Below are 57,025 nucleotides of genomic sequence, written 5' to 3' on the forward strand. Positions count from 1 at the left end.
CCCTCCTCGCCAACGGCAAACCCAAGCGCCTCGCCATCGCCGCCCTCATGCGTAAGATCATCACCATCGCCAACGCACGCATCCGCGATGCCCTCCCACCACACAACAACTGACTTGATGACGATGGGGGGCTGGGCGGAGGTCAGGTCTGTTCGACGGGACGAACGGTCGTCGTCTCATGATCTGTCTTGCCCGGAAGGAAGGGGAGCAAATAGTATAGCGTATCTTGCCAACCATCGCGCCGCGCGGCAGCGCTCGCGAGCGTATCAGCGCCAGAGCGGACCCGACCGGCATGAAGATTCTCCTCGTCGACGACGACCCCGTATTCGCCGCGGCGCTGGTGGAGGAACTGACCGGGTTCGGCCATGCGCTGGCGGTGGCGGAGGACGGGCGCGCGGGGCTCGCGGCGATCGACCAGGACGCTTATGACGCGGTGGTGCTCGACCGGATGATGCCGCGGGTCGACGGGATCGCGCTGCTCGAACGGCTGCGCGGCGACGCGCGCTCGATACCCGTCATCATGCTCAGCGCGCGCGGGCAGTCCGACGACAAGATCGCCGGGCTGGCGGCGGGCGCCGACGATTATGTCGTCAAGCCGGTCGAGGCGGCCGAACTGCACGCGCGGTTGCAGGCGGTGCTGCGCGGCCGGCAATGGACGCAAGGATCGAGCGATACGCTGCGCGCCGGCGATATCGTCGTCAGCCCGTCGCGCTTCCGCGCGTGGCGCGACGACCAGCCGCTGGACCTCGCCAAGCTGGAGCTGAAGCTGCTTGCCGAACTGGTGCGTGGTGCCGGCACCGTGCTGACCCGCGCGATGCTGATCGAACGCGTCTGGGGATATGACTTCGAACCCGATACCAATCTGGTCGACGTCTATATCCGCCGGCTGCGGCAGAAGCTGACCGCGGCGGGCGGCGACGATCCGATCCGGACGATGCGCGGCGTCGGCTATATGCTGCGCGGCTGACCCCGGTGCGGGCGCCCCGGTCGCTGCGCGCGCTGACCGCCATCGTCGTCGCCGCGCTGCTCGCGACGACGGTGGGGACGGGGGCGGCGATCTTCACCGCGACGCATCGCACGATCGTGCGGCTGGTCGACGAGCGGATCGCGGCGGCGGCGGGGGCGGTCGCGGGCGAGGCGGGCCCGCGGCCGACGCCGGTGCTGCCGACCCCCGTGCTGCTGCGACGGCTGGCGGCGCTGACCCGCGATCGCGACACCGGCGACATCGGCGCGCTGCTGACCGACGCGCGCGGCGTGGCGATCGGCGGCAACGTGACGCTGCGCCGGCGGTTGCCGCCGGGCTATGCCTCGCTGCGCGCGGGCGACGGGATCAAGGGGCTGAGCGCCGGGCGCGCCTATACCCGCAGCGTCGGCGACGGGCGGATGCTGACGATGATCGCCGAGACCGAGCCGTTCGACGATTACGGCGCCGCGCGGTTGCGCATCTATCTGATCGGTTTCGGATCGATCCTGCTGGTCGTCGCGATCGGCCTGACCGGCTTTTCACGGCTGATCGCGCGGCGGATCGGCGCGATGCGCGCGACCGCGGCGGCGATCGTCGAGGGCGACCTGCAGCGGCGCGTGCCGACCGAGGGCGATGGCGGTCCCTTCGACGCGCAGGCCGAGGCGTTCAACGCGATGCTCGATCGCATCGCCGAGCTGATGCGCGGGATCGCCGGCGTGTCGAGCGACATCGCGCACGACCTGCGCAGCCCGCTCGCCCGGCTGCGCGGCCAGCTGGTCCAGCTCGAACGCCGCGCCGAGACGCCGGCCTTGCGCGAGGGGCTGGCGGCGGCGATCGCGCAGAACGACGATATCCTGGCGATGTTCGCCGCGATCCTACGCATCGCCGAGGTCGAGGGCGGCGCGCGGCGGGCGGGATTCGCCGACATCGATCTCAGCGCGCTGGCGGGGGAGGTCTCAGGGATGATGGCGCCGGTGGTCGAGGACGGCGGCCGGACGCTGGCCGTCGCGGCGCTGCCGCCGCTGCCGGTGCGCGGCGACCCGCAGTTGCTGACGCAGACGCTCATCAACCTGATCGGCAATGCGACGCGGCATACGCCGGCGGGCACGCGGATCGTGCTGGCTGGCGGGCGCCGGGGGACGAGCGGGGTGCTGACGCTGTCCGACGACGGGCCGGGGATCGCGGATGAGGATCGCGCGCTGGCGCTGCGCCGGTTCGGGCGGCTCGACCGCAGCCGTTCGACCGCGGGGCATGGGCTGGGCCTGCCGCTCGCCGCGGCGATCGCGCGGCTGCACGGCGGTGCGCTGTGGCTGGAGGATGCGGCGCCGGGGTTGCGGGTGGTGATCGAGGTGCCGCTGGCTTGAGGGGCGGTGCGTTCCGTTACCCCGGCCCTGTGCGGAGCGTCCGCGAAAGTCCGCGCGACTATCCGATGGCGCATCCCCGACGAAGGCGAGACCTCCGCAAAACCCTATTCGTGCTCCCGCGCAGGCGGGAGCCCAGGAGTCCCGATCCCTATAAGCTGTCGTTTTGCTTGGCTCTGGGCTCCCGCCTGCGCGGGAGCACTGAAGGGCGCGGACTTTCGCAAAGGTCTCGCGAAGGCCGGGGTCCAGCTGGGTTAAGGTTTGTAATGACTTGCGACCGTTTTCCCGACTGGGCCCCGGCCTTCGCCGGGGAGGTGAAGAGGGTTTTGCACGCCTCGTATTGATTTGAGGTCCTGGTGGCTCGGGCGACAAGGGGCAGACCGGCCAACGCAATCGGCCCGGCTTCCCTGACGGGAACCGGGCCGACCGGCGCTTGGGGGCGAAGACTCCCCCGCGCTTACATCGCGATCGAGGCTTCCAGGCCGATCGTGCGCGGTGCGTTGAAGTTGCCGTAGTCGCCGAGCACGTTGTTGACGCTGCCCGTCGTCACGCTGGTCGAGGGCGAGCCGGGCAGGCTGTTCGACGGGTCGCGACGGAAGACATATTGTTCGTCGAGCAGGTTGCGTGCCCAGACCGACAGCGTCAGCTTGCGGTCGCCGGTGGTGATGTCGGCGAGCGCGACGCGGCCGTTGACGATGAACGAGGCATCGTTGTGCGTCGCGAACTGGTCGAACGCCTGCGTCGATTGCGCATAGTTCGCGTCGAGGTGGAAGCGCAGCCTGGTATCGCCGCTGCCGACCGGCAGGCTGTAGTCGATCGCGCCGCTCGCCGCGTTGCGGGGCGTGAAGACGATGTAGAAGTTCTGGTAGACATTCGTCGTCGTGCCGCCCGCCGTCGCGCTGATGAGCACCGGCGGGATCCTGGTGTAGGTATAGGCATAGGAGCCGGTCAGCGTCAGGCCGGCGACCGGCTGCACGGTCAGGTCCGCTTCCACGCCGCGGATCCTGGTGATGCCCGGCGCATTGATCGTGACGAGGTTGTTGAAGCTGCCGGTCGCGGTCGGCTGGATCGAGCTGATGTCGACCTGGCTGTTCTTGCGATCCATGATGTAGCCGGCAAGGTTGAACCGCGCGCGGCGATCCCAGAAATCGGTCTTGAGGCCGAGCTCGTACGCCTTCACGTCCTCCGGATCGAAGGCCTGATAGTTGGCGGTACGCGAGCTGGCGCCGCCGGCCCGATAGCCGGTCGAATATTTGGCATAGCCGTGGATGGTACTGCTGAAATCATAGGCCAGCGTCGCCATCGGGTTGAACCGGTCCCACGTCTTGTCGAGCGGCTTGTAGCCGTTGATCGCGGCGGTCTGCGGCGCGGTGTCATAGTTGATGTTGCGCGAGAAGTGCAGCACGCCGCGCTTCTTGTCGTGCGTGTAGCGGCCGCCGGCGGTGAAGTGCAGCGCGTCGGTCAGGTCATAGGTCAGCTGGCCGTAGGCGGCGTAGCTGCGCGACCAGACTTCCGAGGCGCGGTCGATCGAGCGACAGCCCTGCGTCGAGCCGAAGCCCGCCGAGCCGGTGCACGGATCGAGGATCACGTTCATATAGCCGCTGGTCTGGCCGGCGGTGGTGTAGCCGGCGATCGCGTTCGAGTTCGGCGTCGCCGCGTCGTCGCTGGCGTGTTCGTAGAAATAGTACAGGCCGGCGACATACTGCAGCCGGTCGAACCCGCCGACCGCCTGGAATTCCTGGCTGAACTGATGCTGGTACAGGTCGGCGAGGCTGTAGCGGCTGAAGTTGCAGGCGTTGCCCGTGCAGCCGGGCGCGACGACCGGCACGCGGTGCGCGCCGCCCGAATTGTCCCACTGGGTCGAGGAAACGCCGCGCCAGGCGGTGATCGAGCGCAGCTCGACCGCGGGGCTGGCGGCGTATTTCAGCGTGTTGGTGAAGCCGTGCGTCTTGTCGATGCTGGGCTGCTGCGGCACGCCGATGTCGGCGATCCGCTGCCGGCTGGTGCCGTTGACGACGACGCCGGGCAGCGGCGGCTTCACCGTGCCGGTCAGGTTGGTGTAGTTGGTGCCGGGCAGGTAGCAATTGGGCTGCGACGCCTGCGTGCCGGCGGCGCACCCGTTCGGGTTGTAGTTGAGCAGCTGGCTGTAGAACGGCGAGTTGGAATCGTAGCCGTTGTCATAGGCGAAATCGTCGGTCAGCCCGTCGATCGGCTGCCAGCGCACCGCGGCGCGGCCGCCGCGGCGGTGGAAATAGTTCCAGCCGGTCTGGCCGGCGAGCGGGTTCGTCGTCGTCGGATCCTGATGCTGGATGACGCCGTCCAGCTTGATCGCGAAGCCGGCGATCGCCGGCAGGTCGAGGTGCGCGTCGGCGTTGTAGCCGCCATAGGTGGCGGTGCCGGCGGTGGCGCGCAGGGCGAACTTGCCCGTCGGCGCCCTGGTGACGATCGACAGCGCGCCGCCTTCGGTGTTGCGGCCGAACAGCGTGCCCTGCGGGCCCTTCAGCACCTCGATCCGCTCGACGTCGAACAGCGCGGCGTTGAGGCCGTGCTGGCGGCCGAGATAGACGCCGTCGACGTAGATGCCGACGCCCTGTTCGCGCGCGGGCTGGTTGGCGTCCAGGGGCACGATGCCGCGGATGCCGATGGTGAGCGCGGTCTGGCGCGCCTCGAACGTCGCGATGCGCAAGGACGGGACCGCACCGTCGGCCAGGTCGTACAGGCTCTGGACGTGGCGGTCCTTGAGGTCCTGGCCGCCCAGCACGTTGATCGCGATCGGCGTCTTCTGCAGGTTGGTTTCGCGCTTGGTCGCGGTGACGACGATGTCGGTCAGCTGATCGGGGGCGGGATCGGCGGCGGGCGCGGCCGTCGTCGGATCGGTCGCGGCGGCCGGCGTGGCGGCCCTGGTGTCCGCGGCGAAGGCGGGCGCGGCGCCGAGGGCGGCCGCGGCGACGCCGATCATCAGCAGCGCGCGGCTGCCGAGCGTGTTCGTCATGATGAAACAATCCCCTTCGAGGCAATGTGCCTTCGAAGGCCGCGCCTAGCCGCGGGGTGTGGCGGCGGCGTTGCGGTTCGGTGACGGCCGCCGCCTCGCCGGCTTCATCCTGGTTTCATGTTGCCGAGCGCCTCGCCGATCGCGGCGGCGGCGGTGCGCAGCAGGGGGGCGAGCTCGTCCATCCGGGTCGCGGACAGATAGGGTGCGGCGGCGGCGACGTTGATCGCGGCGACGATGCGGCCGGCGGCGTCGCGCACCGGCGCGGCGACTGAATGGATATGGTCGGGCGCGGGGCCGCATTGCAGCACGACGCCGCGCTCCACCGCGGCGCGCATCTGCGCCGGCCAGTCGCCCTGGCGGTGCGGCTCCGCGGCCTGGCCGAACAGGCGGCGCCACGATCCCTCGGTCTCGTCGAGCAGCAGCGCCTTGCCGAGGCCGGTCTCGGCGAGCCGGCGGCGGGTGCCGGGCTGGGTGATGACCGCGACGCGCTCGGCGCCGGCGATGCGCAGCATGTGCACCGATTCGTCGCCCTCGCGCCGGCCCATGAACGCGCTCAACCCCGATTCCTGCGCCAGCCATTCGAGCTGCGGCCGGGCGAGCGCGACGAGGTCGGTCTGGTCCTGGACCAGATGCTTGAGGCGCAGCAGCTGGCGACCGCCGCGCACCTGCCCGCCGGGACCGGTGGCGAGGAACCCGCGTGCGGCGAGCGAGCCGACGAGGCGATAGGCGATCGCGCGCGACAGGCCGCTGCGCTGCGCCAGCTGCAGCACGGTGCCCGATTCGCGCACCGCCAGTTCGAGCAGGTCGAGGCCGCGGTCGAGCGTCTGCGTGCCCGCCTTGGCGGTGCGGCCGGTGTCTTCGGCGGCATCGTCGGCGGCGTCCGCCCGGGCGCTGGCAATGGTGGTCACGGTATGCTCTCTCCCCAGCTCGTGGGAGGATTAGCCGATCGGATCGCCCACGTACACATCGGCCGACCGAAACGAACCGATCATCCCAGCCGGATGACGTGCAGGAAGCGCGGCCCGTGTGCACCGCGAACGTAGGTGCCCTCGATATCGGTCGTGCCGGAGACGCCGGTGACCCAGTAATGCGCGCGCGGATGGGCGCCGGGGAGCGTCGCGTCCTCGAGATAGGCGACCACCTGCGGCACCACCACGATATGGTGGAGCGCTAGGAAGTTGGGCAGCATCGGTGCGGCGGCGCCCGTCTCGAAGACGAGGCTGCCGGTTTCGGCGACGCCGCACCGCGCGATGGCGAGCGCGGCGGGTTCGTCGGGCGCGGCGCGGTCGTGGAGGGTGAAGCCGGTCCAGTCGCATTGCCCCAGACGTGGGTCGGGGGGGACGCAGAGCGTGAGCGGCAGGCTTTGATCGGCGCAATAGCGCGCGATCGCGGCGGGCAGGTCGGCGAGCGTCGCGATGCGATCGACCGTCGCCGCGACGCTGGAGAGGGTCAGGCGGGCGAGGAACGTCTCCTCCACCTGCGCCGGGTCGACCCGCGGGCGTTCGGGGGCGATGAGCAGCGCGGCGGCCTCCGCCGCGATTCCGGCGGGGGTGGCGGTGCCGGTGAGGCGGGCGAGGATATCGGCGCGGGCGGTCACGACCGGCGGCCCTTCCGGTATTGCGCCATGAAACTTTCCTCCGTGGGCCGCGGCATGTCGCGATAGCGCGTCCAGCCGTCGGCGAGCGGCAGTCTGGTCAGCCAGCCGCTACGCCCCATCAGCCGCATCGCGCGCAGCGCCGTGGCGGTGGCGGCGCGGTAGAGGCGCGGGCGACGTGCGAACCACGCCCAGGTGCCGAGGCCGGAGCGCAGGCTGGCGGGTTCCAGCCCTTCGCGCCAGCTCTTCTCGCGCCAGCCGCGCAGCAGCGTGGGGAGGGGGATGCGCACCGGGCACACCTCCTGGCATTTGCCGTTGAGCGTGCAGGCGTTGGGCAGGTCGCGACTCTGCTTCAGCCCGTCGAACGCGGGGGTGAGCACCGCGCCCATCGGGCCGGGATAGGTGCCGCCATAGGCATGGCCGCCGATCTGCCGGAACACGACGCAATGGTTCATGCACGCGCCGCAGCGGATGCAGCGGAGCATCTCGGCCAGCCCCTCCTCGCGCATCGTCGTGCGGCCGTTGTCGACGAGGACGATGTGCATCTCTTCCGGTCCGTCGCGGTCGAGCGCGCGTTTCGGGCCGGTATAGAAGGTGGTATACTGGCTCAAGGGCGCGCCGGTCGCCGAGCGCGACAGCATGCGCAACAGGTGGACGGCATGGCCGGTCGAGGGCACGATCTTCTCGATCCCCGCGGTGACGATATGCATCCGCGGCGGCACCAGCGACAGCTCCGCATTGCCCTCGTTGGTGACGGTGCAGACCGCGCCGGTATCGGCGACGAGGAAATTGGCGCCCGAGATGCCGACGTCGGCGGCGAGCATGCCTTCGCGCAGGTGGCGGCGCGCGCTTTCCGCCATCGCCGCGATCGTCTCTTCCTCGTGGGGGGCGCGGTGGCTCGCCTTGAACAGCGCGGAAACCTGTTCGCGCGTCTTGTGCATCGCCGGCCAGATGATGTGCGACGGGCGCTCGCCGCTGAGCTGGATGATATGTTCGGCAAGGTCGGTCTCGATCCGGCCGATGCCGGCTTCCGCAAGTGCGTGCGGCAGGCCGATCTCCTCGCCGAGCATCGATTTCGAGCGCGCGACGCTCTTCGCGTTTGCCGCCTTGCAGAGTCGCACGACGATGTCGCACGCCTCCTGTGCGGTGCGCGCCCAATGGACCTGCGCGCCGGCGGCGGTGGCGTTCGCCTCGAACGCTTGCAGGTAATGGCCGAGATTGGCGACGACGTGATCCTTGATCGCGGCGGCGCGGTCGCGTGCGGCGTCGAAATCGGGGAAGGCGTCGACCGCGAGGGTGCGCTTGGCCTCGGCGGTGCCGGCGGTGCGCTCGACCGCGAGCTTGAGATTGCGGTCGGCGAGCGCCTCATCGACGCGGGTGGCGAAGCTCATGCCTCTTCCCCGATCGCCGGGCCGTCGCCCATGCCGGCGATCAGCTCGATCGCGTGGAAGGCGCGGACGGGGGAGCCGTCGCGGTGCAGCTTGCCCGCCATGTTCATCAGGCAGCCGAGGTCGCCCGCCAGCAACAGTTCCGCGCCGCTCGCGTCGATCGCCGCAGCCTTTTCGCCGACGATCGCGTTGGAGATGGCGGGATATTTGACGCAGAAGGTGCCGCCGAAGCCGCAGCACGTCTCCTCCCCCGCCAGCGGTTTCAGCGCGAGCCCATCGACCGCGGCGAGCAGCCGGCGCGGCTGGCGTTTGATGCCGAGTTCGCGCAGGCCCGAGCAGCTGTCGTGATAGGTGGCGGTGGCGGGGAGGGCGACGCCGTCGGGGCGCCAGCCGCGGACCTCGTCGAGATAGGCCATGATTTCGTACGTCTTCGCGGCAAGTGCGTGGGCGCGCGGACCCCAGACGGAATCGTGTTCGAGGATCTCGGGATAATGGACGCGGACCGTCGCGGCGCACGAGCCCGACGGGATGACGACATGGTCGTACGGCTCAAGCGCGGCGATCGCGCGGCGGGCAAGGTCCTCGGCGGTCTTGCGGTCGCCCGAGTTGAGCGCGGGCTGGCCGCAGCAGGTCTGCGCTTCGGGGACGATGACCTCGCAGCCGGCGGCTTCAAGCGCGGCGATCGCGGCGAAGCCGATGCGCGGGCGGATGAGGTCGACGAGGCAGGTGACGAACAGCGCGACGCGGGGGGCAGGGGCTGCGGTCACGCCAACGTCCCCGTCACCGCGGACTTGTTCCGGGGTCCACTCGTCCGCCTGGCATGCGCTCCCACTTCCAACCCTACGCCAAGAGGCGGGGTGGACCCCGGAACAAGTCCGCGGTGACGACGGGTGTGTGGCAGCGGTTGAGGCCGGCTCAAATTCGTTTTCCTCGCCCATTCGGAGTCTGCGTTTGACGCGGCTTTTCTCATGTCGTAACGAGCTATCCCATAAAGTGGTAAAAGTAAAACGCTCGAGGGGATGCCGTTCCGCCGTTGCGACAGACGGTGGCAGCCCCCGATTGCGATGATGGGAGCTGCTGGTGGGAATCGTGTCCTTGCCCAAGATCAAGCATGTCCGCGCCTTTACGGTGCGCGGCGGCGGTGCCGACTATCACGACCAGGGCGAAGGCCATTGGATCGACAACCACATCGCCACGCCGATGTCGCGCTATCCCGAATATCGCCAGTCGCGGCAGAGCTTCGGCATCAACGTGCTCGGTACGCTGGTCGTCGAGATCGAGGCCGAGGACGGGACGATCGGCTTCGCAGTGACCACCGGCGGCGAGCCCGCCTGCTTCATCGTCGAGAAGCACCTGGCGCGCTTCCTCGAGGGGCGCAGCCCGACCGATTATGAGAAGATCTGGGACCAGATGTACTTCTCGACCCAATATTACGGGCGCAAGGGGCTGGTCATCAACGCGATTTCCGGCGTCGATCTCGCGCTGTGGGATCTGCTCGGCAAGCTGCGGCAGGAGCCGGTGTACCATATGCTGGGCGGCGCGGTGCGCGACGAGCTGCAATTCTACGCGACCGGCGCGCGGCCCGACAAGGCGAAGGAGTTCGGCTTCATCGGCGGCAAGATGCCGTTGCACCACGGGCCGGCCGAGGGTGTCGAGGGGCTGCACAAGAACATTGCCGAACTCGCCGACATGCGCGCGAAGTGCGGCGACGACTTCTGGCTGATGTGGGATTGCTGGATGGCACTGGACGTGGATTACGCCACGCGCCTCGCCATCGCCGCGCAGGACTACGGCCTGAAATGGATCGAGGAGGCGATCAGCCCGGACGATTACTGGGGCTATCAACAGCTCAAGCGCAACGTGCCCAAGGGGATGCTGGTCACCACCGGCGAGCATGAGGCGACGCGCTGGGGCTTTCGCATGCTGCTCGAGATGGATTGCTGCGACATCATCCAGCCCGATGTCGGCTGGTGCGGCGGCGTCACCGAATTGCTGAAGATCAGCGCGCTGGCCGATGCGCACGGCAAGATGGTCGTGCCGCACGGATCGTCGGTCTACAGCTATCATTTCGTCATCACGCGGCACAATTCGCCGTTCGCCGAATATCTGATGATGCACCCCGGCCCGACCGAGGTGGTGCCGATGTTCCATCCCCAGCTGATCGGCGAGCCCGTGCCGCAGGACGGCCGGCTGAAGGTGAGCGCGCTCGATGCGCCGGGCTTCGGCGTCGAGCTCAATCGCGAGATCGCGATGCACCGTCCCTACACCCACTGATCGTCGTAGAAAGACCCCTCCCATGAAGCTCTGCCGTTTTGGCCAGCCGGGCGCCGAGAAGCCCGGCCTGATCGACGCACAGGGGCGCATCCGCGACCTGTCCGCGCATGTCGCCGACATCTCGCCCGCCGAGCTGTCGCCCGAGGGGCTGGCGCGCCTCGCGGCGCTGCCGGTCGACGACCTGCCGGTGGTCGAGGGTGATCCGCGCTACGGCGTGCCGTTCAGCGGCACCCGCCAGTTCGTCGCGATCGGCCTCAACTATGCCGACCACGCCGCCGAATCGAACCTGCCGATCCCCGATGAACCGGTGGTGTTCAACAAGTGGATATCGTGCCTGCAGGGGCCGAACGATCCGGTGACGATCCCGAAGGATTCGCTCAAGACCGATTGGGAGGTCGAACTCGGCATCGTCGTCGGCACCGCCGCCAACAACGTGTCGGAAGCCGATGCGCTGCGCCACGTCGCGGGCTTCGTCGTCGTCAACGACGTGTCCGAGCGTCACTGGCAGACCGAGCGCGGGCCGACGTGGGACAAGGGCAAGGGCTTCCCGACCTTCGGTCCGGTCGGGCCGTGGCTGGTTACCAGCGACGAGGTCGGCGATCCGCAGGCCCTGTCGATGTGGCTGTCGGTCAACGGCAAGCGCGTGCAGGACGGCAGCACGTCGACGATGATCTTCGGCGTGGCCGCGATCGTCGCCTATGTCTCGAAGCTGATGACGCTGCTCCCCGGCGACATCATCACTACCGGGACGCCGCCGGGCGTCGGCCTCGGCCAGAAGCCCGAACCCTGGTATCTGAAGGCGGGCGACGTCGTCGAACTCGGCATCGAGAAGCTGGGGCAGCAGCGCCAGGACTTCGTCGCCTGGACTGGAACCGCGGCATGAGCTTCGCGGGACGGTTCGAGGGGCGCCACGCGGTGATTACCGGCGGCGCGTCGGGGCTCGGCAAGGACGTCGCGAGGCGGATCGTCGCCGAGGGCGGCACGGTGGCGTTGTGGGATCTCAACGCCGATGCGCTGGCGTCCGCCAAGGACGAGATCGGTGCGGCGCATGTCGTCGCGCTCGACGTGTCCGACGCGGATGCGGTGGCGAAGGCGGCGGAGACGACGCTGGCGGCGCTCGGCAAGATCGACATTCTGGTCTGTTCGGCGGGGATCACCGGGGCGACGGTGCCGGTGCACGAATTTCCCATCGACAGCTGGTTGGCTGTCGTCGGGGTCAACCTCAACGGGCTGTTCTATTGCAACCGCGCGATCGTGCCGGCGATGCTGGCGAACGGCTATGGCCGGATCGTCAACGTCGCGTCGGTCGCGGGCAAGGAAGGCAATCCCAATGCGTCCGCCTATTCGGCGACCAAGGCGGGGGTGATCGGCTTCACCAAATCGCTCGGCAAGGAACTGGCGGGCAAGGGCGTCATCGCCAACGCGCTGACCCCGGCGACGTTCGAGAGTCCGATCCTCGAGCAGCTGCCGCAGAGCCAGGTCGATTACATGCGCTCGAAGATCCCGATGGGGCGTTTGGGCGAGGTGTACGAATCGACCGCGATGGTGTGTTTCATGGCGAGCGAGGAATGCAGCTTCACGACCGCGTCGGTGTTCGACACGTCCGGGGGGCGGACGACGTATTGAGCCATCGCGCTCACCCTCACCCTCACCCTATCGGCGCTGCGCGCCTCTTCCCTCTCCCGGCGGGAGAGGGAGGGAGCGACGAGGGTCCCATGAAAGTATTACTTTCATGGGTGCCCGAAGCCGCGGAAGGGTGAGGGTGGCGGGGGCCAGCAACCGGAGACAAGGCGGATGACCGTTCCGTTCGTCGATGCGCACGTCCATCTGTGGGACCTGTCGCATGTCCGCTATCCGTGGCTGACCCCACCCTTTTCGGGCGACGGGCCGAACGGCAGCGCCGAGGGAATCGCGCGCGACTATGACGTCGTCGCCTATCGTGCCGAGCTCGCGCGCTGGAACCTCGTCGGTGCGGTGCATATCGATGCGGGTGCGCATCCCGACGACGCGTTGCGCGAGACCGCGTGGCTGGAGCGACAGGCGGAGGCGACCGGATTGCCGAGCGGCATCGTCGCCTTCGCGGCGCTCGATGCGCCCGATGCGGACGCCGCGCTCGCCGCACAGGCGGCGCATCCGCGCGTTCGCGGTATCCGCCAGATCGTCAACTGGCATGCCGATGCGCAGCGCAGCTACACAGACCGCGACGTGACGCAGGACCCCCGGTGGCAGGCGGGGTTCGCGGCGCTTGGGCGGCATGGGCTGTCGTTCGATCTGCAATGCTATCCGGGGCAGATGCCGGCGCTGGCGGCGCTGTTCGCGCGGCATCCGGAGGTGCCGGTGATCGTCAACCACCTCGGCATGCCGGTGATGAGCGATGCGGACGGCCTGGCCGACTGGCGGCGGGGGATGGCGGCGCTGGCGGCATTGCCGCAGGTCGCGGTCAAGCTGTCGGGGCTGGGCTTCATCTGGCGCGACTGGACGGCGGAACGGGTGCGGCCGTTGCTGCTGGAGACGATCGACCTGTTCGGCACCCATCGCGCGATGGTGGCGAGCGATGCGCCGACCGATCGGCTGTTCGCACCGATCGACCGGTATATGGAGACGTATTACGCGCTGACCGCGGACCTGTCCGAGGACGAGCGGCGCGATCTGTTCGGGCGCAACGCGAATCGGGTTTATCGGCTCGGGTTGTCCGTGTGAGCCGCGCGAGCAACGCTTTCTGGTTGTGCGGAACCGTGGATGCCGGAACGAGTCCGGCATGACGGCAGGTAGTTCGTTCGCGCGGAACCGCGATGGAAGAGGATAACGACGCATGCCCCCCAATCCGCTGATCGGCGTCCTCTACCACTGGCTCGGCGGTCTCGCCTCGGCGAGCTTCTACGTTCCCTTTCGTGGGGTGAAGCGCTGGTCGTGGGAGATCTACTGGCTGACCGGCGGCATCTTTTCCTGGGTGTTCGCCCCGTGGTTCTTCGCGTCGCTGCAGACGCACGACCTGCTCGGCGTGCTGGGCAGCGCGCCGGCGGGGGCGTTCTGGTGGCCGATCCTGTTCGGGGTGCTGTGGGGGTTCGGCGGCCTCGGCTATGGCCTCGTCATGCGCTATCTGGGGCTGAGCCTCGGCATGGCGGTGGTGCTGGGGCTGTGCACCGTGTTCGGGACGCTGATCCCGCCGCTGTTCACCGGCGAATTCCATGCCAAGCTGCTCGCGACCGCCTCCGGCCGGGTCGTGCTGGCGGGGATCGGGCTGACGCTGCTCGGCATCGTCGTCGTCGCGATCGCGGGCGGGCGCAAGGACGCGCTGCTCACCCCCGAACAGAAGGCGGCGGTGGTCGCCGAGTTCGATTTCCGCAAAGGCATCGCGGTCGCGATCTTCGCCGGCGTCATGTCCGCCTGCTTCGCCTTCGGCCTCGCCGCGGGCGAGCCGATCAAGGCGCTGTCGGCGGCGGCGGGCACCGGGCCGCTGTGGACCGGGCTGCCGGTGCTGTGCCTCGTCATGGCGGGCGGGCTCGTCACCAACGGCGTGTGGTGCGCGTGGCTGATCGCCAAGAACAAGAGCGGCGGCGAATGGGCGGGGCGGACCAAGCCCGGCGTCGAGCGCCCGCCGCTGCTGCGCAACTTCGCATTGAGCGCGCTTGCCGGCGTCACTTGGTATTTCCAGTTCTTCTTCTACACGATGGGCGAGAGCCAGATGGGGCGGCTCGGCTTTTCCAGCTGGACGCTGCACATGGCGTCGATCATCATCTTCGGCACTTTGTGGGGCTTCGCGTTCCGCGAATGGCGCGACGTGGGCGTGCGGATCAAGGCGATCGTTTGGAGCGGCGTCGCGCTGCTGCTGATCGCCACCGTCGTCATCGGCTACGGCAACTCCATCGCCCGCTGATCCGCGCGTTCAGGCGGGGATGCGTATCGCCGGGGGCGCATCCCGTGCCTCGGCAACCAGCCGGGCATAGCGTTCTGCCAGTTCGAGATGGATGCGCCGCCCCTCGGGATTCGGCGTACAGTCGGCGAGTCGCCGTTCCTGGGCTTCGCGGCGGATGTAGAAATCGGCTTCAGCGGTGGTGGGCATGACGGCAGGCTCCGGCGGAGAACATGCTTGTCGCCAACGGGCAACGCATCACAAGCACGCAGACTGTACGCCTGGTTGCGGAGAGTTCCGCTAATCTGCATCAAATATGTGGATGATTTTCAAGGGGGTAGACGGCGCACGAAAAAGGGGCCCGGCATCGCTGCCGGACCCCCTTGTTCGTACCGAACCCGAAGGATCAGTCGCGATCGCCGGTCAGGAAGGCGGGCGCGAACTCGGGCGCGGGGCCCCGATCGTCGTTGGCGTCGTTGCCGCCGCTGCGCGGGGCACGCTCGCCACCCTCGCCACGGGGACCACGGTCGCCGCCGTCGCGACGCGGGCCACGGCCACCGCCGTCACGGCCCGAACCGTCACGGCGCGGGCCGCGGTCGCCACGGCCACCGCCGTCACGATCGCCGCCGCTGCGCGGGCCGCGGGGACCGCGGTCGCCACCTTCACGCGGTTCGCGCGCCGGACGGGTGTCCTCCAGCTCGGCGCCGGTTTCCTGATCGACGACGCGCATCGACAGGCGGACCTTGCCGCGCGGATCGATCTCGAGGACCTTGACCTTGACGGCCTGGCCTTCCGAGAGGACGTCCGACACCTTCTCGACGCGCTCGTTCTTGATCTCGCTGACGTGGACGAGGCCGTCCTTGCCACCCATGAAGTTCACGAACGCCCCGAAATCGACCAGGTTGACGACCTTGCCGTCATAGACCTTGCCGACTTCGGCTTCCTCGACGAGGCCCTTGATCCACTTGATCGCGGCTTCGATCTGCGTCGGGTCGGACGAGGAGACCTTGATGACGCCCTCGTCGTCGATGTCGACCTTGGCGCCGGTCGTCGCGACGATCTCGCGGATCACCTTGCCGCCGGTGCCGATGACTTCGCGGATCTTCGACTTGTCGATCGTGAAGGTCTCGATGCGCGGCGCATGTGCCGACAGCTCCGAACGCGTCTCGCCCAGCGCCTTGGCCATTTCGCCGAGGATGTGCGCGCGGCCTTCATGCGCCTGGCGCAGCGCGACCTTCATGATCTCTTCGGTGATGCCCGAGATCTTGATGTCCATCTGCAGCGCGGTGATGCCCTCGCTGGTGCCGGCGACCTTGAAGTCCATGTCGCCGAGGTGATCCTCATCGCCCAGGATGTCCGACAGGACCGCGAACTTGTCGCCTTCGAGGATCAGGCCCATCGCGATGCCCGAGACGGGGCGCTTCAGCGGCACGCCGGCGTCCATCATCGACAGCGAACCGCCGCACACCGTCGCCATCGACGACGAGCCGTTGCTCTCCGTGATGTCGCTGGTGACGCGGATCGTGTAGGGGAATTCCTCCTTGGTCGGCAGCACCGGGTGCAGCGCGCGCCAGGCGAGCTTGCCGTGGCCGACTTCGCGACGACCCGGCGCACCGAAGCGGCCGACTTCACCGACCGAATAGGGCGGGAAGTTATAGTGGAGCATGAAGTTCTGGTACGACAGGCCGTTGAGGCCGTCGATCATCTGCTCCGCGTCGCGGGTGCCGAGCGTGGTGGTCGCGATCGTCTGCGTCTCGCCGCGGGTGAACAGGGCGGAGCCATGCGCGCGCGGCAGGAAGTGGACTTCCGATTCGATCGGGCGGACCGTCGTCGTGTTGCGGCCGTCGATGCGCACGCCGTCGTTCAGGATCTGGCCGCGGACGATCTCCGCCTCCAGCTTCTTCACCAGCTTGAGCGCGCCGAGATATTCGGCCGGGTTTTCGTGCTTCAGCGTCTCGAACGCGTCGCGCGCCTTGGTGCGGGCGTCGTTGATCGCGGTCTGGCGCGCTTGCTTGTCGGTCAGCTTGTAGGCGGCGGCGAGGTCGGCACCGATCAGGCCCTTGAGCTTGGTCTTGTGCGCCGACATGTCGGCACCCTGCTTCAGCTCCCACGGCTCCTTGGCGGCCTGCTCGGCGAGCTTGATGATCGCGTCGATCACCTGCTGCGACGCCTTGTGCGCGAACATCACGGCGCCGAGCATGACGTCCTCGGACAGCTCCTTGGCTTCCGATTCGACCATCATCACCGCGTCGTGGGTGGCAGCGACCATCAGGTCGAGCTCGCCGGTGGCGACTTCGGTGTCCGACGGGTTGAGCTGATATTCGCCGTCCTTGTAGCCGACGCGCGCCGCGCCGATCGGACCCATGAACGGCACGCCCGACAGCGTCATCGCGGCCGATGCGGCGATCATCGCCAGCAGATCGGGCTCGTTCTCGCCGTCGTAGCTCATCACCTGCGCGATGCAGTTGATCTCGTTGTAGAAGCCTTCCGGGAACAGCGGGCGGAGCGGACGGTCGATCAGGCGGCTGACCAGCGTCTCACGCTCGGTCGCGCCACGCTCGCGCTTGAAGAAGCCGCCGGGGATGCGGCCGCTCGAGGAGAACTTTTCCTGATAGTGGACGGTCAGCGGGAAGAAATCCTGGCCTTCCTTCACCGATTTGGCGGCGGTCACCGCGCAGAGCACGACCGTCTCGCCGAGCGTCGCGATCACCGCGCCGTCGGCCTGGCGGGCGACCTTGCCCGTTTCGAGGGTCAGCGTGCTGCCGCCCCACTCGATCGATACCTTCTTGGCATTGAACATGTATTTTCCTTCACTCCGGCGGGCAGATCCCGGCCGGGGCCTTTGAGTGAGCCAGTATCGGCTCGCGGAGGTTGCCGAATTGCCGCCTCCATGTGCTCCTGCGAAGGCAGGAGCCCAGAGCCACGAGCGATATACTGCTTGGCTCTGGATCCCCGTTTACACGGGGATAACGCAAAACGTAAACGGCCCGCCGAGGGCGGGCCGAACGTTTGCGTTACTTGCGAAGGCCGAGCTTCGCGATCAGGTCCAGATAGCGCTGGCCATCGGTCTTGCGCAGATAGTCGAGCAGCGAGCGACGCTTGTTGACCATCATCAGCAGCCCGCGGCGCGAATGGTTGTCCTTCTTGTGGCCCTTGAAGTGCTCGGTCAGGTTGCGGATGCGCTCGGTCAGGATCGCGACCTGCACTTCGGAAGAGCCCGTGTCGCCTTCTGCGCGCGCATGCTCCTTGACGACTTCGGCCTTGCGTTCTGCGGTAATGGTCATGTTCTACGTCCTCGACATCGTAAGGTTGAAGCCGCGGACGACGCGGACCTGATGGTCCTCGACCGATACCAGCGCGACCGGCGTGTCGCCGTCGCATGCGAAGTATGGGCCAGCGTCTGCGGCGATCCCGCTCAGAACGCGCCCCTGGCGGAGCGCCCCTGCCTGATCGGGGGTGAGGGACAGAGCCGGGATGTCGTCCAGCCCCGCCCTCAACGGCAGGATTAGGTGTTCAAGGGTGCGCGCAGTAGCGGCTTCGCTCAATTTGTCCAGCGTTATCGCGGGGGCAAGGTCGAACGGCCCGGCCTTGGTGCGGCGGAGCATGGTGACGTGGCCGACGCTGCCGAGCGCCAGTGCGATGTCGCGCGCGAGGCTGCGGATGTAGGTGCCCTTGGAGACGTGCGCGGTGAGGGTGACCTCATTCAAATCCTCCCCGGTACGGGGAGGGGGACCATCCGCAGGATGGTGGAGGGGGGCTTCCTCGGGCGATTCCCGTTGTGGAAGCCCCCCTCCACCATTCGCTGGCGCGAATGGTCCCCCTCCCCGTGCCGGGGAGGATTTGAGGGCGTGCACCGTGACGTCGCGGCTTGCCAGCACCACATCCTCGCCCGCGCGCGCGAGGTCGTACGCCCGCTCGCCATCCACCTTCAGCGCCGAATAGGCCGGCGGCACCTGCGCAATCGGCCCCGTAAAGCGCGGCAACACCGCCTCCACCTGCGCGAGCGTCGGCCGCACGTCCGACGTCCCGATCACCACCCCTTCCGCATCCAGCGTATCGGTCTGCTCGCCGAAGCGGATGGTGAAGTCGTACACTTTGTCGCTGTCGAGCATCCGGCCCGCGAGTTTCGTCGCCTCGCCGACCGCGACCGGCAGCACGCCCGTCGCCAGCGGATCGAGCGTGCCGCCATGCCCGACCTTGAACTTGCCGTAGCCGCCCTGCCGCAGCGCGCGTTTGACCGCGGAGACGACCTGCGTGCTCCCCAATCCCAGCGGCTTGTCGACGATCACCCAGCCATGCATCAGGCGATCGCCTGCGCCAGCGCGAGGAACCAGCCGATCACCGCCTGCGCCGGCGGTCCGACGACGCGCCCGACCAGATCGGCACCGGGGAAGACCATCGGCAGCACGACGAGGACGAGGATCAGCAGCAGGAAGCCGAACCGCCCGATCTTCGCCCATTGCGCCGCGAGCGGACGCGGCAGCAGCCCCTCGACGACATGGCCGCCATCGAACGGCGGCATCGGCAGCAGGTTGAACAGCGCGAGGAAGACGTTGACCAGCAGGAAGTTGACGAGATTCGCCAGCACGAATGCCGCCATCCCCGTCGGCTGGACGCCATGCGACAGCGCCGCCGCGGCGCCGATCGCGATCGCGGCAAAGGTGGCGAGGATCAGGTTCATCCCCGGCCCGGCGAGCGCCACCGCGACCATCCCCCAGCGCGGATTGCGCAGGCGCTGCGCGATCACCGGCACCGGCTTCGCCCAGCCGAACACCGGTGCGCCGGCGATGGCGAGGCCGAGGGGGAGGATCAGCGTGCCGACCGGATCGACGTGGCGGATCGGATTGAAGCTCAGCCGCCGCTGCTCCTCGGCGGTCGGATCGCCGAGCCATTTCGCCATCCAGCCGTGTGCGACCTCGTGGAAGACGATCGCGATCACCAGCGGGATGATCCAGATGGCGGCGCGGTAGACGATGTTGTCGGGGTTCATGTGCGCGATATGGCGCGGGGGAGGGAGGAGCGCCAGAGCGCGTTGCGCTCACCCTCACCCATCGCCGGCTTTGCCGTCTCTCCCTCTCCCGGCGGGAGAGGGAAGGGGCCCGCCGCCGCAGGCGGTGGGAAGGGTGAGGGTGGACGGTTAGGACCCCAGCGCCTCCCCGAAATGCCGCCGGCACAGCGCGACATAGCGGTCGTTGCCGCCGATTTCCGTCTGCGCGCCCTCGGCGATGGCGCGGCCCTCGGCATCGACGCGCAGGTTCATGATCGCTTTCCGACCGCACACGCATACCGATTTGATCTCGATGAGCGCGTCGGCGATCGCCAGCAGCCGCGCCGACCCTTCGAACAACCGCCCTTGGAAATCGGTGCGCAGGCCGTAGGTGAGCACCGGCACGTTGAGTCCATCGCAGATGCGCGCCAGCTGCGCGACCTGCGCGGCGGACAGGAACTGCGCCTCGTCGACCAGCACGCAGGCCAGCGGCCCGGTCGCCAGCCGATCGGCGACGCAGGCGGCCAGGTCGGTCTCCGCCTCGAACGGCGTCGCCGGCGCCTCCAGCCCGATGCGGCTGGTGATCGTCCCCGCGGCGAAGCGATCGTCCACCGCCGCGGTGAACAGCATCGTCTCCATCCCCCGCTCGCGATAGTTGAAGTCCGCCTGCAACAGCGTCGTCGACTTGCCCGCGTTCATGCTGGCGTAGTAGAAATAGAGCTTGGCCATCAGCGTGGTTTTTCGATGCCTAGGGGGGTGTCCGCTCCAGCCAGGCGTGCAAGATCGTCTTCGAACGAGACGAACGCATCGGCATGGCGGCCCGAGATCAGGTGCATCATGTCGGCGAAATCGGCACCATCCGCGAATCGCTCGATCGCCCAGCGGATGAGTCCTGCGTCGCTGACGGCGACGGTGAGCAGTTCGATCAGATCGCTCAGCGTTTCGGCGAGAAGCGCACGGCCGAACCGGTATCGCGACGCCAGCAGCCAGGCGGCTTCGAGCAGGACGGTGTCAGAAATGTAGCAGGGATTGGCCAGGACGGCGGTGGCGATCGGGCTCTGCACCGGATCGTCGTTGGTCACGTACCGGGCGATAACGTTGGTATCGATCGCCTTCATTGATCCCAACGCGGTCCGCCTTGCGCCCACATCTCCGATACGGCATCGTTCATCTCGGCGATCGACGTTGTCCGCGTGGCTGTCTGAACCCTTGCCCGAATACGGGCCGTGATCGCTTCGAAGCTCTCTCCCGACCGCTCGAATGCTTTGCGGAGCAGGACGCCATCCGACCGCTCGACGACCTCGAGACGATCTCCCGATGCCATACGCAGCCGATCACGTACGTCCTTGGGAATGACGACCTGACCCTTCTCCGACATCTTCGTATAGGCGTTCATGCCGGTAAGATGCGCCTTACCGGTGCTCGCGTCAATCCTCGCCCAGATCGCGCGCCACCTCGGGCTTGCGGAGCAGGGCGTCGATATGGCTGCCTTCGTCGAAACTGTCGTCCGCCAGGAACTTCAGCTTCGCGGCGTATTTGTTCTGGATGCGGTGCGCGACCTCGCGCTGGAGGTAGGCGGTGTTGGTGCGTAGCGCCTTCAGCACCTTCTCCTCGTCCTTGCCGAGCAGCGGTTTCACGAACACGGTCGCGTGGCGCAGGTCGGGGGACATGCGCACTTCGGTGATCGAAACCATATGCTGTTCGAGCGTCGCATCGTGGACGTCGCCGCGCGCGAGAATCTCCGACAGGACGTGGCGCACCTGTTCGCCGACGCGCAGCGTGCGGACGGACTTTTCCTGGGGTTCTTTGTTCATGATGCCTCTCACCCCTTTCCCGGTGGGAGAGGGAGGGGCCCGCGGCAAAGCCGTGGGAGGGTGAGGGTGATGCGGCAGACGTTACGTCGCCCTCACCCTTCCGCCGGCTTTGCCGGCTCCCTCCCTCTCCCGGAGGGAGAGGGAAATCCGTTACAACGTCCGTTCGCGCATCTCGACTTCGAACGTCTCGAGGAAGTCGCCCGGCTTGATGTCGACGAAGTTCGACGTGAAGGTCACGCCGCACTCCAGACCGGCGCGTACTTCGGGGACGTCGTCCTTGAAGCGGCGCAGGCTGGCGATCTCACCCTGATAGATGATGACATCGTTGCGCGTGATGCGTGCCTTGAGCGCCTTGCGGATGACGCCCTCGACCACCAGCAGACCGGCGGCCTTGCCATGCTTGCCCGCCGAGAAGACGTCGCGGATTTCCGCGCGGCCCACCACGGTCTCGAACGCTTCCGGCCCGAGCTGCCCGGCCATGCCGGCGCGGATCTCGTCGGTCAGGTCGTAGATGACGTCGTAATATTTCAACGCCACCTTCTGCCGGTCGGCGATCTCGCGCGCCTTGGCGTTGGCGCGGACGTTGAAGCCGATGATCGGCGCGCCGCTCGCGCCGGCCAGCGTCACGTCGCTCTCGGTGATGCCACCGACGCCCGCGTGCAGCACGCGCGCCTTGATGAGATCGGTCGAGATCTTGTTGATCGACGCGACGATCGCCTCGACCGTGCCTTGCGTATCGGCCTTCACCACCAGCGGATATTCGATCGCGGCATTGGCCTTCAGCGCCGAGAACATGCTCTCGAGGCTCGCCGGCGCGGTCGTGGTGCGCTTCTGCGTCAGCACGCCCTGGCGATATTCGGCGACCTCGCGGGCGCGCGCCTCGCTCTCGACGACCTGCAGCGGATCGCCCGCCGAGGGAACGCCGGTCATGCCGAGCACCTCGACCGGCATCGCCGGGCCGGCTTCCTTCACCTGACGCCCCTTGTCGTCGATCAGCGCACGGACCTTGCCGCTTTCCGCGCCGATGACGAAGATGTCGCCGACCTTCAGCGTGCCGCGATTGACGAGCACCGTCGCGACGGGGCCGCGGCCCTTGTCCAGCTTCGCCTCGATCACCGTCGCCTCGGCGGGGCGATCGGGGTTGGCGCGCAGTTCGAGCAGCTCGGCCTGCAGCTGGATCTTCTCGATCAGCATGTCGAGCCCGGTCTTCTTGAGCGCGGAGACCTCGACGTCCTGGACGTCGCCGCCCATTTCCTCGACCACCACCTCTTCGCTCAACAGGCGCTCGCGCACGCGCTGGGCATTGGCCTCGTACTTGTCGATCTTGTTGATCGCGACGATCATCGGCACGCCGGCCGCTCGGGTGTGGTTGATCGCCTCGATCGTCTGCGGCATCAGCCCGTCGTCGGCGGCGACGACCAACACGACGATGTCGGTGACGTCGGCACCGCGCGCGCGCATCTGCGTGAACGCCTCGTGACCCGGCGTGTCGAGGAACGTGACCTTCGACTTGTCCTTCAGCGTGACCTGATAGGCGCCGATATGCTGCGTGATGCCGCCGGCCTCGCCGCGCACCACATCGGTGCCGCGCAGCGCGTCGAGCAGGCTCGTCTTGCCGTGATCGACGTGACCCATGATCGTGACCACCGGGGGACGCGGACGCAGCGTGTCGTCGGCATCTTCGCCGGTGTCGAGCGCCAGGTCGATGTCGCTGTCGCTGACGCGGACGATGTTATGGCCGAATTCGGTCACCAGCAGCTCGGCGGTGTCCTGATCGATCGTCTGCGTCATCGTGACGGGCATGCCCATCTTGAACAGCGTCTTGACGAGGTCCGCGCCCTTTTCCGCCATGCGGTTGGCGAGTTCCTGGACGGTGATCGCCTCGGGCACCTGGACGTCGCGGATCTGCTTGGCCTGCTGTTCGCGTGGGCCGCCGAAGTGACGCTTTTCCTTTTCGCGCGCACGCTTGAGCGCGGCGAGGCTGCGCGAACGCGCACCATCGTCGCCCAATGCACGGTTGACGGTCAGCTTGCCACCGCGACGCTCGTCGCCCTTGCGGTCGCGCTGCGTCGGACGGCTCGGCGGTGCGTTGCGCGGCGTCGCCTGACCCGAAGGCAGGTTGCGCGACGCGGCGCTGCCGGCGGGGCCGGATGCGCTCGTGGTCGGGGCTGCCGCGGGCGCGGGTGCGGCGACCGGCTTGGGCTGCGGCTTGGGGATTTCGGGACGCGCGACCGGCGAGAAGCGGCGCGGCGCCGGCATCGACGGGTCGCGGCCCAGCTCGACCGTCGGCGCGGGCGCGGGCGCAGGAGCCGGCGCAGCGGGTCGTGGTGCCGCGGCGACCGGGGCCGGGGCAGGCGTCGGTGCGGGCGCCGGCGCCGGTGCGGCGACGGGTTCGGGCGCTTCGACCGGGGCGGGCGGCACGGGGCGCTCGACCGGGCGGAAGCCGCGGCCGGCGGGTGTCGGCACCACCGGCGCGGGCGCGGCCGGCTCGGCCTGCACGGGAGCAGGGGCGGGCGTGGGCTCGGCGACCGGCTCCGGTGCGGCGGGCGCACGGGCGGCGGCGGCCTTCTCGGCGGCGCGGGTACGCTCGTCCTCGGCGGCCTGCGCACGCGCGGCCTCCTCGCGGCGACGCGCGTCCTCCAGCGCATGCATGCGCTGGTCTTCGGCCTCGCGCAGCATGCGTGCCTGGCGCTCCTGCGGCGTCTCGCCCGCCGGGGCGGCGCGCGGTGCGGGGGCAGGCGCCGCCACCGGTGCGGGCTCGGGCGCCTGCACCTGCGGTTCCGGGGCCGCCGGCGTCTCGCCCGGGCGGCCCAGGATGCGCCGCTTCTTCGTTTCCACGATCACCGTATTGGACCGGCCATGGCTGAAGCTCTGCTTCACCTGGCCGGTCTCGACCGTGCGCTTCAGCCCCAGGGGCGCGCGCATGCCAAGTTTCGGCTTATCGTTGTCGGTGTCGCTCACTCAAATTCCTCGTTCACGTCTACGGCCGGTCGCGTCCCGCGTGGGGCGGCGCCGGAAAGTCCGGGCGCCGATGCGCCTTGCGGGGCCGTTTCGCAAGGCACGGGAGTGGGTTCAGGTCCGATAAAATGCAGCCAGCGGTCGAGCGCATCGCTCACCCGCGCGGCGGCAGCGCGGTCGGTCAGCGCGATGTGTACCACATTTTCGCGGCCCAGCGCCAACGACAATATGGGGCGCGGCATCGGCAATACCAAGCCCCGCAAGGCTGAGCCTTCGCGATCCGATCCGATCCGCCACGCCTGGTCGAGCTTGCGGTTGCCGTCGGTGCCGGCATCCGCGGCATGGTAGAGTGCGTGCAGCTGCCCGGCACGCGCCGCCGTCTCGATCTTGTCCGATCCCGTCAGCAGCATGCCCGAGCGCGATTCGAGGCCCAGCCGGTCGAGCGCGTTGCGCTCCAGCGCCGCCTGGATGCGCGCGGGCAGATCGTCGGGGATGACGAACTCGGTGCCCTTGAACGCGCGGGCGAGCGCACCGCGCAGTTTCTTCTTCGCGATCGCCTCTTCGAGCGTCGCACGGGTGACGCCGATCCACGCGCCCCGCCCCGGCGCCTTGGCGCGCACGTCGGGCAGGATCTGCCCGTCGGGCGCGAGCGCGAGACGGATGAGATTGTCGCGGTTGTCGCGGTCCTGCGTCAGGATGCACTTGCGGATGGCGTCGGTCATGCGAACCCGCCTTTCGCGTGTGGCGCGGTGGACCCCGGAACAAGTCCGGGGTGACGGCGGTGGTAGGGCGAGGCGGGTACGACACATCCTTCGTCACCCCGGACTTGTTCCGGGGTCCACCGGGCGGCATGCTCATCGGCATGAGGGACAGGCAGCCCTGCGTCTACATGCTCGCCAACGGCTACAACGGTGCGTTGTATACCGGCGTGACCTCGAACCTCGTCGGTCGGATCATCCAGCACCGGGACGGCAGTTTTGAAGGTTTCACCAGCCGCTACGGCATCGTGATCCTGGTGTGGTTCGAGGTGACCGACACCATGGCCGATGCCATCGCCAGCGAGAAGCGCATCAAGGCGTGGCGTCGTGACTGGAAGAAGAACCTGGTCGAGCGCGATAACCCGCATTGGGATGACTTGGCCGTCAGCCTTGGCTTGCCGCCGTTGAGGTGACGCGACAGGCCGTCGTGCCCGCGGACGGGTGGACCCCGGAACAAGTCCGGGGTGACGATGGGAATGGTGCGAAGTGCTTGCGACACAGCCTACGTCGCCCCGGACTTGGTCCGGGGTCCACCGTGCCGTAAACCGGGCGGTGCGGGGAAAGCGGACGCGCGCCGACACCCCCGCGGTTTCCCGCGAGTCGCATCGCTCTCCGCGAACCTGTGGACGCCCTAGCGCCTCATTGTGAGGGAACCGCATGCGCGTCCTCCCTCGGTTGGGCCAAGGATACAGGCGCCGCGTCGCGGTCGGCGATCAGCTGGCCGCCGGCGCCGTAATTCTCCGTCGAGACCTCCTCGATCACGATCTGCACCGCGGCCGGGTTCTTCCCCAGCCGGGTGACGAGCGAGGACGTCACGTCGGCGACGATCCCCGCTTTCTGTTCGCGGGTCGCGCTGCCCGCCAGTCGGATCGAGACGAACGGCATCAGGCCTCCTCGCCCTCCGCCGCATCCGTCGTGGCGGGCTCTTCGTCGGCGAACCAGTGCTGGCGCGCGGCCATGATGATCTCGTTGCCCTGTTCGTCCGACAGGCCGTATTCGGACAGGATGCCGCCCTTCGGCTCGGGACGCTTGGGGGCGTCCTCGTTGCGGCGGCGCGGTTCGATGCGCTTCTTCTCGACCAGTTCGTCGGTGGCGAGGTCGGCGAGGTCGTCGAGCGTCTTGATCCCCGCCTTGCCGAGCGTGACCAGCATCGCTTCGGTCAGGTACGGGATATCGATCAGCGCGTCCTCGACGCCGAGCGCGGTGCGCTCCTCGCGGTTCGCGGCCTCGCGGCGGTCGAGCGCTTCCTGCGCGCGGCTCTGCAGCTCCTGGCCGAGATCCTCGTCGAAGCCCTCGATCGACGCGATCTCGTCGAGCTCGACATAGGCGACCTCTTCGAGCGCGCCGAACCCTTCCGCGACCAGCAGCTGCGCCAGCGTCTCGTCGACGTCCAGCTCGGTCTGGAACATCTCGGTGCGCTCGGTGAACTCCTTCTGGCGCTTCTCGCTGGCATCCTGCTCGGTGAGGATGTCGATCGCCTTGCCGGTCAGCTGGCTGGCGAGGCGCACGTTCTGGCCGCGACGACCGATGGCGAGGGACAGCTGATCGTCGGGAACGACGACCTCGATCCGCTCCTCCTCCTCGTCGATCACGACGCGGCTCACCGAAGCGGGCTGCAAGGCGTTGACGACGAAGGTCGCGATGTCGGGCGACCAGGGGATGATGTCGATCTTCTCGCCCTGCATCTCCTGCACGACCGCCTGGACGCGGCTGCCCTTCATGCCGACGCAGGCGCCGACCGGATCGATCGACGAATCGCGGCTGATGACGCCGATCTTGGCGCGGCTGCCCGGGTCGCGTGCGGCGGCCTGGATGGTGATGATGCCGTCGTAGATTTCGGGCACTTCCTGCGCGAACAGCTTCTTCATGAAGTCGGGGTGCGCGCGGCTGAGGAAGATCTGCGGCCCGCGGTTTTCGCGGCGGACGTTGAGGATGAGGCTGCGGATGCGGTCGTTGACGCGCACCACCTCGCGCGGGATCTGCGCGTCGCGGCGGATGACGCCCTCTGCCCTCCCCAAGTCGACGACGACATGGCCGAATTCGACGCGCTTGACGACACCGGTGATGATCTCGCCCTGGCGGTCCTTGAACTCTTCATATTGCCGCTCGCGCTCGGCGTCGCGGACCTTCTGGAAAATGATCTGCTTCGACGCCTGCGCCTGGATGCGGCCGAATTCGATCGGGGGGAGCGGATCGACGATATAGTCGCCGACGACCGCGCCCTTCTGCAGCTTCTGGGCCTGCGCGACGTCGACCTGCTTGAAATAATCGTCGACCGCCTCGACCACCTCGACGACACGCCACAGACGCAAGTCGCCGGTCGTCGGATCGAGCTTCGCGCGGATGTCGTTCTCGATGCCGTAGCGCGTCTTGGCGGCGCGCTGGATCGCCTCTTCCAGAGCCTCGATGACGATGCTCTTGTCGATCATCTTTTCGGAAGCGACCGAATTGGCGATCGCGATCAGTTCCGCGCGGTTGGCGGTGGCGACGGTGGCCATCTTACTGCTGTCCTTCGTTCAGGTCGTCGTTGTCGTTCAAATCGTCGGCGTCTTCGAATTCGTCGGCGCCCTCGCTCGAAAGCGGCGCGGTGGCGGCGAGCAGCCGGTCGGTGATCGTCAGCTTGGCGTCGTGGATCGCAGCGAGGCCGACGGTCATGCGGGTGTGGCCGCGCACGTCGATCGACACCTGATCCCCCTCGATGCCGACGAGATCGCCGGTCAGGATCTTGCGATTGTCGATCTTCTCGGCGAGCGTGATCTTCGCCTCATGCCCCGCCCATTTGACGTAATCCTGCGGCCGGGTCAGCGGGCGGTCGATACCAGGCGAGGAGACTTCGAGGCGGTAGGCGTCTTCGATCGGGTCCTTGCCCTCCGCTTCCAGCGCGTCGAGCACGTCCGAGATGCGGCGCGACAAATCGGCGCAATCGTCGATCGTCAGCTGGCCGGTGTCCGGGCGCTCCGCCATCACCTGCAACGTCGGGTCCGATTTGCCGCCGAACATCTTCACGCGCACGAGGTCGAAGCCGAGCGCGGTCGCTTCGGGTTCGATCAATCGGGTGAGAAGGGCGATGTCCGCCATGCAGGCTCCAGCTATAGGTCGTCGCCGCCGCGGGAGGGGTCCCCCGCAGCCTCTTTCACCAAAGATGTAAGAGAAGGCATCGGCCATATACGTCGGAGCCCCGTCGGAAACAAGCATCCTCGTCCGCCCCCGTGCGTTTGCGTGGTCGTACCGGGAGAATCCAATGCGCCACAGCCTGCTCGCCACCCTGTCGATCGCCCTCATCGCCTGTTCGGGCAACGCGCCGGTGGAGGGGCAGGCGGGCGAGACGCCGCCCTCGGCGAAACCGTTCCGCGAGACGGTGGTCGCCGACTTCGTCTCGCCCTGGGCGCTCGCCTTCCTGCCCGACGAGCGGATCGTGGTGACCGAGAAGGCGGGGCAGATGATCCTGCTGTCCGCGGACGGCAAACGCCGCCAGACGATCGCGACGATCACCGTCGACGCGGCGGGGCAGGGCGCGCTGATGGACGTCGTCCCCGCGCCCGATTTCGCGAGCAGCAAGCGACTCTATTTCAGCTATTCGACCGCGGGCGAGGGCGGCAAGGGCGTCGTGCTGGCGCGCGGCCGGCTACGTTCCGACGGGCAGGGCGGCGACCGGCTCGGCGAGATCGAGGCGCTGTTCCGCGCGCGGCCGTTCGTCGAGGGCAACGGCCATTATTCGGGCCGCATCGCCTTTTCGCCCGATGGCCAGTCCCTCTTTTTCACCAACGGCGAGCGGCAGAAGTTCACGCCGGCGCAGGACCCGCAGGCGACGCTGGGCAAGGTGCTGCGCCTGACGCTCGACGGCAAGCCGGCGCCGGGCAATCCGCTGGTGGCGAAGGGCTTCGCGCCGGAAGTGTGGAGCTACGGCCATCGCAACCTGCTCGGCATCGCCTTCGACGGTGAAGGCCGGTTGTGGGAACAGGAGATGGGGCCGAAGGGTGGCGACGAGCTCAACCTCATCATGCCGGGGCGCAACTACGGTTGGCCCAAGGCGTCGAATGGCAGCAACTACGACGGCAGCGACATTCCCGATCACGCCCCCGGTGACGGCTACGAACCGCCCAAGGTGTGGTGGAACCCGGTGATCTCGCCGGGCGGGCTGATGATCTATTCGGGATCGCTGTTCCCGGCGTGGAAGGGCGATGCCTTCATCGGCGGCCTGTCGTCGCAGTCGCTGGTCCGCGTCGATCTCGACGGGCAGAATGCGAAGAAGGCCGACCAATGGCCGATGGGCGCGCGTATCCGCGACGTCGAACAGGGGCCGGACGGCGCGATCTGGGTGATCGAGGACGGCGGCAAGTCGCAGGGGCGGCTGATCCGGCTGACGCCGCGGTAAACCCTCCCGCTCGCGGGAAGGGCTATTGCATATGAGTGTTTGGTCGGCGGCTCCCCAATTCCTTCGTCACCCCGGACTTGTTCCGGGGTTCACCGTGCCGCAAGCGTCGGAAAAGAGCCTCGAAACGACAGGTTCGCCGAACCGTGGCCCCGGAACAAGTCCGGGGTGACGAAGTATTCCGGGCTGCCAGTTCGTCACGCGGCCATGTGCGATAGTCCTGCCGTCTCGGGGAGGATCAGTCGCGCACCACCAGATAGTTCATCCGCGCATGCGCGATCGGCTTGTCGCGGTCGTCCTGCCAGGCGATCGCCTCGACGTTGGCGACGCGGGTGCCGAGGCGGGTGACGATCCCCTCGGCATGCGTCGGCTTGTCGCGACCGCCGCGCATGAAATCGACGGTGACGTTGACCGGCTTGATCCGCCCGCCGCCCTCTTCGGCCAGCGCATGCTGCAGCGAGACGATCGCCGCCACCTCGAGCAGCCCGGCGATCGCGCCGCCGTGCAGGAAGCCGGGCCGGCCGAGCACGTCGTCGCGAAACGGCATCACCAGCATCGGCGCCGCGCCGTCGCGCGGCTCCAGCGTCACGCCGAGCAGCTCGGCATAGGGCGGCAGCGCGTGCGCCGGCGTCATGCCGCGCCTCCCATCTGATCGATCAGCATGAACGTGCCGGCGACGTGCGCGAGCGGATCGTCGGGCGTCTCGTCGTAGGCGATGCCGCGGACGAAGGCGATCGAGCGGGTCAGCTTCAGGCATTCGCCGCGCCCGATCACGGTGCGGCCGGGCACCGCCGGGCGCAGATAGTCGACGCGCAGGTCGAGCGTCGCCTGCGGCGCGAATTTGTCGCGCTTCACCCACACCGCGACGCTGGTCGCCATGTCCATCAGCGCGATGATCGGGCCCGATGCGAGCACGCCGCTGTCGGGATCGCCGATCAGGCTGTCGGCATAAGGCAGCGCCAGCTCGACCCAGCCGTCGCCCGAGCCGTGGAACTGGATGCCCAGCGTGCCGCCATGGCCACCGAACCGGTGCGCCATGAAGGCGTCGATGTTGAAGCCGCTCATCCGCGCGTCTCTACACGCCATCGGCGGTAGCGCAACGTGGGCCGCGGCGGTAGCGTGGGAGTCAGAGCAAACCACCCCCCTCCCGTTCGCCCTGAGCCTGTCGAAGGGCATCGCTCGATCGCAAGCCTGGGCTTCGACAAGCTCGGCCCGAACGGGATGGGGGCGGGGGAATGTCAGGAGAGAGAACCATGAACGACCGCGTCACCCTCACCGTCGCCGACGGCATCGCCGACGTCCGCCTCGCGCGGCCCGACAAGATGAACGCGATCGACCCCGCGATGTTCGAAGGGATCGGCGCGGCGATCGACGCGCTCGCGACCCGCACCGACGTGCGCTGCGTCGTGCTGTCGGGCGAGGGCAGGGGGTTCTGCGCCGGGCTCGACATGGCGAGCATGGCGCGCGGCGGCTCCGGCATGTCGACGACACGCAACGCGCAAGGCAGCATCCCGCCGCAGCACGTCACCTGGGGCTGGCGGCAATTGCCGATGCCGGTGATCGCCGCGGTGCACGGCGTCGCGTTCGGCGGCGGTTTCCAGATCATGTCAGGCGCCGACATCCGCATCGCCGCGCCCGACACCCGCTTCGCGATCCGCGAGACGCATTGGGGACTGGTGCCCGACATGGCGGGTTTCCCGATCTGGCGCGGGCTGGTGCGCGACGACGTGCTGCGCGAACTGGTCTATACCGCGCGAGAATTCGGCGCGGACGAGGCGCTGCGCCATGGCTTCGTCACGCGGCTGGCGGACGATCCGCTCGCCGCGGCGCTAGCGCTGGCGCGCGAGATCGCGGGGCGCTCGCCGCACGCGATTCGCGGGGCGAAGCGGCTGCTCAACATAGCGCACGATGCCGATCCGCGGGCGATGCTGGAGGCGGAGACGAAGGAACAGCTCAAGGTGATCGGCAAGCCGAACATGATGGAAGCGGTGGCGGCGAACATGGCGAAGCGACCGCCGGTGTTCGCGGACTGAGCGCGGTCCCAAGACCGTCGTCACCCCGGACGTGTTCCGGGGTCCACCCATCCGCAAGCATACGGCAAGAAGCGCAAGACCTGTGCCCAGCCGCACGGTGGACCCCGGAACAAGTCCGGGGTGACGAGGGATTTGGGGTGAGGCCGACCGATCAGCGCGGTGCCATGCGGATGCCGCCGTCGAGGCGGATATGCTCGCCGTTGAAATAACCGTTCTCGATCAGCGTGCATGCGAGATGCGCATATTCCGCCGGATCGCCCAGCCGTTTCGGGAACGGCACGCTCGCCGCCAACGCATCCTTGACCGGTTGCGGCGCGCCCTGCAGCAGCGGGGTGTCGAAGATCCCGGGCAGGATCGTGTTCACCCGGATGCCCTCGCCCATCAGGTCGCGCGCGATCGGCAGCGTCATGCCGACGACGCCGCCCTTCGACGCGGCATAGGCCGCCTGGCCGATCTGGCCGTCCTCGGCGGCGACGCTGGCGGTCATCACGATCGCCCCGCGTTCGCCATGCGCGCCCGGCGCCAGCGTCAGCATCCCCGCCGCCGATTTCGCGACGCAGCGGAAGGTGCCGACGAGGTTGATCTGCACCAGCCAGTCGAACGCGGCGAGCGGGAAATGCTTGATGCTGCCGTCTTCCTTCGATCGGCTGGCGGTCTTCACCGCATTGCCGGTGCCCGCACAGCAGACGAGGATCGCCTCCTGCCCGTGCGCCTCGCGCGCCCTGGCGAAACCGGCGTCGACGCTGTCGTCCTGCGTGACGTTCACCTCGCAGAAGACGCCGCCGATCTCGGCGGCGAGCGCCTCGCCCTTCTCGCGCTGCAGGTCGAAGATCGCGACGCGCGCGCCCTTGGCGGCGAGCGCCCGTGCGGTCGCGGCGCCGAGGCCGGAGGCGCCGCCGGTGACGACCGCGGCGATGGTATCGGTGATGTTCATGAATGTGCCCTTTTCCAAGCAGCCGTCATGCCAGCGCAGGCTGGCATCTTTCTCGGTGAGGTCGTGCCGTTCCCCAGCAAGACTCCAGCTTTCGCTGGAGTGATGAGATGCGTTACAATCGCTCGACGATCGTCACGTTGGCGATGCCGCCGCCCTCGCACATCGTCTGCAAGCCGTAGCGACCGCCGCGCGCGTGCAGCGCATGCACCAGCGTCGCCATCAGCTTCGTGCCGCTCGCGCCGAGCGGATGCCCCAGTGCGATCGCGCCGCCGTTGACGTTGAGCCGCTCGGGATCGCCGCCCGTGTGCTGCAGCCACGCGAGCGGCACCGGTGCGAACGCCTCGTTGACCTCGTACAGGTCGATATCCTCGATCCGCATGCCGGCACGCTGCAGGGCGCGGGTCGTGGCGAACAGCGGCTCCTCCAGCATGATGACCGGATCGCCGGCGGTGACGGTCAGGTTGTGGATGCGCGCCAGCGGGGTGAGCCCGTGCGCCTTGAGCGCCGCCTCGCTCACCACCAGCACCGCGCTCGACCCGTCGCAGATCTGGCTGGCGTTGGCGGCGGTGATCGTGCCGCCCTCCTGCAGGGTCTTCACCGCGCCGATCGATTCCGGCGTCGCATCGTAGCGGATACCCTCGTCGCGATCATGGCAGAGCGCGCCGTCGGGCGTTTCCACCTCCAGCCCGACGATCTCGCCGGCGAAGGCGCCCCGCTCGGTTGCCGCAGCGGCGCGGCGGTGGCTTTCGAGCGCGTACGCGTCAAGCGCCGCGCGGTCGAAACCGTATTTGCGCGCGATCATCTCGGCGCCCATGAACTGGCTGAACTGGATATCGGGGAAGCGCGTTTCCTGCCGCGGGCTCTTCGCCTTGCCGAGCCCGGCTTGCGCGAACAACATCCCGGTCGAGCCCATCGGCACGCGCGTCATGCTCTCGACGCCGGCGGCGATCACCACGTCCTGCGTGCCGCTCATGATCGCCTGCGCGGCGAACTGGATCGCCTGCTGCGACGATCCGCACTGGCGGTCGATCGTCACCGCCGGCACGCTGGTCGGCAATGTCGACGCGAGCACCGCGCCGCGGCCGACCTGGAAACCCTGCTCCCCGCCCTGGCTGACGCAGCCCATGATGACGTCCTCGACCGCCGCGGGATCGATGCCGCTGCGCCCCACCACCGCGTCGAGCACCTCCGCCGCCATGTCCGCCGGGTGCCAGCCGGCAAGCCGCCCGCCGCGCCGCCCGCCCGCGGTGCGCACCGCCTCGACGATATAGGCCTGCCCCATCATCCGCTCTCCATAACTCTTGTTATTGTGCTAGGGTGTCGCGCAATCGGAACGCAAGCGCAAGGGGATCGAGATGGACGTTCGACAGGCGGTGACGGCACGGCGATCGGTTCGCGGGTTCCTCGACACGCCGGTGGACGTGGCGATACTGCGCAATCTGGCGGAGACGGCGGCGCGGGCGCCGTCGGGCGGCAACCTGCAGCCGTGGCATGTCCATATCGTCCATGGCGAGGCGATGGCGCGGCTCAAGGCCGATATGGCGGGTGTGCTGGCGCGCGGTGAAACGGAGACGCCGGAGTATGCGGTGTACCCGCCCGGGCTGGCGGCGCCCTATGCGACGCGGCGATCCGATATCGGCGAGGCGCTGTACGGCCGTCTCGGCATCCCGCGCGAGGATCGGGCGGCGCGGCGGCGCTGGTTCGCGGATAATTTCCGGTTTTTCGGCGCGCCGGCGGCCTGTTTCTGCTCGGTCGATCGCGGCATGGGGCCGCCGCAATGGTCCGACCTCGGCATGTATCTGCAGACGCTGATGTTGCTCGCGGTCGAGGCGGGTCTCGCCACCTGTCCGCAGGAATGCTGGTCGATGTACCCGGAGACGATCGGGCGGTTCCTCGGGCTGCGAGAGGGGCGGATGTTGTTCTGCGGCGTGGCGATCGGGTTCGAGGATGAGGGCGCGGCGGCCAATGCGCTGCGGAGCGAGCGCGCGCCGGTAGGGGAGTGGTTGAGCGTGGTTGAGAAAGGCAAGGAGTAGGCCGCACGGTCTCCACAACTCCTCCGTCACCCCGGACGTGTTCCGGGGTCCACCGGGCGCATGCGCATGTTAGCGCCTCGAGCCCCGCGCCCCGCCGCAGAGTGGACCCCGGAACAAGTCCGGGGTGACGATGTGTGCGGGGCGGCCTTCGGATTCCCTTCTACAGCACCACCGTCTCGGGCTTCGACTCCTCGATCGCCGCGAGCACCATGCGTTCCCACACCGCCGGATCGCCCGCCGCCGCCATCTTGCGATCCGGCTCGCGCAGCGTGCGCAGCACCGCGCGGGCGTCGGCCAGATAGTCGCGCCAGGCGTTGTCGACCTGCTCGCCCGCGCTTTCGGCATCGCCGCCCGCGTTGGCGCTGATCCGCTGCCCGGCGAGCACGCGGGCGATCCGTTCGGGAAGCGGGGTGGTGGACACGTCCATGGCATCTCTCCTCTGACGGGAGAATGCGCGAGGAACGGGCGAGTTGCCATCCCCGAATGCGAACGGCCCCGCAGGATCGCTCCTGCGGGGCCGTTCGATAATCCTACAGTCGCGCCCTCCACTCCGTTCGCCCTGGTGAGCAGGTCGTCGAGGCCCCCGGCCTCGACTGAAACGTCCGGGGGACGTTTCACCTGTTCACTGTCGAAGGGCATTGAGACTCACCGGTGCTTCGACAAGCTCAGCACGAACGGGGGAGGAGGGGCAGTCTTGAGGGCTTAGCGCGCCGCGCCCGAACCCTGACCGCGACCACCGCCACCGCCGCCCGAGCGACCGCGGCCGCCACCGCCCTGACCACCACCGCTGCCGCGCTGGCCGCCACGGCTGGCGTTGGCATAGTTCCTCGTCGCGGTCGGCGCATGCGTCGCGCGCGGCCGCGCCGGCTGGCGCTGGCCGCGCGGCAGGTCGGCGCGCGGTGCGGGATCGGCGCCGATCGCCTTGACGCGGGTCGCCTTGATCTCGTTCGACAGGCCCTGGAAATTGTCGGGCAGCGGACGCACCGCGACCTTCTGGCGGGTCAGCTTCTCGATGTCCTTCAGGTACGGACGCTCGTCATCCGCGCAGAAGGCGACCGCGATACCGCTCGCACCCGCACGTGCCGTCCGTCCGATGCGGTGGACGTACTGTTCGGCGACATTGGGCAACTCGAAGTTGATGACGTGACTGACGCCCGAGACGTCGATGCCGCGCGCCGCGATATCGGTCGCGACCAGCACCTTGGTCTTGCCGTCCTTGAACTCGCCAAGCGCGCGTTCGCGCTGGCCCTGGCTCTTGTTGCCGTGGATCGCGTTCGCCGCGATGCCGTTGCCGGCGAGCAGCTTCACGACGCGGTCGGCGCCATGCTTGGTGCGGGTGAACACAAGCGCGCGGTTGATCGTCGGATCCTGCAGCACGATCGTCAGCAGCGCCTGCTTCTCGCTCTGGTTGACGAAGGTGACGTACTGGTCGACGCGCTCGGCGGTGGTCGACGCCGGCACCACCGACACCGTCTTCGGCTCGTGCAGGAACTGGTTGGCGAGCTCGCGGATCGCAGTCGGCATCGTCGCCGAGAAGAACAGCGTCTGGCGCTTGCGCGGGATCATCCGCACGATCTTCTTGAGCGCATGGATGAAGCCCAGGTCCATCATCTGGTCGGCTTCGTCGAGCACCAGGATCTCGATCATCGACAGGTTGCACATGCCCTGCTCGACGAGGTCGATCAGACGGCCCGGCGTGGCGACGAGGATGTCGACGCCGCGGCTGAGGTCCTGCCGGTTCTTGTTGATGCTGGTGCCGCCGAACACGGTCGCGACGCTGAGCTTGCTGAACTGGCCGTAGCCGCGCGCATTGTCGGCGATCTGGCTGGCGAGCTCGCGCGTCGGCGCGAGCACCAGCATGCGGCAATGCGTCGGCAGCACGCGCTTCTGGTTTTCGGTCAGGCGCTGGATCGACGGCAGCACGAACGCGGCGGTCTTGCCGGTGCCGGTCTGCGCGATGCCGAGCAGGTCGCCGCCTTCGAGCAGGATCGGGATCGACTGCGCCTGGATCGGGGTAGGAGTGGTATAGCCCTTGGCTTCGAGCGCACGGACGAGCGGCTCGGCGAGGCCGAGATGAGCGAATGACATGGAAATGCGAACCTTGAAAAAACGGCCTGGCCCGCGCGCCGATCCGAAGGGGAGTCGGCACACCGGTGCGGCGGGGAAAAACCGACGCCCCGCGTGAAAAGGGAAGCCTTGCGCTAACGACCGAGGCGGAGCCGCGGGTGGCCGAAAGCCAACCCGTTCACGCTGCATGACGCCTCGATTGCCCGCCATGTGCGCTGCACCGCGGCAAAAGTCAAGGCAGCGTGTGTTGCCGTCAGTCAACACTCCTGACGGAATGTCGGCGTGGCGATCGATGGCCACGATCGGCCGTTGACTTGGCCGTAACGGCGAATAGGCTGCAGTCATCCGATAAGCCGCTTGGGAGAGCGGCGGATGTACAGGGGTTCGATACAATCATGACCGATCACGTTTTTCGTGGCGCCGCGCGGCGCGCTTTGCTCGCCTCCACCGCGCTGATCGCGCTGCCCGCCGTCGCCCAGGCGCAGGTCGCCCCGACGGGGGTGGAGAATATCGCGCACGGTAACCCGCTGCTCGCGATCTCGGGGCTCGAGACCATCGGCCAGGGCGAACGGCCGGTCTTCGCCGACAATATCGCGCAAGGGGTGACGCTCGGCGCGCTCGCCAACCTCGACGAGAAGGTCGCGCAGAACCGCGCGCTGCCGCTGTCGGCGCTGCAGCAGGAGAACCAGCCCAACATCGTCATCCGCCAGCCCGGCACCTCGACGACGTCGCTCGACACCGGCACCAGCGTCAACGGCGTCGGCAACATGACGATCGCCTATGCCGACGGCCTCGGCATCTGCACCGGCACGCTCATCAACCCGCGCACCGTGATCTTCGCGGCGCATTGCGTGAACGAGAATGGCGCCGGCACCGGCGCGCAGGATCCGTGGCAGTACGGCTCGGCCGGCGGCGGCATCCCGATCGCCTTCGGCTTCCAGGCGAACAACCTGCCCGCGGTGCGCGACTGGTATCTGGCGACGACCTCGACCGGCGCCGTCAACCCCAACCAGTTCAAGACCAACACCGCCAACTTCCTCTACAACGTCAACCAGGTCGTCTATAACGCCGACTCGCTGAAGCTCGGCCTCGCGCAGAACTTCATCCAGGCCGACATCGCGATCGCGACGCTCGACACGCCGGCCGCCAACGTGCCCACCTGGGCGCTGCTGTTCTCGGCGCTGCCCGCGCCGGCGACGATCAGCGACACGACCGGCACCGGCTATCACGTCACCATCACCGGCTACGGCCGCAGCGGCACCGCGACGACGACGACCGGCGACACCGTCGGCATCGACTATCGCCGCCGCATCGCCGAGAACACGATCGGCATCCTCGGTTCGTTCAACGACCGCGACACCTTCCTGTTCGGTTCGACCAGCAACCTGCCGCAGAACCTGTACCAGCTCGACATGGACGATCCGCGTCGCGGCACGGCGACCAAGAGCCCGTACGATTTCAACCTGTTCAAGGACAATGCGCTGCCCAACGAGGGCACGACCGCGGGCGGCGATTCGGGTGGTCCGCTGATCCTCGACCGCGCCTTCGCCAAGCAGGTGGTGATCGGCGTGCTGTCCGGCGGCAGCCGCTTCTACGGCGCGCAGCCGTTCGGCTCGTACGGCACCGAGAGCTTCTATCAGCCGCTCTATCTGTTCTGGGACTATATCGTCGCCAACAACCCCTATCGCTATGCGCAGACCAAGGCCGGCGACGGCCTGTGGACCGACGCGTCGCGCTGGGTGACCGCGCTCGATCCCAATTATCAGGTGATCGTCAATGGCCAGCTGGCGAACGGCGTGCCGACCACGACCGGCGCGGGCATCGCGGGTGACGCCAACAAGTTCGGCAAGGTCTGCTTCGAGACCGCGACGGTCAGCGATTGCCAGGACATCAAGACCGGCATCGAATATATCAACGGCCAGCCGGTCGCCGGCACCGGCAACGTCGCCAGCGTCAGCGCCGAAGCGATCGCGGCGCGCGATGCCGCCATCGCCGAATCCGCCACCACCGCGGCGGCGCCGGCCACCGCCTCGGCGACCGGCGGCGGCCGTGGTGCGGGGATGAGCGTCGAGGACATCGGCCAGGACGGCAGGACGGACGCATCGCTGCTCGTCGGCGGCGAGAATGTCGCGCAGGCCGGCGACGCGATCGCGGCGGTCACCCCGACCCCGGCGGCGACGCCTGCCAACGGTCTGCCCGGCGCGACCAACTTCGTCCCCAACAACGTCGATCCCAACCGCGTCGCCAAGACCGCGGCACGCTATTACGACGTGTCGCTGACCGCCGCGGGCACCACCACGCTCAACACCGCGGTGACGATCGACCGCTTCACCGTCGCGGGCAGCACCGCCAAGCTGGCGGTGACCTCGGGCGGGTCGCTGACCAGCCTGATGGGCGTCACGCAGGTGACCGGCGTCGTCGACAACAACGGCGTCATCAACAGCCGCGGCGATTACATGAACCTCGGCGGGATGATCACCGGCACCGGCCGGATCAACGCGCCGTTCCTGACCAACGTGTCGGGCATGATCGCGCCGGGCACGACCGGCACGATCGGCACGCTGACCGTCGGCGGCAACCTCGTCCTCGCCTCGGCCAGCACGCTGCTGATCGACGTCGGGCCGAACGGCACGTCGGACAGTGTCGCGGTGGTGCGCAACGGCACGACCGACGGCCTCGCCAACATCGGCGGCCGCGTCGGCTTCGCGGCGGTGGCGGGTCACACGATCCGCTACAACGACGTCTATACGATCCTGACCGCGGCGGGCGGGATCAGCGGCACGTTCCAGGCGCCGGCGGCGATCTCGGCGATCCTCAGCCCGCAGTTCATCTATTCGACCAATGCGGTGCAGGCGCGGATCATCGCCGGCACCTATGCCAGCGTCGTCGCCAACACGCCGATCCAGACCGCGTTCGCCGGGCTGCTCGATCGCAACCGCGCCGCCAATTACGGCAACCTGTCGGGCCTGTACGGGATCCTCGACATCCAGAATGCGGCGACGATCCAGTCGACGCTGGAGGGCCTGGCGCCGCGCACCACGCCGCTGAAGTACGGCATGGGCACGGTCGCGACCGAGAACATGTCGCGCTTCTATCGCCAGCATCTGGCCGGCATCGACGCCAGCCAGCCGCTGTCGGGCACGCTGACCATGACCGGCCAGCCGCTGCAGTTCGCCTCGCTGATGGCGAGCGACCTGCCGACGAGCCAGGCGACGGCGAGCGACACGACGTCGACGACGGTGCGCGAAGGCGTGCTGCCGGAGAATGTCGCGGTGTTCATCGCTGGCGGCTATATCGACGGCGACAGCCGCAGCCTGCGCGATGCGCTGCCGTTCGGCGGGCGCGACAATTTCGACGGCTTCTACGTCGCGAGCGGGATCGAGGCGAAGGCGGGCGACAATGGCGTGATCGGCTTCGGTCTCAGCTATACCAAGCTCGACGGCACCACCGGCGGCGTCGCGCAGACCGCGCGCGGCGAGCTGTATCAGGGCACGCTGTTCGTCAAAGCGCAGAGCCTGACCGGGCAGGTGCTCGATGCGCAGGTCAGCGGCGGCGTCTTCCAGGCGCGGACCAACCGCAACGTGTCGATCGCCGGCAACGCCTCCAACCTGCGCAGCCGCGACAATGCGCTCGCGATCTCGGCAGAGGTCGGCGCCGCGCAGATGTTCGACGTCGGCGGGTTCCAGATCGGGCCGCGCATCGCCGGCCGGATCAACCGTATCGACTTCACCCCGACGCTGGAGACCGGCGGCAACGGCGCGCTGCGCTTCGACCGGTACCAGCTCGCCAGCTATCAGGGCCGCGCCGGCCTGCAGATCGCGGGTGGCCAGGTGCTCAAGCCCTTCGCCTCGGCCTATTTCGTCCATGACTTCAAGGACCAGCCGGGCGTCTTCACCGCCAACTTCATCGGCGGCACGGCACCGGCGGGCTTCCGCCTGAGCAGCCAGGACCAGAACTGGGGCGAGATCGCCGCGGGCCTGTCCTATTCGGGCGAGCGGTTCGAACTGTCGCTCAGCGCCGATACGACGATCGAGCGCAACGACGTCCGCAACCAGGCCTATCGCGGCGCGGTGAAGTTCAAATTCTGATCCTCCGATCCGACTGACGGCCGGGGCCGCTCTTCCGACGGGAAGGGCGGCCCTTGTCGTTTGCGGGATTGCCGGGCGCTGCGTGGTTCGCGCGAGGACGCGGAGAAGAAGGGTTTTGCGCGCAGAGGCGCAGAGAGCGCAGAGGGTTGTGGTGGAGACCGTGGCGCTCCCCCCAACCGATGCGTCATCTCCGCGAAGGCGGGGATCCATCATCACGACGTGCGCGAATGGAGCCGCATCGTCAGCCAGTATGGATTCCCGCCTCCGCGGGAATGACGAAGGTTGCGGTGTGTCGGCGTGGGCGTGGGATGACGAAGGTCGTGGTGCGCCCGGTGAGCGTATCGCTACCGTTTGCCACCGCATTCAGGGAGGCAGACGTCGTCTCAATCGACAACCGGGGAGGGGGCAACACCACGCGTACCACGGACACAACATCTCCGCGCCCTCTGCGTACAAAACCCGTCTTCTCCGCGCCTCCGTGTGAACCAACCTTCTTCGCCTCTTCGCGCCTTTAAGTCTTCGCGCGACCTCGAACCTTCTCTGGCCTGCGACAGCGCCAGACCGGAATGGTTGGACCGATCGCCGCCGTCTTACGCCGTCACCCCGGACGTGTTCGGCAGTTATACCGCTCTGCCATGTCTTCTTTCGTCATTCCCGCGCAGGCGGGAATCCATACTGGCTGACCCTTCGGCTCTATCTGTGACGCCAGTGATTATGGATCCCCGCCTTCGCGGGGATGACGGTTATATGTTCGAAGGGCATAAACGCCGACGTGTTGCGGGGTCCACCGGGCGGCCAGTCCGTCGGCAGGAGGTTTGAGGGATCGCGCTCGCGGCGTCGTGGACCCCGGAACACGTTAGTGCTTGTCCCGTTCGGACAAATGCCTCCCCGGCGAAGGCCGGGGTCCAGTCGCCACGGTGCCCTCGATGCCCGACCTGCATCGTGTGGGACCGTTTCTCGTTACGCTGACAGCACCCGACGAACCGATCGTGCCGCCGGTAACGCCTGGCTATCGCCACGCCCGCTGGGTCGTCAGCGCCGCGCGCTGATCGCTGCCACCGCGCCCCCAAATCGACCATCAACATCATGAACGGCGTGAACGATCCGGAAATGCTGTCGGCGCCGAGCGACTCCGATCGTACGGCAGAGCGGCCTGCCCATTCGGTCAATCTTCCGTCAGAATGGCGATCGCATCCTGGCAGATGTTGATCCTTTGCTGTTCGAAATCAATGCCGGCCTGGAGTACGAGCGCGCGCAATCGCGCCGCGCGCGACATCGTCTCCTTCGTGAAATCACGCGTTGCGATCCCGACATAGAGTTCGAGCTTGGCGCGATGGTGGTCCAGCAGATTTTGCAGATTGGCGCGGAGCGTATCGACATCGGTGATGGCCGCTGCACGCAGGCGCACCATCAACTCGTCGCGGATGGCATCGGGTTGCTGAGGCTCGGCCACCCAGCGCGCCAGTTCCGCGGTGCCCGCGGGCAGGATCCGATATTCGCGCTTGCGGCCTCTCGCCCGTTCGACGCGCGTACCCTTGATCAAGCCCGCTTCTTCGAGCCGCGCCAGTTCGCGATAGATCTGCTGGTGCGTCGCCTGCCAGAAATAGCCCAGCGAGCGGTCGAAGCGGGCGGCCAGTTCGGAGCCCGAGCAAGGACGCTCGGCGAGGGCGGTCAATAACGCATGGGGCAGGGACATTGGGCGGACTGTCTCGTGAACGCTTCCGCCTAGGGCCCAAACCCGATCACGACAAGGATCGTGATCGGGTTTGGGCCCTGGCCTGTCGGGCGCGGTCGGGCACCCTCTTTTTGCGCGCCGTACCGCGGCGGCCGGCGAGACGCCGTCAGGTGGCGCCGGATGGCATCCGCAGCTGCGCGCGCAGGATCTTCCCGACCGGCGATTTCGGCAGCTGGTCGCGCATCTCGAATTGCTTCGGCACCTTGTAGGCGGTCAGCCGCTCGCGACAGAAGGCGCCCAGCTCCTCGCCGGTCACAGCGGCGCGCGTTGTCGAGACGAACGCCCGGACCGCCTCGCCCGTGACCGCGTCGGGCACCCCGATCACCGCAGCCTCCAGGACGTCGGGATGGGACGTCAGGACATCCTCGATCTCGTTGGGGTAGACGTTGAAGCCCGACACCAGGATCAGGTCCTTCTTGCGATCCACGATGCGCAGATATCCGTCCTGATCCATGATGACGATGTCGCCGGTATGAAGCCAGCCGTCGACGATCGCGGTGGCGGTTTCCTCCGGGCGGTTCAGGTAGCGTTCGATGATATGGGGACCGCGGACGAGCAGTTCGCCGGGGTGACCCGGCGGAACGTCGTCGCCGTTCTCGTCGACGACCCGCGCCTGGCAACCGGGCATGAGCAGGCCCACGGTGCCGTCGCGCGCCGCCGGACCCGGCGGATTGAACGAGACGAAGCAACTCGTCTCGGTCATGCCATAACCCTCGACGATCACACCGCCACGCTCCCGCCACCGCGCGGCCGTATCGGCGCGAAGCGACGCGCCGCCCGATACAGCCAGTTTCAACCGACGCGGTCGATCGCCGAACCACGGCTCGGCGAGCAGGCCCGCGTACAGCGTATCGACGCCGGTGATCCAGTCGACCCGGAATGCGTCGAACGCCGGTTTCAGGTTGGTGAGTGGCCGTGGATTGGGGATCAGAAGATTGTGCACCCCCGACCAGAGCATCAGCAGGAAGTTAAAATTGAACGCGAAGATGTGATAGAAGGGAAGGGCGGTGATGATCGCATCGCCCGGTTCGAGCGTCACCTCGAACGCCTGCATATAGTCCCGGGCCATGTGCAATATGGCGCATTGGTTCGCATGCGTCAGTACGGCGCCTTTGCTGCGCCCCGTGGTGCCGCCGGTATATTGGTAGAGCGCGACGGGGTGCCGCCGACGCGGCGACAGCGGAACCCCACGCGCAAGCGCGTCGTCGAACCGGACCTCCTGATGGCCATCCTCGCCAACGGCGGCGACGGCGTGGAAGGTGTCCGCGAAACTGGCGACGATGAGCGCTCGCGCTTCCGTCGCGGCGATCTCCCTGACCGGCGCGAGAAACAGCTCGTGGCACACCAGCGCCTTCGCCCCGCTGTCCGCGAGCTGGATCGCCACCTCGCGGCTGGTGTAGAGGGGATTGACGTTGGTGACGATCAATCCCGCCTTCCAGGCGCCCAGAACGGCGATCGGATAGTGCAGCGAATTCGGCAACTGGATGGCGAGGACGTCTCCCGGAACCAGTGCCAGATCACCGGCCAGGAAGCCCGCGAACCGATCCGACAAGGCGTCGAGGCGCGCGTGCGAGATGGTCCCCTTCGCGCCGTCCGGCAGCACCAGCGTGAACGCGGGCGCGTCGCCGAAGCGGGCCGCGCCGGCGCCGATCAGGTCGGCGAGATTGCCGTCCAGCGTGGCCGGATCGACTTCATACCCGCGTAAGGACGGCGGATAGCTCGCCTCCCATGGCTTGCCCGTCATCTGTTCTGCCCCGTTGATGCGGTGATCGAAGCGTCGCCGGTGACGGCGACGACGCGAACGCGTTCAGCCCTTGACCTTGAACGACGGCAGGACGTCGCCCAGGCGCCTGCCCATTTCCGCCGCCAGGGTCTGGACGCCGTTCAAGGGTCGCATCATCACCTCGAAATCGACGATGCGACCGGCTTCGTCGAAGCGGATGAAATCGATGCCCTTGACCGTCTTGTCCGCCACGTTGGCGCCGAATTCCAGAACGACGCTGAGGCCGTCCGGGGTCACCGCCTGCCGGTGATACGTGAAGTCCTGGAATACCTGCAGCACGGTCCTGAGCGCCAGGACGAGCGCATCCGCGCTCCTGTACGGATTGATGGCGACCGGCGAGCGGAACGTCGCATTCGGATGCACGATCGCCGGCAAGTCGCTCAGGTCGGCGCGCGCGATCATGTCGTGCCATTTCGCCAGCGAGGCAGCGGCGTTGGGATGAAGGTTGGGAAGAGTCGACACGGCATTGTCCTCCATTTTGCTATTCGGGGCGCTCAAACGGCGCAGGCCAGGCGCGTGCCCTGATCGATCGCTCGCTTGGCATCGAGTTCGGCGGCGACGTCGGCGCCCCCGATCAGGTGCACGACGCATCCGCGTTCGCGCAGGCCGTCAAGCAGGTGTCGCTGCGGCTCCTGCCCGGCGCAGATGACGACGTTGTCGACCGCAAGGACGCGCTCCTCCCCGGCGATCGTGACGTGCAGTCCCTCGTCGTCGATCCGCCGATAGGTGACGCCGCCGGCCTCCGCCACGCCATAGGCCTTGAGCGCGGCGCGATGGATCCATCCGGTGGTCTTGCCCAGCTTTCCGCCGAGCCTGCCGGGCGAGCGTTGCAGCAGCGTGACGTTGCGTTCTGCCGCGACCGGGGCGGGTGCCACGCATCCGCCCGGCGTGCGGTACGACGGATCGACTCCCCACAGCGCGAAGAAACGATCGAGCGAAGGCGGTTCGTGGGGCTCGACCAGATAGGCACAGGTGTCGACCCCGATCCCGCCCGCCCCGATCACGGCCACGTCCCTGCCGACCGGTACATCGTCGCGAAGCACGTCGAGATAGCCGAGCGTCCGGGGATGATCGACACCGTCGATCTCGGGCACCCGCGGAACGACGCCGGTGGCCAGCACGATCTCGTCGAAATCGCCGCCCGCCAGAAGGTCCACATCGGCCCGCGTGTTCAGCCGCAGCGAAACACCCGTCAGATCGAGCTTGCGGCGGAAGTAACGCAGCGTCTCGTCGAATTCCTCCTTGCCGGGGATCTTCCTGGCGATGTTGAACTGGCCGCCGATCTCACCGTCGGCCTCGAACAGGGTCACGTCATGACCGCGCTCCGCCGCCGTCGTGGCGAAGGCAAGTCCGGCGGGACCGGCGCCGACGACCGCGAACCGCTTGCGGACCGGCGTCGGCGCGAGCGTCAGCTCGGTTTCGTGGCAGGCGCGGGGGTTGACGAGACAGGAGGTGATCTTGCCCCCGAACGTATGGTCCAGGCACGCCTGGTTGCAGCCGATGCACGTGTTGATCTCGTCGGCCCTGCCTTCCCGCGCCTTGCGGACGAACTGTGAGTCGGCGAGGAACGGCCGCGCCATCGAGATCATGTCGGCGCACCCTTCCGCCAGGAGCATCTCGGCGGTCTCGGGCGTGTTGATGCGGTTGGTGGCGACGAGCGGGATCGCGATCTTGTCCTTCAGCAGCCGCGTGACCCATCCGAACGCGGCCCGCGGCACGCGCGTGGCGATGGTCGGCACGCGCGCCTCGTGCCACCCGATCCCGGTGTTGATGATCGTCGCGCCGGCAGCCTCGATCGCCTGCCCCAGTTGGACCACCTCGTCGAGCGTCGACCCGCCCTCGACGAGATCGAGCATCGACAGGCGATAGACGATGATGAAATCGGGGCCGACCCGCTCGCGCGTCCGTCGCACGATCTCGACGGGAAAGCGCATCCGGTTCTCGTACGATCCGCCCCATGCGTCATCGCGATGGTTGGTCCGCGCGGCGACGAATTCGTTGATGAGATAGCCTTCGGATCCCATGATCTCGACGCCGTCATAGCCCGCATATTGCGCCAGGCCTGCGCGGCGGACGAAGTCGCTGATCGTCTCCTCGACCTCATCGGTTTGCAGCGCGTGGGGGCGAAGGGGGTTGATCGGCGCCTGCACGGCGGACGGCGCGACCAGGTCCGCATGATAGGCGTAGCGGCCGAAGTGCAATATCTGCATCGCGATCCTGCCACCCTCGGCATGGACCGCGCGCGTCACCCGGCGATGCTCGTCCGCTTCCGCCTCGGTGGTCAGCGCCGCACCATGCGGCTGCGGGCGCCCTCTGTCGTTCGGGGCGATCCCGCCGGTGACGATGAGGCCGACCTCGCCGCGGGCCCGCTCGGCATAGAAGGCCGCCATTCGCTCGAACCCGTTCGGCGCTTCTTCCAGGCCCACGTGCATCGAGCCCATGAGCACCCGGTTGCGCAACGTGGTGAAGCCCAGATCGAGCGGTTCGAGCAGCTTTGGAAACGACACCCCATACCCCTTTATGCAACGCGTTGAATAACGGGATACCTCGCTTCGTTTTCAAATGCAATCAGTTGCAAATAACTTTTTGGCGGGAGGTTCGTTGCCGCGTTCGAGCGTCCCTGACACGGGGTGGAGGGGCGCCGCCGTCAGGTCTGTCCGACCATCCGCCCGATGGCGTTCGGCGCGAGGCGCAGCAGCGCCGGAAGCATCCGCGTCTGACCCACCAGCGCCATCGGCCGCTTCTTTGCGAGCGCATCGAGCGTGGCGGCCGCCACCATGTCCGGTTTCACCTTCGAAACCTGAAGGTGCGCAGTCGCACGCGTGTCCACCGTCGGCGGCAGCACTTCGAGCACATGGGTGCCCCTGCTCGCCAGTTGTCGACGCAGTCCTTCGGCGAAGCCGTGCAGCCCCGCCTTTGCCGCGCCATAGGTCGGCGACCGCTTCGGGGACACCAGCGCGTACCCCGAGCTGACGAGGACGATCGCGTCCAGCCTGGGCCAGCGCGACAGCGTCGACGCGGTGAGCTGAACCGGCGCGACCAGGTTCAACGCGAATTCGTCCGCCAGTTCCGCGGCGGTGGGTGGCGCGATCGTGAAGTCCCGCTCGATCAGCAACCCGGCGTTGCTCACCAACACGTCGATGCGGCCGTATCGCTGCTCGACCGCATCCAGCAGCGCGGTCTGGGACGCGGTGTCGGTGACGTCCGCCTCGACCGCCAGCAGGTCCGGATGCGTGGCGCGAAACGCCTCCAGTCCTGCGCGCGAGCGCGCGCATACCGCGACCGACGCGCCTCGTGCGGCGAACGCCTCCGCGAGCGCGAGCCCGATGCCCGACGTTCCGCCGGTAATCAGCACGACCTTGCCATCGAACCGCTTCATGAGACCTCCTCAACATCTTTCGGGTGATTTCGCCTTCTTAGGCACGTCGAGCCGCATGGCCGCCGCGGCCGCGCGCGCGCTGTCGACGCCCAGCCCGCACAGCGCGAGCAGCGCCATGTCACGGAGCAGGGCGGTCGCCGCTGTTGCGTCCGGCTGGCGTCGCTTCCCGCCACCATCACCGCCAAGGCTTGACGGCGTACAGGCAATTATAACCGTTGCAGGCCCTTTCAGGGCCTCATCGATCGACGTCCACGGTCGCGATCGACTTGGCTGAGCGTACTTTCCAGCGCTGCGCAATATTGCTGGGAGGATGGCTGCAGCGTCACGAGCTGACCCAATTGCCATGGAACCCGGGCGGGATGCGATGAGGAATGCGTATGCTCGCGACGGGATCGTCTTCGAAGCGTCGCGCATCGAGGATCACGAGGTCCGTCGTTTGAGCGGCCGTGTCGATGACGAGGCCGATGAGCCATCCCTGTCCTTCGCCGCAATCTGCCGCCTCAGGTACGAAGACGAACTCGCCAGGGAAGCGGCCCGCGCCGAAATCGTGCACCTGACGCGAACCTGCGATCAGGTCGTGCGCGTAGATCGCCGTGCCTCCCACATAACGATCGAGTGGGGCGGCTGGCAGCGCCATCGTCCACACGTAACGGTGCGGCTGGCCGTAGAAGCGGTCATCCTGACGCGGAAATTCCTGTGGGGTTGCGTCTATTGCTTGCCGGTCGACGGTACGCCGGACCGGGTCGATCGTCCAACGCTCCAGCCCCAGGGATCGCGCATCCGGCCCCATCGCGCCATCGTGAAACATGCTCTCGTAGACGCACAGGTCAGCCACCACGCTACCGTCGGGCAGGTCGTACGCGTTGACGACGTGGAAGGCGTAGCATGGGTCGACGTCGCACCAGATGATATCGGCATCGCTGCCTGCGCGCGGCATCAAGCCGATGCGGGCTTCGTGTTTCGTATTCCAGCGATAGGGAATGCTGTATCCGGAAATCAGCGCCGAGACGGAAAAGGTGAGGGGAAGGTCGAGGATCAGCACGAAGCGGTCGGTGATCGCGCAATCATGGACCATCGGGCCGTGCTTGACGGCCACCGGTTCCTCTCGGACGACTCGACCATTCGCATCGATCACGACATGTCGGATCGTCTTCGGATCGCGCGCTTCGTAGCAGACGGCATGATACTCGCCGGTCTTCGGGTCGCGGTGGGGGTGCGCAGTAAACGACCCCTTCAGCGATCCATCGAAAGGGTTATAGGTTTGCGCCTCCAGGCTTTCGCTCAGTTCGACCGGATAGCTACCCGCCTCTACCAATGCGAATGTGCGGCCACCGATGCTGACGACATTCGTGTTGACCATATCGAAATCATGTCGCGGGCCCGGTGCCGGTTCGACACCCCGCGCGGCCGCTACCTCATCGGAACGGATCCAGCGGTTGCGATACCACAGCGCGCGCCCGTTCTCGATCGCTAGGCCGTGTACCATGCCGTCGCCACTGAACCAGTGATAGGATGCGGGATCCGGATCGACCGGATTGGGACCGATGCGCAGATAACGGCCATCGAGGCCTGCCGGGATGGTGCCGGTGACCGACAGCTCGGTCAACGTAGCCTCTTCGGTCATCGGCGCATGGATCCCGGTCAGGAACGGATTGCCACCCGCCGGCTCGCGCAGACGCTTGCGATTGTATCCGGCCAGGGCTTCCACACCCTTGGCGAGGGACTGTCGGATCCAGTTTTCGATTCCCATGACCGCCTCCCATGTTTACAGTGTTACTATGGGCAATAGTGATAACAGTGTCAACATGATGCGGGGTGGCTACCATCACGGTGACTTGCGAAGAGCATTGATTACGGAGGGACTGAGGCTGCTGGCGGAGCGTGACGTTGACCTGCTGTCGTTACGCGAAGTGGCGCGCGGCGTCGGCGTCAGTGCGACGTCGGTATACCGCCATTTTCCTGACAAGGACGCGCTGATGACCGCGCTTGCCATGGAAGGCCTGGATCTGCTGGGTGCGGCACAGCGCCGCGCTGGGGAGGGCGCCGGGGGCGGCCGTGCCAGCTTTGCCGCGATCGGTCGTGCCTATGTTCGCTTCGCGTTGGCGAACCCGGCTCTGTTCCGATTGATCTTCGCTTCGCCTGCATTGGCGTCGGAAAAGGAGAAAGGCGATTACATGCCGGAAGCGGGCGCGCTTCTTCGGGACAACGCCATCATCGAAGCGACGCGAGCAGGCGGAGATCCGGATATCCATGCGAAAAGCGCCTGGGCATTGGTTCACGGGCTTGCCATGCTGATGCTCGATGGACAGATTCCACCGGACGAAGCCCTGATCGACCGGGTAATCTGCTAGACCTCCCAGACCGCCGTTGCCGCGCCTTGCTCGTCATTTCGCCCTGTGTGCGATGCCGCTGGAGCGGCGTGACGATTTTGCCGGGATGCAACGAGGAGGTCCGGACGCCCGCTTTCCTGGCCTGCTCGACGTAGTGACGGCGTGGCAGCCGATGAAGGCAGGCACACGGCATCGGGCGCATCGCCTACAGCAATATGGTACGACCGGATTCGGCGGCGCGTTCGATGGCATCGACAATATGATGGAGGACCGTTGCGTCTTCGAAGCGCGGTGTCGTGCGTGTTCCATGACGCAGGTCGTGCGCCATCGCAGCATAGACGCGGGCGACGTTTCCCGCTTCCACGTCCTCCGGCCAGCCGGTGCGATAGGATTGCGGCACATCGACAGGATGGAAGACCCTTTCCTCGCCTTGCACGCCTCGCAGCGAGAGCTGGACCATCTGCACGTGACCGGAAGGGCCGGAGATGCGGATATCGCCGTTCGTGCCGTTGATCTCCCAGAAGAGGCCATCGTCGTCGCGTGGTGCGCCCCCGCGAAAATGCAGCGACAGAGGCGCGCCGCTTGCCAGGACGCCTGACACGAGAACCTGATCCGGCGCGGTAGCGGGCAGAACCTCCTGCGTATCGAGCACCCGCGCGGTGGGACGCCTGGTCGCCAGCACGGCCGAGATCGCGTTAACGGCGCCGAGCACGCTGGTAAGCGCGGACAGCGTGTGACCGACCGGAATCGTCAACAGGGTGGCGCCGTTGGCGCGATCCAGCAGATATCCGTAGGTCTTCTTGTCCGGGATCGTCCCGCCGCCCTGCAAGGCGCCGCCCCAGGCGACGATCGTCGTGGAAACGACATCCCCGACGAACCCGTCCGCGATGAGATGTTTGAGATACTGGATTTCCGGCGCGAAAGGAGCCTGTGTGCCGACGACGCCGATGATACCCTTCGCTCGCGCCAGCGCAGCCATCTCCGCCGCCTCGGCCAGTCCATTGCCGAGCGGCCATTCGCAATAGACGTGTTTGCCCGCCGCGACCGCCGCTTGCACAAGCTCGAAATGCGGCGGCACTTTCACCGCGACGGTGACGATGTCTACATCGGGGGACGCGATCAACTCGGCGGCATTGTCGAATGCCCGTGCGATCCCGGTCTCTGCAGCAGCAGCTTCGGCGCTTGCTCGGCCCGTGTTCGCGATCCCCGTGATTTCGAAGGTGTCGGACAGTGCCTGCAACGCCGGAATATGGGATCTCGCCGCCCAGCTCCGGCCGGGTTGTACGCCGATGATGCCGACCCGAAGACGTTGTAACGACATGCCGATTTGCCTTTCCGGACTGCATTCCGCCGTGCCGTCCGTCAGACACCTGGCCGTGGACGTGACGCGGAAGCCTGTTCTCATCGTCCAGCCTAAGCGAGTGCATTCCATGAGAAAATTCGGTATATACGCGAACGATCCTTGAGAATTCGCACAGATGATCGATTGGGAAAACGTTCGCCATTTTCTCGCCGTCGCCGAGGCCGGAACCCTCTCGGGCGCCGCGCGCAAGCTGAAGGTGGACCACGCCACGGTGAGCCGTCGGCTTGCCGCGCTGGAAGCGACGCTCGACGTTCGACTGGTCGACCGGCTGCCGCGCGCCTGCCGTTTGACGATCATCGGGGAAGCCGTACGGGATCGCGCAGCTGCGATGGAATCCGATGCGGACGGAATCGCCCGGCTGGCCAAAGCCGCGCACGCACCTCTTGTCGGCCGCGTTGCGCTCAGCGCACCGCCTGTCCTCGTGGCGCCGCTCCTCGCCCGCCATCTTGCCCGTTTCCATCAGGAATTCCCGGACATTCGCCTTTCGATCGCCGCTCAGGGAGAGCAGGTCTCGCTGAGCCGCCGGGAGGCCGATATCGCAGTACGGCTGGTGCGGCCGGAGGAGACAGGCAGCGTGACGAGAAAGATCGGTGCGATGCCCTTCGGCGTCTACGCTCACCGCGCCTATGTCCATCTGGCGGTGCCGGAACGGTGGCAGTTCATCGCCTTCGACGAGACCTACGCCGAGATGCCGCAGCAGCGGTGGTTGCTCGGTATTGCCGCCAGCCGCCCTGTGGTCTGCGAACTGAACTACATCGGCGAACACCTGATCGCAGCCCGAGCCGGTGTCGGCGTCGCCGGCCTTCCGCTCTTTCTGGGCGAAGCAGACCCCGACCTCGTGCGCCTTGATAAGGGTGCTCCGGCCTTTTCGCGGGATATCTGGATCATCGTTCATCGCGACTTGCGCAACGCCGTGCCAGTCCGCGCCGTCATGGATTTCGCGGCTCGCGTTATCGGTGAGGAACCACTCCTGAAATAGAACCGCCGGCCAATTCCTCGTACCCTAGGCCGGATCGACATTCAGCGGTGTAGAGACATTCCGCCCTCTTTGGCGGGCAGGGCTATTGCATAGGAGTGATTGGCCGGCGGCTCCCCAATTCCTTCGTCACCCCGGACTTGTTCCGGGGTCCACGGTTCGGCGAACTCGTCGTTTCGAGGCTCTTTTTCGACGCTTGCGGCACGGTGGACCCCGGAACACGTCCGGGGTGACGAACTATTCCAGGCTGCCGGTTGTCACGCGGCCATATACGATAGCCCTGTCGTGGCGGGGGAGGACGTGCGTCGTTCACCCGTCTGAATGTCGATCGATCCTAGCGCCATCCCTGAGCATGGGTGCGAGAGGTAGCCAACAACACCTCTGGCCCGCCCATCCGGCCAGCCCCAACCTCGACCCGGCCTACAGCTTCCGCCCGATCACCTCCTTCATGATCTCGTTCGTCCCGCCGTAGATCCGGCTCACCCGCGCCGAGCGCCACGCCCGCGCGATCGGATATTCGTTCATATACCCCGCGCCGCCGTGCAGCTGGAGGCAGGCGTCCATCACCTCCCATTGCAGGTCGGTGTGCCACAATTTCGCCGCCGCGCCCTCTTCGTTGGTCAGGGCGCCCGCCAGATGCCGCTTGATCGCCCAGTCGAGGTGCGCCCAGCCGACCTGCAGTTTCGCCTTCAGCCCCGCCAGCACGAAGCGCGTGTTCTGGAAATCGAACACCACGCCGGCGAACGCCTTGCGATCCTTGGTGAAGGCGACCGTCTCGTCGAACGCCTTCTGCGCTGAGCCTTGCGCGCCCACCGCGATCGACAATCGCTCCTGCGGCAGCTGGCTCATGAGGTAGACGAAGCCCTTGCCCTCCTCGCCCAGGCAGCTGGTGATCGGCACGCGCACGTCGTCGAAGAACAGCTCCGACGTGTCCGCCGCATCCTGCCCGATCTTGTCGAGCTTGCGCCCGCGGCGGAAACCGTCGCGGTCGGCCTTGACGAGGATGATCGACATACCCTTGTAGGCGGGCTTCGCGGCGGGATCGGTCTTGGCGACGACCAGCACCAGATCGGCGTTCTGGCCGTTGGTGATGTACGTCTTGCTGCCGTTCAGCACATAATGGTTGCCGTCGCGCCTGGCGGTGGTGCGGATCGCCTGCAGGTCGCTGCCGGTGCCCGGCTCGGTCATCGCGATCGCGCTGATCGTCTCGCCCGACACCATGCGCGGCAGCCAGTGGCGCTTCTGCTCCTCCGACCCGTAATGCTCCAGATAGCCGACGACGATGTCCGATTGCAGCGTGAACCCCGCGGGCACGCCGTTGTAGCTCAGCTCCTCGTTGACGATCGCGTTATAGCCGAAGTCGAGGCCGAGCCCGCCATATTCCTCCGGCACCGTCGGGCACAGCAGCCCGACCGCGCCCGCCGCGCGCCAGAAGGCGGGCGGCACCAGCCGGTTCGCCTCCCATTCGGCGACGTTGGGCACGCCCTCCTTGCGCAGGAACTGGCGCACCGTCTGGCGGAACGCCTCGTGATCCGGGTCATAGGCGAACCGTCCCGCGACATCGTCGAGCGTCATGGCATCCTCTTTCGTTCGTTTTGCCGGCAGGCTGCGGCGCGCGGGGGCAGCCGTCAAGCGTCGAATAACAAAAGTTACGGTCGATCGGTATCGGATGAGACTTTTCCGGTGCACGGCCCCGGCGGAGCCGATACACAGTGCGTCCAACGACAAGAGGATGCGTCTCCATGAAACTGGCCAGTCTGAAGCACGGGCGTGACGGCAGGCTCGTCGTCGTCTCGCAGGACCTCGCCTGGTATGCGGATGCGGGCCATATCGTGCCGACGCTGCAGGCGGCGCTGGACGATTGGGACCGGCTGCTGCCCGACCTCCGCAACCTCGCCACCGACCTCGACCATGAAGTCATCCCGCGCGAACGTTTCCACGAACACGACGCCGCCGCGCCGCTGCCGCGCGCGTATCAATGGGCGGACGGATCGGCCTATGTGAACCATGTCGCGCTCGTCCGGCAGGCGCGCGGTGCCGAGATGCCCGAGACCTTCTGGCACGATCCGCTGATGTACCAGGGCGGCTCGGACGGTTTCCTCGGCCCCCGCGACCCGATCCCGCTCGCCGACGAGAGCTGGGGCTGCGACCTCGAGGCCGAGGTGGTCGTCGTAACCGGCGACGTGCCGCTGGGCGCGAGCCGCGACGAGGCGCTGGCCGGCATCCGCCTGGTCGGCCTGACCAACGACGTCAGCTTGCGCAACCTTATCCCCGGCGAACTGGCGAAGGGCTTCGGCTTCTTCCAGTCCAAGCCGGCGAGCGCCTTCTCGCCGGTGTTCGTCACCCCCGATGCGCTGGGCGACTGGTGGCGTGACGGCAAGCTGCACCGCAAGCTCCACGTCGACCTCAACGGGCAGCCGTTCGGCCGCGCCGAGGCGGGCGAGGACATGACGTTCGATTTCGGCACGCTCGTCGCCCATGCGGCGAAGACGCGGGCGCTGGGGGCGGGGACGATCGTCGGCTCGGGCACGGTCTCCAACCGCGGTCCCGACGGCGGCCCGGGACAGAGCATCGCGGCGGGCGGCGTCGGCTATTCCTGCCTCGCCGAACTGCGCACCGTCGAGACGATCGCCGACGGCAAGCCGGCTACCCCCTTCCTCAAAAAGGGCGACACGGTACGCATCTGGGCAGAGGACGATCGCCACCACCCGATCTTCGGCGTCATCGAGCAGACGGTGGGGTGAGCCATTCCTCCCCGGCACGGGGAGGGGCATCGCTTGGGGTAGTGACGAACCAGACGCCCGACATACGCCGTCACCCCGGACTCGTTCCGGGGTCCACCGGGCCGCAAGCGTCGGACAAGAGGCTTGAAACGCTACGCCTGCCGAACGGTGGACCCCGGAACAAGTCCGGGGTGACGAAGGGGAAGGGGAGCTGCCAGCCGATCCGCCATAGGCGATGGCCCTCCCCGTGACGGGGAGGATCGCCGGCGCGAACCCATCCGGCACAGCATGCGTTCCGATCAATGACACCCTGCACGCGCCGACCGGACCACATCGCACTTGAAATCTAATTACAACGGCGCGACAGGATCAACCAACAGCGCCGGCGCCTGTGCCGGACGTGAAGGAGAGAGATGGTGGCCAGCGAGCATCCTCGCGCCAATCTGCAGCCGCTCACGCTGCATGTGCCGGAACCCAAGTTCCGGCCGGGCGATGCGGTCGATTTCGTCGGCGTCGACGTGCCGCCCGCGGGCGAAGCACGCCGTCCCGACACCGCGGCCCCGGCGCGGGAGTTCACCGATCTCGCCTATACGCTGGTCCGCGTTCTCGACGACGACGGCCGCGCGGTCGGCCCGTGGGACCCCAAGCTCTCGCCCGACGTGCTGCGCCGGATGCTGCGCAACATGGCGCTGCTCCGCGCCTTCGACGAACGCATGTTCCGCGCGCAGCGGCAGGGCAAGACCAGCTTCTACATGAAGGCGACCGGCGAGGAGGCGGTGTCGATCGCCGCGGCGCAGGCGCTCGATTTCGAGGATATGTGCTTTCCCTCGTATCGCCAGCAGGGCCTGCTCATCGCGCGCGGCTATCCGCTGGTCGAGATGATGAACCAGATCTACTCGAACCGCGGCGACAAGCTGCAGGGCAAGCAGTTGCCGATCATGTATTCGGCGCGCGACTACGGCTTCTTCTCGATCTCGGGCAACCTCACCACGCAATATCCGCAGGCCGTCGGCTGGGCGATGGCCTCGGCCGCCAAGGGCGACACGCGGATTGCCGCCGTCTGGTGCGGCGAGGGTTCGACCGCGGAGGGCGACTTCCACTCCGCCTGCACCTTCGCGAGCGTCTATCGCGCGCCGGTGATCTTCAACGTCGTCAACAACCAATGGGCGATCAGCAGCTTCTCAGGGTTCGCCGGCGCGGAGGCGACGACCTTCGCTGCGCGCGCGATCGGCTATGGCATCGCGGGCCTGCGCGTCGACGGCAATGATGCGCTCGCTGTCTATGCCGCGACGCAATGGGCGGCGGAGCGCGCGCGCACCAACGCCGGGCCGACGCTGATCGAGCATTTCACCTATCGCGCCGAGGGCCATTCGACCTCGGACGATCCGACGCAGTATCGCAGCGCCGGCGAGCCGACGGCATGGCCGCTCGGCGATCCCGTCGCGCGGCTCAAGCAGCACCTGATCGCGATCGGCGAATGGGACGAGGAGCGTCACGCCGCGCAGGACCGCGAGCTCGCCGAATATGTGAAGGCCGAGCAGAAGGAAGCCGAGAAGAACGGCATCCTCGGCCACGGCCTGCACCAGCCGCTGGATACTTTGTTCGACGGCGTGTTCGAGGAGATGCCGTGGCATTTGCGCGAACAGCAGGCGCAGATGATGGCGGAGGAAGAGGCGTCGGGGCGGCCATGGGCGCGCAAGTGAATCTCCCTCTCCCATTGGGAGAGGGAAGGGGCCCGCGACCGCAGGTCGTGGGAAGGGTGAGGGCGACCGCCGCTATCACCCTCACCCTTCCGCCGCTCCGCGGCTCCCTCCCTCTCCCAATGGGAGAGGGACAATGAGTGACGCCATGACTGACACCGGCACCACCCGCATGAACATGATCCAGGCGATCAACTCCGCGCTCGACCTCTGCATGACGCGCGACCCCGACGTGCTGGTGATGGGCGAGGACGTCGGCTATTTCGGCGGTGTCTTCCGCGCGACCGCGGGGCTGCAGGCCAAGCACGGCAAGACCCGCGTCTTCGACACGCCGATCACCGAGACGGGAATCATGGGCGTCGCGATCGGCATGGGCGCCTATGGCCTGCGCCCGGTCCCCGAAATCCAGTTCGCCGATTATATCTATCCTGCGCTCGACCAGCTGGTCAGCGAGGCGGCGCGGCTGCGCTATCGCTCGGCAGGCGAGTTCACCTCGCCGATCACGATCCGCTCGCCCTATGGCGGCGGCATCTTCGGCGGGCAGACGCATTCGCAATCGCCCGAGG

Annotated in this window: 50 protein-coding genes and 1 pseudogene (1 of these 51 cut by a window edge); 18 read left to right on the forward strand and 33 right to left on the reverse strand. The window is 67.6% G+C overall.

Annotated elements, in window-relative coordinates; all coding sequences use genetic code 11:
* The 3 genes and pseudogenes from M9979_RS14525 to M9979_RS14535 all read left to right on the forward strand — a co-directional run.
* Positions 1–113, forward strand: a pseudogene (locus M9979_RS14525) (IS110 family transposase); the annotation flags it as partial.
* Between the two features lie 179 nt (positions 114–292).
* On the forward strand, positions 293–967 hold the full coding sequence (locus tag M9979_RS14530) for a response regulator transcription factor (RefSeq protein WP_254290082.1): 675 nt from the start codon (positions 293–295) through the stop codon (positions 965–967).
* A 5-nt stretch (positions 968–972) separates the two neighbouring features.
* Entirely contained in the window at positions 973–2,328 is a 1,356-nt protein-coding gene (locus M9979_RS14535) for a HAMP domain-containing sensor histidine kinase (RefSeq protein WP_254290083.1), read from the forward strand.
* A gap of 454 nt (positions 2,329–2,782) precedes the next feature.
* Here the strand turns inward: M9979_RS14535 and M9979_RS14540 are convergent, their stop codons facing one another.
* The 5 genes from M9979_RS14540 to M9979_RS14560 all read right to left on the reverse strand — a co-directional run bounded on the left by M9979_RS14540 (position 2,783) and on the right by M9979_RS14560 (position 9,066).
* Positions 2,783–5,317 (reverse strand): TonB-dependent receptor, encoded by a 2,535-nt coding sequence (locus M9979_RS14540; protein ID WP_254290084.1) that lies wholly within the window; start codon positions 5,315–5,317, stop codon positions 2,783–2,785.
* A 104-nt stretch (positions 5,318–5,421) separates the two neighbouring features.
* Positions 5,422–6,225, reverse strand: a complete 804-nt coding sequence (locus tag M9979_RS14545) for an IclR family transcriptional regulator (protein WP_254290085.1) — start codon at positions 6,223–6,225, stop codon at positions 5,422–5,424.
* An 80-nt stretch (positions 6,226–6,305) separates the two neighbouring features.
* Positions 6,306–6,914: a LutC/YkgG family protein gene (locus M9979_RS17370; RefSeq protein WP_254290086.1), complete on the reverse strand. Its 609-nt coding sequence runs from the start codon at positions 6,912–6,914 to the stop codon at positions 6,306–6,308.
* Positions 6,911–8,302: a lactate utilization protein B gene (locus M9979_RS14555; RefSeq protein WP_254290087.1), complete on the reverse strand. Its 1,392-nt coding sequence runs from the start codon at positions 8,300–8,302 to the stop codon at positions 6,911–6,913. The genes M9979_RS17370 and M9979_RS14555 overlap by 4 nt, the downstream gene beginning before the upstream one ends.
* Positions 8,299–9,066, reverse strand: a complete 768-nt coding sequence (locus tag M9979_RS14560; protein WP_254290088.1) for a (Fe-S)-binding protein — start codon at positions 9,064–9,066, stop codon at positions 8,299–8,301. The genes M9979_RS14555 and M9979_RS14560 overlap by 4 nt, the downstream gene beginning before the upstream one ends.
* A gap of 322 nt (positions 9,067–9,388) precedes the next feature.
* Between M9979_RS14560 and rhmD the strand changes: the two genes are divergently transcribed.
* From rhmD to rhaT, 5 genes are all read left to right on the forward strand, one after another.
* Positions 9,389–10,573 (forward strand): L-rhamnonate dehydratase, encoded by a 1,185-nt coding sequence (rhmD, locus tag M9979_RS14565; protein ID WP_254290134.1) that lies wholly within the window; start codon positions 9,389–9,391, stop codon positions 10,571–10,573.
* A 22-nt stretch (positions 10,574–10,595) separates the two neighbouring features.
* Positions 10,596–11,456, forward strand: a complete 861-nt coding sequence (locus tag M9979_RS14570) for a fumarylacetoacetate hydrolase family protein (RefSeq protein WP_254290089.1) — start codon at positions 10,596–10,598, stop codon at positions 11,454–11,456.
* Positions 11,453–12,199 carry an SDR family NAD(P)-dependent oxidoreductase gene (locus tag M9979_RS14575; RefSeq protein WP_254290090.1) on the forward strand — a complete coding sequence of 249 codons (747 nt, stop codon included), beginning with the start codon at positions 11,453–11,455 and terminating at the stop codon, positions 12,197–12,199. Before M9979_RS14570 ends, M9979_RS14575 begins: the two co-directional genes overlap by 4 nt.
* 168 nt (positions 12,200–12,367) lie before the next feature.
* The gene (locus tag M9979_RS14580; RefSeq protein ID WP_254290091.1) at positions 12,368–13,273 is read left to right on the forward strand and encodes an amidohydrolase family protein; all 906 of its coding nucleotides are present in this window, start codon (positions 12,368–12,370) and stop codon (positions 13,271–13,273) included.
* Positions 13,274–13,385: 112 nt separating this feature from the next.
* Positions 13,386–14,450: an L-rhamnose/proton symporter RhaT gene (gene rhaT, locus M9979_RS14585; RefSeq protein ID WP_254290092.1), complete on the forward strand. Its 1,065-nt coding sequence runs from the start codon at positions 13,386–13,388 to the stop codon at positions 14,448–14,450.
* A gap of 9 nt (positions 14,451–14,459) precedes the next feature.
* Here rhaT and M9979_RS14590 read toward each other — a convergent pair whose 3' ends face one another.
* The 11 genes from M9979_RS14590 to M9979_RS14640 all read right to left on the reverse strand — a co-directional run bounded on the left by M9979_RS14590 (position 14,460) and on the right by M9979_RS14640 (position 24,907).
* Positions 14,460–14,636 carry a hypothetical protein gene (locus M9979_RS14590; RefSeq protein ID WP_254290093.1) on the reverse strand — a complete coding sequence of 59 codons (177 nt, stop codon included), beginning with the start codon at positions 14,634–14,636 and terminating at the stop codon, positions 14,460–14,462.
* A 196-nt stretch (positions 14,637–14,832) separates the two neighbouring features.
* Positions 14,833–17,226: a polyribonucleotide nucleotidyltransferase gene (gene pnp / locus M9979_RS14595; protein ID WP_254290094.1), complete on the reverse strand. Its 2,394-nt coding sequence runs from the start codon at positions 17,224–17,226 to the stop codon at positions 14,833–14,835.
* Positions 17,227–17,440: 214 nt separating this feature from the next.
* Complete coding sequence (gene rpsO, locus M9979_RS14600; RefSeq protein ID WP_254290095.1) at positions 17,441–17,710, reverse strand: 30S ribosomal protein S15; 270 nt, start codon at positions 17,708–17,710, stop codon at positions 17,441–17,443.
* A gap of 3 nt (positions 17,711–17,713) precedes the next feature.
* A complete protein-coding gene (gene truB, locus M9979_RS14605) occupies positions 17,714–18,727 on the reverse strand; it encodes a tRNA pseudouridine(55) synthase TruB (protein WP_254290096.1) in 1,014 nt (337 codons plus the stop codon).
* On the reverse strand, positions 18,727–19,416 hold the full coding sequence (locus tag M9979_RS14610; RefSeq protein ID WP_254290097.1) for a site-2 protease family protein: 690 nt from the start codon (positions 19,414–19,416) through the stop codon (positions 18,727–18,729). The genes truB and M9979_RS14610 overlap by 1 nt, the downstream gene beginning before the upstream one ends.
* 147 nt (positions 19,417–19,563) lie before the next feature.
* On the reverse strand, positions 19,564–20,142 hold the full coding sequence (locus M9979_RS14615) for a thymidine kinase (protein ID WP_254290098.1): 579 nt from the start codon (positions 20,140–20,142) through the stop codon (positions 19,564–19,566).
* Positions 20,142–20,531 (reverse strand): type II toxin-antitoxin system VapC family toxin, encoded by a 390-nt coding sequence (locus tag M9979_RS14620; protein WP_254290099.1) that lies wholly within the window; start codon positions 20,529–20,531, stop codon positions 20,142–20,144. The genes M9979_RS14615 and M9979_RS14620 overlap by 1 nt, the downstream gene beginning before the upstream one ends.
* Entirely contained in the window at positions 20,528–20,809 is a 282-nt protein-coding gene (locus M9979_RS14625) for an AbrB/MazE/SpoVT family DNA-binding domain-containing protein (RefSeq protein WP_254290100.1), read from the reverse strand. Before M9979_RS14625 ends, M9979_RS14620 begins: the two co-directional genes overlap by 4 nt.
* Positions 20,810–20,840: 31 nt before the next feature.
* Positions 20,841–21,227: a 30S ribosome-binding factor RbfA gene (gene rbfA, locus M9979_RS14630; protein WP_254290101.1), complete on the reverse strand. Its 387-nt coding sequence runs from the start codon at positions 21,225–21,227 to the stop codon at positions 20,841–20,843.
* Positions 21,228–21,377: 150 nt separating this feature from the next.
* Complete coding sequence (gene infB / locus M9979_RS14635; protein WP_254290102.1) at positions 21,378–24,188, reverse strand: translation initiation factor IF-2; 2,811 nt, start codon at positions 24,186–24,188, stop codon at positions 21,378–21,380.
* Complete coding sequence (locus tag M9979_RS14640; protein ID WP_254290103.1) at positions 24,185–24,907, reverse strand: DUF448 domain-containing protein; 723 nt, start codon at positions 24,905–24,907, stop codon at positions 24,185–24,187. Before M9979_RS14640 ends, infB begins: the two co-directional genes overlap by 4 nt.
* Positions 24,908–25,035: 128 nt before the next feature.
* On the opposite strand from M9979_RS14640, the gene M9979_RS14645 reads away from it, so the two are divergent.
* The gene (locus M9979_RS14645; protein ID WP_254290104.1) at positions 25,036–25,356 is read left to right on the forward strand and encodes a GIY-YIG nuclease family protein; all 321 of its coding nucleotides are present in this window, start codon (positions 25,036–25,038) and stop codon (positions 25,354–25,356) included.
* A gap of 226 nt (positions 25,357–25,582) precedes the next feature.
* On the opposite strand, the gene M9979_RS14650 is transcribed toward M9979_RS14645, so the two are convergent.
* Genes M9979_RS14650 through rimP form a run of 3 tightly spaced genes read right to left on the reverse strand, consistent with a single transcriptional unit; the run spans position 25,583 to position 28,021 of the window.
* A complete protein-coding gene (locus M9979_RS14650) occupies positions 25,583–25,828 on the reverse strand; it encodes a tautomerase family protein (protein ID WP_254290105.1) in 246 nt (81 codons plus the stop codon).
* Entirely contained in the window at positions 25,828–27,441 is a 1,614-nt protein-coding gene (nusA, locus tag M9979_RS14655) for a transcription termination factor NusA (protein ID WP_254290106.1), read from the reverse strand. Before nusA ends, M9979_RS14650 begins: the two co-directional genes overlap by 1 nt.
* Before the next feature lies 1 nt (position 27,442).
* Positions 27,443–28,021 (reverse strand): ribosome maturation protein RimP, encoded by a 579-nt coding sequence (rimP, locus tag M9979_RS14660; RefSeq protein ID WP_254290107.1) that lies wholly within the window; start codon positions 28,019–28,021, stop codon positions 27,443–27,445.
* A gap of 163 nt (positions 28,022–28,184) precedes the next feature.
* Here rimP and M9979_RS14665 point away from each other — a divergent pair, with 163 nt between their 5' ends.
* Complete coding sequence (locus M9979_RS14665; RefSeq protein WP_254290108.1) at positions 28,185–29,318, forward strand: PQQ-dependent sugar dehydrogenase; 1,134 nt, start codon at positions 28,185–28,187, stop codon at positions 29,316–29,318.
* 235 nt (positions 29,319–29,553) lie between these two features.
* Here the strand turns inward: M9979_RS14665 and M9979_RS14670 are convergent, their stop codons facing one another.
* Both M9979_RS14670 and M9979_RS14675 read right to left on the reverse strand, forming a co-directional pair.
* Positions 29,554–29,949: a PaaI family thioesterase gene (locus M9979_RS14670; RefSeq protein ID WP_254290109.1), complete on the reverse strand. Its 396-nt coding sequence runs from the start codon at positions 29,947–29,949 to the stop codon at positions 29,554–29,556.
* On the reverse strand, positions 29,946–30,380 hold the full coding sequence (locus tag M9979_RS14675) for a PaaI family thioesterase (protein WP_254290110.1): 435 nt from the start codon (positions 30,378–30,380) through the stop codon (positions 29,946–29,948). Before M9979_RS14675 ends, M9979_RS14670 begins: the two co-directional genes overlap by 4 nt.
* Before the next feature lie 188 nt (positions 30,381–30,568).
* Between M9979_RS14675 and M9979_RS14680 the strand changes: the two genes are divergently transcribed.
* Complete coding sequence (locus M9979_RS14680; protein WP_254290111.1) at positions 30,569–31,348, forward strand: crotonase/enoyl-CoA hydratase family protein; 780 nt, start codon at positions 30,569–30,571, stop codon at positions 31,346–31,348.
* 151 nt (positions 31,349–31,499) lie between these two features.
* Here the strand turns inward: M9979_RS14680 and M9979_RS14685 are convergent, their stop codons facing one another.
* Entirely contained in the window at positions 31,500–32,282 is a 783-nt protein-coding gene (locus M9979_RS14685) for an SDR family oxidoreductase (protein ID WP_254290112.1), read from the reverse strand.
* Positions 32,283–32,394: 112 nt separating this feature from the next.
* On the reverse strand, positions 32,395–33,564 hold the full coding sequence (locus M9979_RS14690) for an acetyl-CoA C-acetyltransferase (RefSeq protein WP_254290135.1): 1,170 nt from the start codon (positions 33,562–33,564) through the stop codon (positions 32,395–32,397).
* 73 nt (positions 33,565–33,637) lie between these two features.
* Here M9979_RS14690 and M9979_RS14695 point away from each other — a divergent pair, with 73 nt between their 5' ends.
* On the forward strand, positions 33,638–34,315 hold the full coding sequence (locus M9979_RS14695; RefSeq protein WP_254290113.1) for a nitroreductase family protein: 678 nt from the start codon (positions 33,638–33,640) through the stop codon (positions 34,313–34,315).
* 160 nt (positions 34,316–34,475) lie between these two features.
* On the opposite strand, the gene M9979_RS14700 is transcribed toward M9979_RS14695, so the two are convergent.
* Positions 34,476–34,742 carry a hypothetical protein gene (locus M9979_RS14700; protein ID WP_254290114.1) on the reverse strand — a complete coding sequence of 89 codons (267 nt, stop codon included), beginning with the start codon at positions 34,740–34,742 and terminating at the stop codon, positions 34,476–34,478.
* A gap of 275 nt (positions 34,743–35,017) precedes the next feature.
* Complete coding sequence (locus tag M9979_RS14705) at positions 35,018–36,403, reverse strand: DEAD/DEAH box helicase (protein ID WP_254290115.1); 1,386 nt, start codon at positions 36,401–36,403, stop codon at positions 35,018–35,020.
* A gap of 374 nt (positions 36,404–36,777) precedes the next feature.
* On the opposite strand from M9979_RS14705, the gene M9979_RS14710 reads away from it, so the two are divergent.
* The gene (locus tag M9979_RS14710; RefSeq protein ID WP_254290116.1) at positions 36,778–40,470 is read left to right on the forward strand and encodes an autotransporter outer membrane beta-barrel domain-containing protein; all 3,693 of its coding nucleotides are present in this window, start codon (positions 36,778–36,780) and stop codon (positions 40,468–40,470) included.
* A gap of 1,165 nt (positions 40,471–41,635) precedes the next feature.
* On the opposite strand, the gene M9979_RS14715 is transcribed toward M9979_RS14710, so the two are convergent.
* From M9979_RS14715 to M9979_RS14740, 6 genes are all read right to left on the reverse strand, one after another.
* Positions 41,636–42,166 carry a PadR family transcriptional regulator gene (locus M9979_RS14715; protein ID WP_254290117.1) on the reverse strand — a complete coding sequence of 177 codons (531 nt, stop codon included), beginning with the start codon at positions 42,164–42,166 and terminating at the stop codon, positions 41,636–41,638.
* A 145-nt stretch (positions 42,167–42,311) separates the two neighbouring features.
* Positions 42,312–43,949, reverse strand: a complete 1,638-nt coding sequence (locus M9979_RS14720) for a long-chain-fatty-acid--CoA ligase (RefSeq protein ID WP_254290118.1) — start codon at positions 43,947–43,949, stop codon at positions 42,312–42,314.
* A 63-nt stretch (positions 43,950–44,012) separates the two neighbouring features.
* A complete protein-coding gene (locus M9979_RS14725) occupies positions 44,013–44,465 on the reverse strand; it encodes a nuclear transport factor 2 family protein (RefSeq protein WP_254290119.1) in 453 nt (150 codons plus the stop codon).
* A gap of 17 nt (positions 44,466–44,482) precedes the next feature.
* Positions 44,483–46,495: an oxidoreductase gene (locus tag M9979_RS14730; protein ID WP_254290120.1), complete on the reverse strand. Its 2,013-nt coding sequence runs from the start codon at positions 46,493–46,495 to the stop codon at positions 44,483–44,485.
* Positions 46,496–46,635: 140 nt separating this feature from the next.
* Entirely contained in the window at positions 46,636–47,343 is a 708-nt protein-coding gene (locus tag M9979_RS14735) for an SDR family NAD(P)-dependent oxidoreductase (RefSeq protein ID WP_254290121.1), read from the reverse strand.
* Between the two features lie 346 nt (positions 47,344–47,689).
* Positions 47,690–49,117 (reverse strand): 8'-apo-carotenoid 13,14-cleaving dioxygenase, encoded by a 1,428-nt coding sequence (locus M9979_RS14740; RefSeq protein ID WP_254290122.1) that lies wholly within the window; start codon positions 49,115–49,117, stop codon positions 47,690–47,692.
* A gap of 28 nt (positions 49,118–49,145) precedes the next feature.
* On the opposite strand from M9979_RS14740, the gene M9979_RS14745 reads away from it, so the two are divergent.
* Positions 49,146–49,718, forward strand: coding sequence for a TetR/AcrR family transcriptional regulator (locus M9979_RS14745; RefSeq protein ID WP_254290123.1), 573 nt, complete (start codon positions 49,146–49,148; stop codon positions 49,716–49,718).
* Between the two features lie 184 nt (positions 49,719–49,902).
* On the opposite strand, the gene M9979_RS14750 is transcribed toward M9979_RS14745, so the two are convergent.
* The gene (locus tag M9979_RS14750) at positions 49,903–51,018 is read right to left on the reverse strand and encodes a Gfo/Idh/MocA family protein (protein ID WP_254290124.1); all 1,116 of its coding nucleotides are present in this window, start codon (positions 51,016–51,018) and stop codon (positions 49,903–49,905) included.
* Positions 51,019–51,175: 157 nt separating this feature from the next.
* Here M9979_RS14750 and M9979_RS14755 point away from each other — a divergent pair, with 157 nt between their 5' ends.
* Complete coding sequence (locus M9979_RS14755) at positions 51,176–52,039, forward strand: LysR family transcriptional regulator (RefSeq protein ID WP_254290125.1); 864 nt, start codon at positions 51,176–51,178, stop codon at positions 52,037–52,039.
* Between the two features lie 417 nt (positions 52,040–52,456).
* On the opposite strand, the gene M9979_RS14760 is transcribed toward M9979_RS14755, so the two are convergent.
* On the reverse strand, positions 52,457–53,611 hold the full coding sequence (locus tag M9979_RS14760) for an acyl-CoA dehydrogenase family protein (RefSeq protein WP_254290126.1): 1,155 nt from the start codon (positions 53,609–53,611) through the stop codon (positions 52,457–52,459).
* 167 nt (positions 53,612–53,778) lie between these two features.
* Here M9979_RS14760 and M9979_RS14765 point away from each other — a divergent pair, with 167 nt between their 5' ends.
* The 3 genes from M9979_RS14765 to M9979_RS14775 all read left to right on the forward strand — a co-directional run.
* Positions 53,779–54,780 carry a fumarylacetoacetate hydrolase family protein gene (locus tag M9979_RS14765; RefSeq protein ID WP_254290127.1) on the forward strand — a complete coding sequence of 334 codons (1,002 nt, stop codon included), beginning with the start codon at positions 53,779–53,781 and terminating at the stop codon, positions 54,778–54,780.
* A 392-nt stretch (positions 54,781–55,172) separates the two neighbouring features.
* Positions 55,173–56,462 (forward strand): 3-methyl-2-oxobutanoate dehydrogenase (2-methylpropanoyl-transferring) subunit alpha, encoded by a 1,290-nt coding sequence (locus tag M9979_RS14770; protein WP_254290128.1) that lies wholly within the window; start codon positions 55,173–55,175, stop codon positions 56,460–56,462.
* 169 nt (positions 56,463–56,631) lie between these two features.
* Positions 56,632–57,025, forward strand: the beginning of a protein-coding gene (locus M9979_RS14775; RefSeq protein WP_254290136.1) for an alpha-ketoacid dehydrogenase subunit beta. The gene runs 614 nt beyond the window's last position; the window shows 394 of its 1,008 coding nt (coding positions 1–394); the start codon lies at positions 56,632–56,634; its stop codon lies beyond the right edge, outside the window.

Origin of the sequence: Sphingomonas liriopis (genome assembly GCF_024211255.1) — a bacterium.
Classification (GTDB): Bacteria; Pseudomonadota; Alphaproteobacteria; order Sphingomonadales; family Sphingomonadaceae; genus Sphingomonas; species Sphingomonas liriopis.

What these genes read in the sequence shown, in the direction of transcription:
- M9979_RS14540 (WP_254290084.1), bottom strand. Translation starts at nt 5,317, where the DNA reads ATGACGAACACGCTCGGCAGCCGCGCGCTGCTGATGATCGGCGTCGCC.
- M9979_RS14710 (WP_254290116.1), top strand. Translation starts at nt 36,778, where the DNA reads ATGACCGATCACGTTTTTCGTGGCGCCGCGCGGCGCGCTTTGCTCGCC.
- M9979_RS14590 (WP_254290093.1), bottom strand. Translation starts at nt 14,636, where the DNA reads ATGCCCACCACCGCTGAAGCCGATTTCTACATCCGCCGCGAAGCCCAG.
- M9979_RS14740 (WP_254290122.1), bottom strand. Translation starts at nt 49,117, where the DNA reads ATGGGAATCGAAAACTGGATCCGACAGTCCCTCGCCAAGGGTGTGGAA.
- rpsO (WP_254290095.1), bottom strand. Translation starts at nt 17,710, where the DNA reads ATGACCATTACCGCAGAACGCAAGGCCGAAGTCGTCAAGGAGCATGCG.
- M9979_RS14770 (WP_254290128.1), top strand. Translation starts at nt 55,173, where the DNA reads ATGGTGGCCAGCGAGCATCCTCGCGCCAATCTGCAGCCGCTCACGCTG.
- M9979_RS14725 (WP_254290119.1), bottom strand. Translation starts at nt 44,465, where the DNA reads ATGGAGGACAATGCCGTGTCGACTCTTCCCAACCTTCATCCCAACGCC.
- M9979_RS14620 (WP_254290099.1), bottom strand. Translation starts at nt 20,531, where the DNA reads ATGAAGGCGATCGATACCAACGTTATCGCCCGGTACGTGACCAACGAC.
- rbfA (WP_254290101.1), bottom strand. Translation starts at nt 21,227, where the DNA reads ATGAACAAAGAACCCCAGGAAAAGTCCGTCCGCACGCTGCGCGTCGGC.
- M9979_RS14615 (WP_254290098.1), bottom strand. Translation starts at nt 20,142, where the DNA reads ATGGCCAAGCTCTATTTCTACTACGCCAGCATGAACGCGGGCAAGTCG.
- M9979_RS14670 (WP_254290109.1), bottom strand. Translation starts at nt 29,949, where the DNA reads ATGACGCCGGCGCACGCGCTGCCGCCCTATGCCGAGCTGCTCGGCGTG.
- M9979_RS14625 (WP_254290100.1), bottom strand. Translation starts at nt 20,809, where the DNA reads ATGAACGCCTATACGAAGATGTCGGAGAAGGGTCAGGTCGTCATTCCC.
- M9979_RS14750 (WP_254290124.1), bottom strand. Translation starts at nt 51,018, where the DNA reads ATGTCGTTACAACGTCTTCGGGTCGGCATCATCGGCGTACAACCCGGC.
- M9979_RS14760 (WP_254290126.1), bottom strand. Translation starts at nt 53,611, where the DNA reads ATGACGCTCGACGATGTCGCGGGACGGTTCGCCTATGACCCGGATCAC.
- M9979_RS14755 (WP_254290125.1), top strand. Translation starts at nt 51,176, where the DNA reads ATGATCGATTGGGAAAACGTTCGCCATTTTCTCGCCGTCGCCGAGGCC.
- M9979_RS14530 (WP_254290082.1), top strand. Translation starts at nt 293, where the DNA reads ATGAAGATTCTCCTCGTCGACGACGACCCCGTATTCGCCGCGGCGCTG.
- truB (WP_254290096.1), bottom strand. Translation starts at nt 18,727, where the DNA reads ATGCATGGCTGGGTGATCGTCGACAAGCCGCTGGGATTGGGGAGCACG.
- nusA (WP_254290106.1), bottom strand. Translation starts at nt 27,441, where the DNA reads ATGGCCACCGTCGCCACCGCCAACCGCGCGGAACTGATCGCGATCGCC.
- M9979_RS14665 (WP_254290108.1), top strand. Translation starts at nt 28,185, where the DNA reads ATGCGCCACAGCCTGCTCGCCACCCTGTCGATCGCCCTCATCGCCTGT.
- M9979_RS14765 (WP_254290127.1), top strand. Translation starts at nt 53,779, where the DNA reads ATGAAACTGGCCAGTCTGAAGCACGGGCGTGACGGCAGGCTCGTCGTC.
- M9979_RS14580 (WP_254290091.1), top strand. Translation starts at nt 12,368, where the DNA reads ATGACCGTTCCGTTCGTCGATGCGCACGTCCATCTGTGGGACCTGTCG.
- M9979_RS14700 (WP_254290114.1), bottom strand. Translation starts at nt 34,742, where the DNA reads ATGGACGTGTCCACCACCCCGCTTCCCGAACGGATCGCCCGCGTGCTC.
- rimP (WP_254290107.1), bottom strand. Translation starts at nt 28,021, where the DNA reads ATGGCGGACATCGCCCTTCTCACCCGATTGATCGAACCCGAAGCGACC.
- M9979_RS14645 (WP_254290104.1), top strand. Translation starts at nt 25,036, where the DNA reads ATGCTCATCGGCATGAGGGACAGGCAGCCCTGCGTCTACATGCTCGCC.
- M9979_RS14745 (WP_254290123.1), top strand. Translation starts at nt 49,146, where the DNA reads ATGGGCAATAGTGATAACAGTGTCAACATGATGCGGGGTGGCTACCAT.
- M9979_RS14610 (WP_254290097.1), bottom strand. Translation starts at nt 19,416, where the DNA reads ATGAACCCCGACAACATCGTCTACCGCGCCGCCATCTGGATCATCCCG.
- M9979_RS14685 (WP_254290112.1), bottom strand. Translation starts at nt 32,282, where the DNA reads ATGAACATCACCGATACCATCGCCGCGGTCGTCACCGGCGGCGCCTCC.
- pnp (WP_254290094.1), bottom strand. Translation starts at nt 17,226, where the DNA reads ATGTTCAATGCCAAGAAGGTATCGATCGAGTGGGGCGGCAGCACGCTG.
- M9979_RS14570 (WP_254290089.1), top strand. Translation starts at nt 10,596, where the DNA reads ATGAAGCTCTGCCGTTTTGGCCAGCCGGGCGCCGAGAAGCCCGGCCTG.
- M9979_RS14690 (WP_254290135.1), bottom strand. Translation starts at nt 33,564, where the DNA reads ATGGGGCAGGCCTATATCGTCGAGGCGGTGCGCACCGCGGGCGGGCGG.
- rhaT (WP_254290092.1), top strand. Translation starts at nt 13,386, where the DNA reads ATGCCCCCCAATCCGCTGATCGGCGTCCTCTACCACTGGCTCGGCGGT.
- M9979_RS14680 (WP_254290111.1), top strand. Translation starts at nt 30,569, where the DNA reads ATGAACGACCGCGTCACCCTCACCGTCGCCGACGGCATCGCCGACGTC.
- M9979_RS14650 (WP_254290105.1), bottom strand. Translation starts at nt 25,828, where the DNA reads ATGCCGTTCGTCTCGATCCGACTGGCGGGCAGCGCGACCCGCGAACAG.
- M9979_RS14575 (WP_254290090.1), top strand. Translation starts at nt 11,453, where the DNA reads ATGAGCTTCGCGGGACGGTTCGAGGGGCGCCACGCGGTGATTACCGGC.
- M9979_RS14555 (WP_254290087.1), bottom strand. Translation starts at nt 8,302, where the DNA reads ATGAGCTTCGCCACCCGCGTCGATGAGGCGCTCGCCGACCGCAATCTC.
- M9979_RS14675 (WP_254290110.1), bottom strand. Translation starts at nt 30,380, where the DNA reads ATGAGCGGCTTCAACATCGACGCCTTCATGGCGCACCGGTTCGGTGGC.
- M9979_RS14720 (WP_254290118.1), bottom strand. Translation starts at nt 43,949, where the DNA reads ATGACGGGCAAGCCATGGGAGGCGAGCTATCCGCCGTCCTTACGCGGG.
- M9979_RS14705 (WP_254290115.1), bottom strand. Translation starts at nt 36,403, where the DNA reads ATGTCATTCGCTCATCTCGGCCTCGCCGAGCCGCTCGTCCGTGCGCTC.
- M9979_RS14695 (WP_254290113.1), top strand. Translation starts at nt 33,638, where the DNA reads ATGGACGTTCGACAGGCGGTGACGGCACGGCGATCGGTTCGCGGGTTC.
- M9979_RS14715 (WP_254290117.1), bottom strand. Translation starts at nt 42,166, where the DNA reads ATGTCCCTGCCCCATGCGTTATTGACCGCCCTCGCCGAGCGTCCTTGC.
- M9979_RS14640 (WP_254290103.1), bottom strand. Translation starts at nt 24,907, where the DNA reads ATGACCGACGCCATCCGCAAGTGCATCCTGACGCAGGACCGCGACAAC.